This window comes from Flavobacterium tructae, assembly GCF_001853485.1.
Taxonomy (GTDB): domain Bacteria; phylum Bacteroidota; class Bacteroidia; order Flavobacteriales; family Flavobacteriaceae; genus Flavobacterium; species Flavobacterium tructae.
The window spans coordinates 519041-576711 of sequence record NZ_MIKE01000023.1; the positions used below are offsets into that span (position 1 = coordinate 519041).

General features: G+C 35.9%; 59 protein-coding genes and 1 tRNA gene (2 of these 60 running past the window's edge). 30 read left to right on the forward strand and 30 right to left on the reverse strand.

Going from position 1 to position 57671, the window contains the following annotated elements; all coding sequences use genetic code 11:
* From BHE19_RS13190 to BHE19_RS13200, 3 genes are all read right to left on the reverse strand, one after another.
* Positions 1–780: the 5' end (the start) of an LTA synthase family protein gene (locus tag BHE19_RS13190; protein ID WP_070907496.1), read on the reverse strand. Its footprint begins 1161 nt before the window's first position; 780 of the gene's 1941 nt are visible here — the first part of the coding sequence; the start codon lies at positions 778–780; its stop codon lies off the left edge, out of view.
* Between the two features lie 60 nt (positions 781–840).
* The gene (locus BHE19_RS13195) at positions 841–1068 is read right to left on the reverse strand and encodes a hypothetical protein (protein ID WP_017495128.1); all 228 of its coding nucleotides are present in this window, start codon (positions 1066–1068) and stop codon (positions 841–843) included.
* 104 nt (positions 1069–1172) lie between these two features.
* On the reverse strand, positions 1173–2558 hold the full coding sequence (locus tag BHE19_RS13200) for an MATE family efflux transporter (RefSeq protein WP_070907497.1): 1386 nt from the start codon (positions 2556–2558) through the stop codon (positions 1173–1175).
* A 189-nt stretch (positions 2559–2747) separates the two neighbouring features.
* Here BHE19_RS13200 and BHE19_RS13205 point away from each other — a divergent pair, with 189 nt between their 5' ends.
* Both BHE19_RS13205 and BHE19_RS13210 read left to right on the forward strand, forming a co-directional pair.
* Positions 2748–3251, forward strand: a complete 504-nt coding sequence (locus tag BHE19_RS13205; protein WP_083342548.1) for a hypothetical protein — start codon at positions 2748–2750, stop codon at positions 3249–3251.
* A gap of 168 nt (positions 3252–3419) precedes the next feature.
* Positions 3420–4355, forward strand: coding sequence for a DUF6268 family outer membrane beta-barrel protein (locus BHE19_RS13210; protein ID WP_070907499.1), 936 nt, complete (start codon positions 3420–3422; stop codon positions 4353–4355).
* A gap of 2 nt (positions 4356–4357) precedes the next feature.
* Here BHE19_RS13210 and BHE19_RS13215 read toward each other — a convergent pair whose 3' ends face one another.
* The 6 genes from BHE19_RS13215 to BHE19_RS13240 form a co-directional block, all read right to left on the reverse strand.
* A complete protein-coding gene (locus BHE19_RS13215) occupies positions 4358–5071 on the reverse strand; it encodes a LytR/AlgR family response regulator transcription factor (RefSeq protein WP_207544124.1) in 714 nt (237 codons plus the stop codon).
* Between the two features lie 257 nt (positions 5072–5328).
* The gene (locus tag BHE19_RS13220) at positions 5329–6378 is read right to left on the reverse strand and encodes a sensor histidine kinase (protein ID WP_070907500.1); all 1050 of its coding nucleotides are present in this window, start codon (positions 6376–6378) and stop codon (positions 5329–5331) included.
* Positions 6379–6502: 124 nt separating this feature from the next.
* Entirely contained in the window at positions 6503–7096 is a 594-nt protein-coding gene (locus BHE19_RS13225) for a porin family protein (RefSeq protein ID WP_070907501.1), read from the reverse strand.
* Between the two features lie 170 nt (positions 7097–7266).
* A complete protein-coding gene (locus tag BHE19_RS13230; RefSeq protein ID WP_070907502.1) occupies positions 7267–9039 on the reverse strand; it encodes a cytochrome-c peroxidase in 1773 nt (590 codons plus the stop codon).
* Positions 9040–9133: 94 nt separating this feature from the next.
* Complete coding sequence (locus BHE19_RS13235) at positions 9134–10585, reverse strand: PhoX family protein (RefSeq protein ID WP_017495119.1); 1452 nt, start codon at positions 10583–10585, stop codon at positions 9134–9136.
* A gap of 194 nt (positions 10586–10779) precedes the next feature.
* A complete protein-coding gene (locus tag BHE19_RS13240) occupies positions 10780–11661 on the reverse strand; it encodes a PPK2 family polyphosphate kinase (protein ID WP_070907563.1) in 882 nt (293 codons plus the stop codon).
* 108 nt (positions 11662–11769) lie between these two features.
* On the opposite strand from BHE19_RS13240, the gene BHE19_RS13245 reads away from it, so the two are divergent.
* The 8 genes from BHE19_RS13245 (at position 11770) to BHE19_RS13280 (ending at position 19107) form a co-directional block, all read left to right on the forward strand.
* A complete protein-coding gene (locus BHE19_RS13245) occupies positions 11770–12606 on the forward strand; it encodes a DUF6929 family protein (protein ID WP_070907503.1) in 837 nt (278 codons plus the stop codon).
* 301 nt (positions 12607–12907) lie between these two features.
* The gene (locus BHE19_RS13250; RefSeq protein ID WP_070907504.1) at positions 12908–13408 is read left to right on the forward strand and encodes an RNA polymerase sigma factor; all 501 of its coding nucleotides are present in this window, start codon (positions 12908–12910) and stop codon (positions 13406–13408) included.
* 2 nt (positions 13409–13410) lie between these two features.
* Positions 13411–14376 carry a hypothetical protein gene (locus BHE19_RS13255; RefSeq protein WP_070907505.1) on the forward strand — a complete coding sequence of 322 codons (966 nt, stop codon included), beginning with the start codon at positions 13411–13413 and terminating at the stop codon, positions 14374–14376.
* A 91-nt stretch (positions 14377–14467) separates the two neighbouring features.
* Positions 14468–16633 (forward strand): VWA domain-containing protein, encoded by a 2166-nt coding sequence (locus BHE19_RS13260; RefSeq protein WP_070907506.1) that lies wholly within the window; start codon positions 14468–14470, stop codon positions 16631–16633.
* Between the two features lie 8 nt (positions 16634–16641).
* Positions 16642–16962 (forward strand): hypothetical protein, encoded by a 321-nt coding sequence (locus BHE19_RS13265; RefSeq protein ID WP_070907507.1) that lies wholly within the window; start codon positions 16642–16644, stop codon positions 16960–16962.
* Between the two features lie 130 nt (positions 16963–17092).
* Entirely contained in the window at positions 17093–17680 is a 588-nt protein-coding gene (locus BHE19_RS13270) for a phospholipid scramblase-related protein (protein ID WP_017495110.1), read from the forward strand.
* Positions 17681–17791: 111 nt separating this feature from the next.
* On the forward strand, positions 17792–18508 hold the full coding sequence (locus tag BHE19_RS13275) for a 3-ketoacyl-ACP reductase (protein ID WP_070907564.1): 717 nt from the start codon (positions 17792–17794) through the stop codon (positions 18506–18508).
* 92 nt (positions 18509–18600) lie between these two features.
* Positions 18601–19107 (forward strand): hypothetical protein, encoded by a 507-nt coding sequence (locus BHE19_RS13280; protein WP_070907508.1) that lies wholly within the window; start codon positions 18601–18603, stop codon positions 19105–19107.
* Between the two features lie 191 nt (positions 19108–19298).
* Here the strand turns inward: BHE19_RS13280 and mtaB are convergent, their stop codons facing one another.
* The gene (gene mtaB, locus BHE19_RS13285) at positions 19299–20633 is read right to left on the reverse strand and encodes a tRNA (N(6)-L-threonylcarbamoyladenosine(37)-C(2))-methylthiotransferase MtaB (protein WP_017495107.1); all 1335 of its coding nucleotides are present in this window, start codon (positions 20631–20633) and stop codon (positions 19299–19301) included.
* Positions 20634–21133: 500 nt separating this feature from the next.
* Here mtaB and BHE19_RS13290 point away from each other — a divergent pair, with 500 nt between their 5' ends.
* Positions 21134–21649: a hypothetical protein gene (locus BHE19_RS13290; RefSeq protein WP_026109828.1), complete on the forward strand. Its 516-nt coding sequence runs from the start codon at positions 21134–21136 to the stop codon at positions 21647–21649.
* 113 nt (positions 21650–21762) lie between these two features.
* Here BHE19_RS13290 and BHE19_RS13295 read toward each other — a convergent pair whose 3' ends face one another.
* The 11 genes from BHE19_RS13295 to hisS all read right to left on the reverse strand — a co-directional run bounded on the left by BHE19_RS13295 (position 21763) and on the right by hisS (position 32474).
* Complete coding sequence (locus BHE19_RS13295; RefSeq protein WP_070907509.1) at positions 21763–22290, reverse strand: GNAT family N-acetyltransferase; 528 nt, start codon at positions 22288–22290, stop codon at positions 21763–21765.
* Between the two features lie 5 nt (positions 22291–22295).
* A complete protein-coding gene (locus BHE19_RS13300; RefSeq protein WP_070907510.1) occupies positions 22296–23099 on the reverse strand; it encodes a Cof-type HAD-IIB family hydrolase in 804 nt (267 codons plus the stop codon).
* A gap of 90 nt (positions 23100–23189) precedes the next feature.
* The gene (locus BHE19_RS13305; RefSeq protein ID WP_017495103.1) at positions 23190–23411 is read right to left on the reverse strand and encodes a putative signal transducing protein; all 222 of its coding nucleotides are present in this window, start codon (positions 23409–23411) and stop codon (positions 23190–23192) included.
* Positions 23412–23435: 24 nt separating this feature from the next.
* On the reverse strand, positions 23436–24101 hold the full coding sequence (locus tag BHE19_RS13310; protein ID WP_070907511.1) for a DEAD/DEAH box helicase: 666 nt from the start codon (positions 24099–24101) through the stop codon (positions 23436–23438).
* 104 nt (positions 24102–24205) lie between these two features.
* Positions 24206–25369 carry a sigma-54-dependent transcriptional regulator gene (locus BHE19_RS13315; RefSeq protein ID WP_070907512.1) on the reverse strand — a complete coding sequence of 388 codons (1164 nt, stop codon included), beginning with the start codon at positions 25367–25369 and terminating at the stop codon, positions 24206–24208.
* 106 nt (positions 25370–25475) lie between these two features.
* Positions 25476–26792 (reverse strand): ABC transporter permease, encoded by a 1317-nt coding sequence (locus tag BHE19_RS13320; RefSeq protein WP_070907513.1) that lies wholly within the window; start codon positions 26790–26792, stop codon positions 25476–25478.
* 78 nt (positions 26793–26870) lie between these two features.
* A complete protein-coding gene (locus BHE19_RS13325; RefSeq protein WP_070907514.1) occupies positions 26871–27800 on the reverse strand; it encodes an ABC transporter ATP-binding protein in 930 nt (309 codons plus the stop codon).
* A 169-nt stretch (positions 27801–27969) separates the two neighbouring features.
* Entirely contained in the window at positions 27970–29082 is a 1113-nt protein-coding gene (dnaJ, locus tag BHE19_RS13330; RefSeq protein WP_017495097.1) for a molecular chaperone DnaJ, read from the reverse strand.
* Positions 29083–29177: 95 nt separating this feature from the next.
* Positions 29178–29756, reverse strand: a complete 579-nt coding sequence (locus tag BHE19_RS13335) for a nucleotide exchange factor GrpE (RefSeq protein WP_017495096.1) — start codon at positions 29754–29756, stop codon at positions 29178–29180.
* A gap of 482 nt (positions 29757–30238) precedes the next feature.
* A tRNA-Trp gene (locus BHE19_RS13340) sits at positions 30239–30309 on the reverse strand.
* A 737-nt stretch (positions 30310–31046) separates the two neighbouring features.
* The gene (gene hisS, locus BHE19_RS13345; protein WP_070907515.1) at positions 31047–32474 is read right to left on the reverse strand and encodes a histidine--tRNA ligase; all 1428 of its coding nucleotides are present in this window, start codon (positions 32472–32474) and stop codon (positions 31047–31049) included.
* A gap of 208 nt (positions 32475–32682) precedes the next feature.
* Here hisS and BHE19_RS13350 point away from each other — a divergent pair, with 208 nt between their 5' ends.
* Positions 32683–33927, forward strand: coding sequence for an ABC transporter permease (locus BHE19_RS13350; protein WP_070907516.1), 1245 nt, complete (start codon positions 32683–32685; stop codon positions 33925–33927).
* Positions 33928–34019: 92 nt separating this feature from the next.
* Here BHE19_RS13350 and prmC read toward each other — a convergent pair whose 3' ends face one another.
* Together prmC and BHE19_RS13360 are read right to left on the reverse strand one after the other, a co-directional pair.
* Positions 34020–34874: a peptide chain release factor N(5)-glutamine methyltransferase gene (prmC, locus tag BHE19_RS13355; protein WP_070907517.1), complete on the reverse strand. Its 855-nt coding sequence runs from the start codon at positions 34872–34874 to the stop codon at positions 34020–34022.
* Between the two features lie 85 nt (positions 34875–34959).
* Positions 34960–35445, reverse strand: coding sequence for a GNAT family N-acetyltransferase (locus tag BHE19_RS13360; protein WP_070907518.1), 486 nt, complete (start codon positions 35443–35445; stop codon positions 34960–34962).
* Between the two features lie 109 nt (positions 35446–35554).
* On the opposite strand from BHE19_RS13360, the gene ribD reads away from it, so the two are divergent.
* From ribD to BHE19_RS13375, 3 genes are all read left to right on the forward strand, one after another.
* Entirely contained in the window at positions 35555–36604 is a 1050-nt protein-coding gene (gene ribD, locus BHE19_RS13365; RefSeq protein WP_070907519.1) for a bifunctional diaminohydroxyphosphoribosylaminopyrimidine deaminase/5-amino-6-(5-phosphoribosylamino)uracil reductase RibD, read from the forward strand.
* The gene (locus BHE19_RS13370; RefSeq protein ID WP_070907520.1) at positions 36597–37199 is read left to right on the forward strand and encodes an HAD family hydrolase; all 603 of its coding nucleotides are present in this window, start codon (positions 36597–36599) and stop codon (positions 37197–37199) included. Before ribD ends, BHE19_RS13370 begins: the two co-directional genes overlap by 8 nt.
* Before the next feature lie 172 nt (positions 37200–37371).
* A complete protein-coding gene (locus BHE19_RS13375; protein WP_070907521.1) occupies positions 37372–38004 on the forward strand; it encodes an IMPACT family protein in 633 nt (210 codons plus the stop codon).
* A gap of 31 nt (positions 38005–38035) precedes the next feature.
* Here BHE19_RS13375 and BHE19_RS13380 read toward each other — a convergent pair whose 3' ends face one another.
* Entirely contained in the window at positions 38036–38440 is a 405-nt protein-coding gene (locus tag BHE19_RS13380) for an acyl-CoA thioesterase (RefSeq protein WP_070907522.1), read from the reverse strand.
* A gap of 187 nt (positions 38441–38627) precedes the next feature.
* Here BHE19_RS13380 and dnaA point away from each other — a divergent pair, with 187 nt between their 5' ends.
* The 12 genes from dnaA to scpA all read left to right on the forward strand — a co-directional run bounded on the left by dnaA (position 38628) and on the right by scpA (position 49242).
* Positions 38628–40055, forward strand: coding sequence for a chromosomal replication initiator protein DnaA (gene dnaA / locus BHE19_RS13385; RefSeq protein ID WP_017498620.1), 1428 nt, complete (start codon positions 38628–38630; stop codon positions 40053–40055).
* A 9-nt stretch (positions 40056–40064) separates the two neighbouring features.
* Positions 40065–40532 carry a low molecular weight protein-tyrosine-phosphatase gene (locus BHE19_RS13390; RefSeq protein WP_026110208.1) on the forward strand — a complete coding sequence of 156 codons (468 nt, stop codon included), beginning with the start codon at positions 40065–40067 and terminating at the stop codon, positions 40530–40532.
* Between the two features lie 34 nt (positions 40533–40566).
* Positions 40567–41280 (forward strand): SAM-dependent methyltransferase, encoded by a 714-nt coding sequence (locus BHE19_RS13395; protein ID WP_070907523.1) that lies wholly within the window; start codon positions 40567–40569, stop codon positions 41278–41280.
* A 20-nt stretch (positions 41281–41300) separates the two neighbouring features.
* On the forward strand, positions 41301–41717 hold the full coding sequence (locus BHE19_RS13400) for an energy transducer TonB (RefSeq protein ID WP_070907524.1): 417 nt from the start codon (positions 41301–41303) through the stop codon (positions 41715–41717).
* A 50-nt stretch (positions 41718–41767) separates the two neighbouring features.
* Positions 41768–42895, forward strand: a complete 1128-nt coding sequence (locus tag BHE19_RS13405) for a methionine aminotransferase (RefSeq protein WP_070907525.1) — start codon at positions 41768–41770, stop codon at positions 42893–42895.
* Positions 42896–42972: 77 nt separating this feature from the next.
* Positions 42973–43854, forward strand: a complete 882-nt coding sequence (locus BHE19_RS13410; protein WP_017498625.1) for an SDR family oxidoreductase — start codon at positions 42973–42975, stop codon at positions 43852–43854.
* A gap of 218 nt (positions 43855–44072) precedes the next feature.
* Positions 44073–44681 carry a uridine kinase gene (udk, locus tag BHE19_RS13415; RefSeq protein WP_017498626.1) on the forward strand — a complete coding sequence of 203 codons (609 nt, stop codon included), beginning with the start codon at positions 44073–44075 and terminating at the stop codon, positions 44679–44681.
* A gap of 132 nt (positions 44682–44813) precedes the next feature.
* Complete coding sequence (locus BHE19_RS13420; protein ID WP_017498627.1) at positions 44814–45146, forward strand: FtsB family cell division protein; 333 nt, start codon at positions 44814–44816, stop codon at positions 45144–45146.
* A gap of 16 nt (positions 45147–45162) precedes the next feature.
* Positions 45163–46527 carry a methylmalonyl-CoA mutase subunit beta gene (locus tag BHE19_RS13425; RefSeq protein WP_070907526.1) on the forward strand — a complete coding sequence of 455 codons (1365 nt, stop codon included), beginning with the start codon at positions 45163–45165 and terminating at the stop codon, positions 46525–46527.
* Positions 46528–46571: 44 nt separating this feature from the next.
* Positions 46572–46808 (forward strand): hypothetical protein, encoded by a 237-nt coding sequence (locus BHE19_RS13430; protein ID WP_070907527.1) that lies wholly within the window; start codon positions 46572–46574, stop codon positions 46806–46808.
* Positions 46798–47088, forward strand: coding sequence for a type II toxin-antitoxin system RelE/ParE family toxin (locus BHE19_RS13435; RefSeq protein ID WP_070907528.1), 291 nt, complete (start codon positions 46798–46800; stop codon positions 47086–47088). Before BHE19_RS13430 ends, BHE19_RS13435 begins: the two co-directional genes overlap by 11 nt.
* Positions 47089–47103: 15 nt before the next feature.
* The gene (gene scpA, locus BHE19_RS13440) at positions 47104–49242 is read left to right on the forward strand and encodes a methylmalonyl-CoA mutase (RefSeq protein WP_070907529.1); all 2139 of its coding nucleotides are present in this window, start codon (positions 47104–47106) and stop codon (positions 49240–49242) included.
* A gap of 137 nt (positions 49243–49379) precedes the next feature.
* On the opposite strand, the gene BHE19_RS13445 is transcribed toward scpA, so the two are convergent.
* From BHE19_RS13445 to dapF, 5 genes are all read right to left on the reverse strand, one after another.
* A complete protein-coding gene (locus tag BHE19_RS13445; protein WP_070907530.1) occupies positions 49380–50027 on the reverse strand; it encodes a peptidoglycan-binding protein LysM in 648 nt (215 codons plus the stop codon).
* 99 nt (positions 50028–50126) lie between these two features.
* Entirely contained in the window at positions 50127–51047 is a 921-nt protein-coding gene (locus tag BHE19_RS13450) for a DUF2279 domain-containing protein (RefSeq protein WP_070907531.1), read from the reverse strand.
* 2 nt (positions 51048–51049) lie between these two features.
* Positions 51050–52090, reverse strand: coding sequence for an endolytic transglycosylase MltG (mltG, locus tag BHE19_RS13455; protein ID WP_070907532.1), 1041 nt, complete (start codon positions 52088–52090; stop codon positions 51050–51052).
* Positions 52091–52100: 10 nt separating this feature from the next.
* Complete coding sequence (locus BHE19_RS13460) at positions 52101–52634, reverse strand: GNAT family N-acetyltransferase (protein WP_017498634.1); 534 nt, start codon at positions 52632–52634, stop codon at positions 52101–52103.
* 46 nt (positions 52635–52680) lie between these two features.
* On the reverse strand, positions 52681–53463 hold the full coding sequence (dapF, locus tag BHE19_RS13465; RefSeq protein WP_070907533.1) for a diaminopimelate epimerase: 783 nt from the start codon (positions 53461–53463) through the stop codon (positions 52681–52683).
* A gap of 140 nt (positions 53464–53603) precedes the next feature.
* Between dapF and BHE19_RS13470 the strand changes: the two genes are divergently transcribed.
* Both BHE19_RS13470 and BHE19_RS13475 read left to right on the forward strand, forming a co-directional pair.
* A complete protein-coding gene (locus BHE19_RS13470) occupies positions 53604–55004 on the forward strand; it encodes a trypsin-like peptidase domain-containing protein (RefSeq protein ID WP_070907534.1) in 1401 nt (466 codons plus the stop codon).
* A 304-nt stretch (positions 55005–55308) separates the two neighbouring features.
* Positions 55309–56757, forward strand: a complete 1449-nt coding sequence (locus BHE19_RS13475) for a glyceraldehyde-3-phosphate dehydrogenase (protein ID WP_070907535.1) — start codon at positions 55309–55311, stop codon at positions 56755–56757.
* A gap of 118 nt (positions 56758–56875) precedes the next feature.
* On the opposite strand, the gene BHE19_RS13480 is transcribed toward BHE19_RS13475, so the two are convergent.
* Positions 56876–57334 (reverse strand): Lrp/AsnC family transcriptional regulator, encoded by a 459-nt coding sequence (locus BHE19_RS13480; RefSeq protein WP_017498637.1) that lies wholly within the window; start codon positions 57332–57334, stop codon positions 56876–56878.
* 200 nt (positions 57335–57534) lie between these two features.
* Here BHE19_RS13480 and ald point away from each other — a divergent pair, with 200 nt between their 5' ends.
* Positions 57535–57671, forward strand: the 5' portion of a protein-coding gene (gene ald / locus BHE19_RS13485; RefSeq protein ID WP_070907536.1) for an alanine dehydrogenase. 982 nt of this gene lie beyond the right edge of the window; only the first 137 of its 1119 coding nucleotides appear in the window; the start codon lies at positions 57535–57537; the stop codon falls past the right edge of the window.

The following is a 57671-nucleotide window of genomic DNA, read 5'->3' on the forward strand; positions in this document are numbered from 1 at the left end:
ATCTGTAAAATCACCAGGACCTGCAATCATGTATTTTTTAACACGGGCAATGGCCTCGGCTTCTTCCATTTTACCATACATCTTGGTGTTTCCTTCATTTTTAATGGAATATGCCGCAAAAGCAACGGTATAAAAAGAATTCAATCCCAAAGTATTAGTCAGCTGATCTGTTGAGAAAACAGCATTACTGGCATTGATCGGACGTTTTGAGGTAAGACTTGAACGTGCTCCAAAAAACAATAAAAAAGCCAATAACGGAAAAACCATCAATTTAAATTTATAGTCTGCACTGCTCGTGTAGAAGTATTTTTTTCCTTTTTTGAAGGCAAAATACAAGACTACTCCTAAAATTAAAAAAGTCACAATGATCGAAGTCAGATAACTTTTAAGCAGCATTCCAACTACCTCTTTTGGATAGATCAGATAGTCTAAGAAAATTTTATTGGGACGTGTATCGTATTGTTTTACAAAATCGGGTGTTGCCAACTCTACAAACAGAATCAGAAACAGCAATAAAAAACTATAAATTACAAGAAATTTATTGGTAAACTTTGATGCTTTATCAGGCAGAAAAGTAATTAAAACTGCCGGCAGAAAAGACATGTAGCAAAGTAAAATCAAATCCATTCGAAGTCCGATTGGAAAAATGTACCAGAAATTTGGTGTTTCTGTTACTCTGTCTTTAAAAATAAAAAATAAAAACAATCGGCTTAAAGTGGTAATCAGCAATCCGATTGCGATGAAGTTAATGATAGGTTTTAAAAAACTTAATTTTTTCATTAGAAAGATTTAAATGTTTTTAGATTGGGGTACATCCTAAAGACACACCTCTGTATGTCTTTACTCTTCGTAACGGTTTATTTCACGATCGTAAAACTCATTTGCCAAAACAATTAAGCCTTCCATTTCAGCATTTAACTCTGCCTCATCAAGATCTTCCGCTTCTTCCATGAATTCTACCTCATCATCTTTTAAATTGATAATGAATCTTGGATAATCCAGGTGAATGATGAAAATATCATCTGGGAAATCAGTATTGTCTCCGAGTAAAAATTTAGGTAATTCCATTTGTATTGATTTATTATTTTTATGTATTGGCTCACCAATTGCAGCGGTTTCAAAGTGTTTTAAGGATCCTTTTTAGCTGCAACTGATTCTTTTGCAGTCCAAATTTAAGTATTTGAAACTGAATTTTTGATTAATTTTTTAGTCAGGTAATGAAATCTAAGATAAAGAAATATTGCAGCAGTCGTTAATCCCGCCAAAAGTCCTATCCAAACTCCCTGCGCTTTTAGTTCCGTATATTCAGCAAGGTAATAGGAAATCGGGAAACCAACGATCCAATAGGCTACAAATGTAATGTACATCGGGATTTTCACATCCTGCAATCCACGTAATGCTCCCAGAACAACCACCTGAATTCCATCAGAAATCTGAAAAACGGCTGCAATTAAAAGTAATTTTGACGCGATACTAATTACCTCGTTGTTATCCAGAAGCTGCCCTCCGTTTTCCATATTCAAAAACATATGAGGTAGGAAATCATGAAACGCTACAAACAGAATCGCAAAGAATGTTTCGATGATAATCGCGAGCAAAAAGATCGAACGCGCTACCACAACTAAGTTTTTATAGTCCATCAAACCTCTTTGATTGCTTACTCTAATCATCGAAGTTACGCTCAATCCCATAGCAAACATAAAGGTCATTGACGCCAGACTTAAAGCAATTTGATTGGCGGCCTGACTTGTTTTTCCAATGTTTCCGCAAAGCCAGATCGACGCAGTAAACAAAACCACTTCAAAAAGCATTTGCATCGCCGATGGAAATCCGATACTGATTATCTTTTTCAGCGTTTCCTTTTTGATTTGATTAAAACTAAAGTTTTTAAAGAAACGTTTCAAATCGTTTCTTCTCGAAAGCATAATGTGCATGAACATCACTAAGAATATCCTTGAAATCACCGTCCCCAATGCTGCTCCGATAATTCCCATTTTTGGAAAAATCCAGATTCCATAGATCAACATATAGTTGATTCCAACGTGCAGCACATTGGCCATAACCATGGCATACATTGAATATTTGGTCAGTGAAAGACCGTCGGCAAATTGTTTGTACCCCTGATAGACAATTAACGGAATCAAAGAGAAAGCAACCCAATCCAGATACGGTTTCGCAAGAGCAATTACATCGGCAGGCTGCTCTAGTAATTCCATTAACGGTTTGGCCAAAACAATAACTCCAAAAAGCAGTAGTCCTAACAAGATGCATAAAAACAATCCGTGATGAAACGCGGAACGAATTTTACTATCATTTTTTTCGGCATCACCTTCTGCTACAATTGGTGTAATGGCGGTCGAAAAACCAATCCCTAATGACATGGCGATAAAAATCAAACTGTTTCCTAACGAAACGGCTGCCAATTCTGTACTTCCTAGCTTTCCTACCATTATATTGTCGACAATTCCTATTAGAGTGTGTCCGACCATTCCTAATATAATAGGGTATGCTAATCTTAAATTATATGAAAACTCTTTGGTATACTGCTTAAAATTCACTTCGATTCTTTTTTAGTCGGCAAAGATAATCAGAAGCTTTGGATTCTTTGTTACGATTAAAAACATAAGCTAATATTATGTGCTTTTTAAGCGACACCGATATTATATAACAAATCCTAAAAATTATATAACAGAATGTTAAGATCCTGAAACTAATTTTACACTATTAGAAATTCAAAAATGATTGTCATGAGAAATTTAAAAATGTTATGCCTTGCTGCTTTCGCTTTCTTATACGCCAATACTACTTTCGCTCAGGACAGTACCATTAAGAATTATAATCAGGGTTTTAGATTAGGCTTTGGTTTAAATGGTGGTATCCCGACGGATAATGACTATAAATGGTCCCTTGGCGGAGATGTTCGTCTGCAGTACGATTTATCTAAAAAAACATCGCTAACCTTAACAACAGGTTTTACAAATCTGTTTATGAAAAATGACGCAAAAGATCTTGGATTCATTCCGGCAAAAGCAGGTTTTAAAGCTTTTATCTGGGAAGATCAGTTTTATGTTTTAGGAGAAGTAGGTGCCGGTTTTGCTGTCACAAACGGGTATGACGATACTACTTTTTTATGGGCACCGGGAATTGGCTATGCCAACAAATACATTGATATCAGTGTCCGTTATGAAGATTATAATAAATTCAAAACCAATCAGGTTGCTTTACGTTTAGCCTATGGCTTTGATTTATAAAGATTAAGTTTAATTTATTTTTTTGTTTTTGGTATGAACCCGGTAGAGATCAAAATCTATCGGGTTTGGTGTTTTTTATACCATTGGTCAAAAGAGAACTGCCATTAGTCAAATGATTTTTCGTGATTGGTTTAGAACGCGGTAATTCGCAGAAAAATTAATCAAATCATGAACAAAACAATCTTTTATCTATCGCAGCTTTTCCTTTTTTTATTGACTAGTATTGCTGCACAATCACAATCAAAAATAGCAGGAGAACTTAAAGTTGATTATGTTCCGTTCTCCAACTATGTCCGTCCAATGGACAGTACTAAAACTAGTGCTGAAAGTAATTTCAAAAGGGCGCAAATTGCTTTTGAAATACCTCTTTCTCTGGAAATGGACCAATACAACCGTCCAAAACTCTGGTCTCTTTTTGCAAACGGAAGTTATGCCAAAATGGAAAACAAGAATTATGAAATTCAGTCTCTTCCGGTAGAATTTCAGGGTGGCTTTCCTAATGAAATGCTGAATGCACAAATCGGAGTCAAACATTTACGTTCTATCTCACCAACCTGGTCGTTAATGATAATGGCTTCTGTCGGGGTTTACACGGATATGGTCGAGATCAACAAAGATGATGTATTACTACAGGGTGGTGTGTTTTTCATCAAACATTTCAATCCCAATATGGCATTTGGTATGGGACCTGTCCTAACCAATAGTTTTGGTGTTCCGATGGTGCTTCCGGGAATTTATTTCAACTGGGAATCCAGAGGTGCGTGGCATTTTAAAATTACCTTTCCGGAAGGTCTGCAATTTGGATATCGAATCTCAGAAAACTTTGACTTGAAAGCGGTGGTCGAACTAAGCGGAATGACGGCGGAAACAAAAGTGAATAACAGAACATCACTATTGGGGTATCAGCAAATTATTGCCGGTATACAGCCTGAAATTAAACTTGGCAAACATTGGACACTGCAACCGACAGCAGGATCGACACTTTTACGCAGCTTCTCCAGTACCAACAGAAAAATTAAGGATATTTTCAAGGAGAAAGACATGGCTAATCCTAGATTTACCACTACATTTTATGGAGCTGTGGCCCTAAAATGGCAATTCTAGGGTCATCGGCTTAATAAGTTTTTATAGACTACCTCTTTCAGTAATGCTTCGCGGCGTGTTCTTGAAATGGGTAGTTCTTGTCCTTTTATGAATAATCGTCCACCGGAAACAGAGTCAATATGGGTAATATTGACAAGGAAAGATTTATGGATTCTAAAGAAAATTTCTGTTGGTAGTGTTTCTTCCAAAGAAATCATCGTTTGATGAATCACCAGAACCTTATCTTTAAAATGGAGCTTTGCATAATTCTGCATTCCCTCGATATAGAGAATATCAAGCCAGGAGATCTTTTGAAATCCTTCCTCCTGACGCACATACAAATAAGGATCTAATTGATGCTGCTTTGGAGTACCCAGCATCTGATGCCATTGTTTTGCTTTTAAAGCAGCCTGATAAAAACGCTGAAACGTAATGGGTTTTAATAAATAATCGACCACCTGCAAACGATATCCTTCAAGGGCATATTCAGAATAAGCTGTCGTAAAAATAACCAAAGGCGGATTGTCCAGCGATTCCAGAAATTCCAGCCCCGTGAGATACGGCATATTAATATCCAAAAACAACAAATCGACTTCTTTTTCCTGAATGTACGAAGTAGCTTCTAATGCGGACGCACAGGTACCTGCGACTTCAAGAAAATCAATTTTAGAAACAAAATCTACTATTCCGTTTCTTGCAATAGGTTCGTCGTCGATAACAAGGCATTTCATTTTCATATTTTGTTTTTTTGTTTTTCTTTATTTTTTCCCGCAGATCTTGCAGATCAGTCAGATTTTTTCTCCTTTATTTTTTTACGGTTCTTCATTATAACCCAATAGCAAAAATGATTGCTTATTTTTGATTTCTGAGCTGTGAAATTCAGGAAAATAGTTCCTATTCCACCCTTACCACTACCCAATCAAAAATCTGCAATCGTTAAATCTTCAATCTAAAATCTTTCATGACATTGTGCTATCGGAAACGACAAAAACTTTTACTTCAAATCCAAAACCACGATTACCGTAAAATCAGAATCGGTTTTAATGATGTTTAACTGGTGTTTTTCAGGATATTGAATCGCGAGTCTTTTTTTGACATTTTCAAGTCCGAGCCCCTGATTCTTTGAAGGGATTTTGTATTGTTCCGTATAGGAATTCTCAATCTTAAAATGCAGCTGTTTCGCAGTTTGTTTACATCCCAAATGTACATATCCTTTTTGCCCCGGAAGCCTTGAAACGTGCTTAAATGCATTTTCTATTAAAGGAACTAAAAGCAATGGTGCGATTTGAAGCTGGGCATCTTCAATACTCCATTTACATTTTACTTTTAATTCATTGCCCCATCTCGTTTCTTCGACTCCAATTAAGTCTTTCAGGTATTTTATTTCGAGATGGAGCGGCACGTATTCTTTGTTGCATTCGTACAATTGATACCTCAAAATATCCGAAAACCGAATGAGCAAATCCGAAGCCAGTTGTACATCACTCTGCATCAAAATGTGAATGTGGTTGAGCACATTAAACATAAGATGCGGATTAATCTGATCCTGAAGAATCTTGATTTGTGCCTCAAGATGAACCTGTTGCAGCTGAGCATGATTTCTTTCGATTATATTATGTTCCTGATAAAACCGAAGCCCGCAGGCAGTACCGCAAATCAAAATAGCTGCAGGGGTACTACCAAAGAATCGTGCAAATAAAAACTGAATCATGGTCATGTTTGCTTCGTCGGGATACAATCGTGCGCGGGTATGCGAATTTGAAAAGATGGCATCAATAACGGCCAGGCAAAATGAAAGCATAAAAACTACCATGACACTTTGCACTGCAAATAGTGCCATTCTTCTTTTACGCAACGCAACAGGCAATACAATATCGCTAAGAAAATGCGCCAAAAGACATGAACAAAGTAAAACCAAAAACGCCTGAAAAGCTGCCGCTCGAACGCCGTAAGCCTCTATCAGCTGTGACCAGATCGTTATTCCGAGTAAACACCAGAAAAAAACTAAAAATATTCGGTGTCTGTTTTTATTTATTACAACCATTCTAAAAGAATAAAAAATTGATGTGAAACTTCATGTTCAAAAATAACCCTATATTTTTCAAACAAACAGCAAAGAACCAAAAAAGATCCTTTGCTGCTGACAAGGCTAAACCAAAAAAGCCTGTTTAAAATATAAAATAACCAACCCCAATGTTAAACGAATTTGGCTTCGAACTAAACTCCTTACTTATGTTGTTTAACCCTCCCTGATACGTAACATCCAGAGTAAATTTCGAAATTTCGATTCCTGCTCCAACCTGATAGCCTATATTGGATTTGTTAAATTTTCCATAGGCAGTTTTCAATTGATTCACCGAGGAAATATTTTCATCCAGCACATAAGAGTAAACTCCTCCTCCAAAAACTCTTACGTTGAGCATCGATTGATCAATTATTTTGTAACCAATTACCAACGGCATTTCGAGGCTTCTCCATTTTAGATTTTTAGAAGGCAAAGAAGCTGTTCTTTCAATTTTAGAAGACTTCTCACTGTAGAGAATTTCATTTTGAATGAAGAAACGTTTGAAATCAAATCGGGCCATAGCACCACCAAAAAAGCCCGCTGCATACTTTGAATCCGAACCTTTTGAAACGGGAAGTTCAGAATAATTTGATCCTGCTTTTATTCCAACATGAATAGGAAGCGGAGATTGTGCATTTGATTTAAAAGAGATTAAGGTAAAAATAACTGCCAACCATAATAATTTGTACGTGTTCATGATAATAATGTTTATTAATTTGATGCAAAGGAGCACAAACCTGAAACGCTTTAAAAATTAGTTTGATGAACGGCAGCTGGGTGTTGACTAACGGACTTCCTTAGCTGTTTTACGCAACAAACCCGACAGGTTTCAAAAACCTGTCGGGTTTAGATGTGATACCCCACTATTTACTTCAAATACTTTTTATCAGTCAAAGTTCTCATGAAGGCAATGAGCTGTTTTTTCTCCAACTCTGATAAGTTTAACTTGTCTTCGGGTAAGGTTTGGTTCGGAACATCGAATCCTAAACCTACTCCGCCTCCTTCATTGTAAAAGTCAATCACTTCTTCAAGAGTGTTGTAAACTCCATTGTGCATGTAGGGAGCGGTAAGTGTAATGTTTCGGATCGTTGGCGTTTTAAACGAATGTTTATGAATAGCCGCCTGCGTGATGACAAACTTGCCCAAATCTCCGTCCAGCTTTTTGCTTTTATTTGGAACGCCTAATATTTCACTCTCCGATCGGTCAAAATTAGGAGGAACTGTTCCGTTGGTTAGTGGAATAAAATGACAGGTCGCACATTTGGCTTTCCCTGCAAACAAATTAAAACCTGCTTTTTCATCCGGCGTGAAATTCTCTTTGTTTTGCATATACCCATCAAACTTTGAATCGTACTGACTCAATGACCGAATATAAGAAGCCAAAGCATTCTTGATTTCAAATTCATTGATGGCTCCTTTCGGAAATGCTTTTTTGAAATCTCTTACATAGTTCGGATTCTTCTGAAGTACTAAAGCTGATTTCTCGAGAGAACCGTGCATTTCGTTTTCATTTTTAATCACAGCAATGGCCTGATCTTCTAGATAACTTACTCTGGAATCATCAAAAAATACGCGCTGAAAAGCAATATGATTCAATGTCGGCGTGTTGCGCTGCAGCATCGATTTCCCGTCTAATGTAACGGCTCTTTCCAAACCATCGGTAAAAGCTTTATCAGCATGATGACACGAAGCACAGGAGCGAGTGTTGTTGCCCGACAGAACCGGATCATTGAACAGCTTTTTTCCTAATGCAATTTTCTCCGGAGTTGTTTGATAATCCGGGAAACCTGAAAATGCCTCGGGATCAAATGCTCCTGAGTCGAATAGCGTTTGTGCCGTTGTTTTTAATCCTCTTTGCTCTTTCATCAGCGGAATACCCAATTCTGATCGCGTTTTGAATAGCCCTTTGTTTAATGGATTGGCGATTTCTTTAATAAAATACGCCCGGTCAAAAGCATTGAAATTGGTATTTGTTTTTAAATAGTGCTGTCCTTTCTTCAATATTTCAAGCACCTGATTCGAATTTGAAACGGGCTTATCTTCGACATACACTTTGTAATATTTCTCGATGGTTTCTAAAGCTGCCACAGCTTCAGGAAGTGAATTCAATACCACAGGCGAATCGAATCCGGTTATTCCTAAAGTAACTATTCGATATACTTCCAATCGCATGGCATCAAAAACATGCGCATCCGTTAATTGATTGGATTTTGAAACTTTTTCTAAACGAGCCAAATTAGCCGACAAGATACCCAGCTCCTGAAGCAATTCTTTTTTATGCTCTTTGTCATATTTAGGAAAAACCAGCTCTTCAATAACCTGAAATCCTTCAGGCGGAACAGTCACTTTATCATTTTCTTCAAATTCGGGTATTGCGGGACCATTGATCGCTTTAGAAACTGCAGGCGAATAATACTCGCTTATCATTTCGACCTTTTTGTAACTTTGATGTGCTTCGAGAAATTGTCTCTGAATTTGTACTTCGGCAGAATCTGACTGTACGGAATATTTAAGCTTAGCAACCTTCTCAATCAGTAAAGTAATATCAGACTGAAACAATTCATTTACTTCCTGATGTTTGTCTTTTTTCTGACAGGCTACCAATGCCAGCAGGAAAAACAAACCGTATATTTTTTTCATGTGTATTAAAAATTAAAAGGGAAATATTCAGAAAAACAGAAACCACTACCTCAAATTGAGATAGTGGATGACTGTTTTATAATGCTTTAAAAATTTATCTCGCTAAACCTTTAATCACTACAATTTGACTTGCTTGTTGCTCGTTCGGACGATTTGTTCCTCCGTCAACTCCTTTATATTTTTCGCCAGTCCAGGTATGAGGCTGGATGCTTAACATGAAAGTATCCGGAATACCCAACTGATCTGATACATCGATCATTGCACCGTATTCCCAATCTCCGAATTTTGATAATTTACCTACGTTATATTTGGCAGCATCAGCCTGAGTACGACGGTGATCTAATTCCAATACCACTTTCAATTCTTTTGTAGCGATATTGTACTGATAAATATAAGCATCGTGTGTTTCGTCACCGTATCCGTTTGCATCTTCCTGAACGTAAACATAGTTACTGGTTACACAGATGTTATCAGGATTTTGGAATTTCCCAGCTTTTCCACTGCGGTTGTCACCATCTAAAACCAGTTCTAAAGTTCCTTTTAACGGATCGGCAGCATCAAGATTTAATCTGTAAACTCTACCGTATTTCGTTCTTGAAGCATCGGCATTCGTTCCTGTGATATCTTGTCCGGTTACGTTAAAATACAATTCACGGTCCGCATTGTTACCTCCTTTGCGGTAATCTAAATCTTCAACACGACCAAATTTGATTGCTTTTAAAGTATTTACAGATGCATTGATCTGAGCTCCTGTTAAAGTAGTGTGGTTGTCAATTTTCACGAAAGAAACAGGATAGGTTTGATCCACAGTCATGTCTTTTTCTCTTTGATTACTGTCATTTCTTTTTAACATGTACAAAGATCCTCCGCTTAAATCACCAACTGTGTTTGATACATACATAAAAACCTGGCCTCCGTAAGTTCCTGAGTCATCGTCACCAATTACTACAACTGTTTTTCCTTTGTAAGCAGTAGAACGCAATGGTAAAGCATTTTCGGCACTTAAACGTCCAAATCCTGCCAATTCTTTAGATACTGATGCTCCTCCAGCACTAGCGTACGGATCTAAAGCATGTGTACGAGACTCTTCTCCGGACTCTCCACAAGTTAAATAAAGAGGTCCAAAACCATGTTCGGCCTGAGTAGCCATAGTCGCTCCGCATAATCTCCAAGTTCCTCCGCTAGAGTTTAATAAATATTCTCCCTTTGTTGGTTTGAATGTTTTATCTAAAGTAATTCTTGAAACCGCAAAATTGTCTTCGTTGTTTACTAAGAAAGTAAAAGTTCCATCCGTATTTTTCAATAGACCTGAACCATCAGCAGAACCTCCAAAAACAAATTTAGGACTGTCTGCAAAAACATCATCTGAACTAAAAAGAGAGTAAATTTTCAAACTTTCAAATCCTGTCTGAGCTTTTATTAAACTTGGTGTTACAGATTGATCCTTCAGTACAACACTTGTTGTTTCTGCTTCGTCTTTAGAATCGTTATTACAAGATGTAAGCAACGAACCTAACATAATTAGGGGTAAAATAATTCTTTTCATGTAGTTAAAAATTGGTTTCTATTTTTTTTACAAAGTAACCCACTACTCTTTAACTTAAAATGATTTAGATATTATCAAAAAATCAACAGTTTTCCTAAAATGCGTTATAAAACAAAAAAACGTTAACATTAAATTAGTACTACAAAACACTCATAAACTTGCAGTAACATTAAAGCAAAAAAAAGAGCCTTATTTTAAGACTCGTTTTCTAATTGCTCTTTATATATTTTAATATTAGTCTTTATACTCTCCGGTAACTCAGGCTCTTTAATGTCGGTATGCTTCTGCATTTCTTCCCAAATGGTTTTAGCCACAATGTAACGGGCCATTTCTTTATCATCGGCAGGAATTATATACCACGGAGCATTTTTTGTCGAAGTTTTGTTTATAGCCTCTTCATAATATTGCTGATACTCCTCCCAATGTGCACGTTCTTTCAAATCCGCGACCGAGAATTTCCAGTTGTGTTTTTCTTCTTCCAATCGTCTTAGCAAACGTTTACGCTGTTCCTCTTTACTCAAATGCAGGAAAAACTTCAGTACAATTGTTCCATTTTGCGTAATATGCTTTTCAAAATTATTGATTTGCTCTATTCTGTCTTTCCAAAAATCTTTCGGAATATCTTCTACCTTTTCAATTCCGGGTAAATTTTCGTTCAATATATACTCAGGGTGCACGCGGGTAACCAAAATATTTTCATAATGGGTACGATTAAAAATCGCATATTTTCCTTTTTCAGGTAAAACCATATAATGTCTCCACAAATAATCGTGTTCCAACTCTGCCGAAGTAGGCGTTTTAAAACTATGCACCACTACTCCACGCGGATTAAACTCTTTAAAAACTTCCCGAATCAGACTGTCTTTTCCGGAAGTATCCATTCCTTGCAGACAAATCAAAACGCCATATCTGTTGTGAGCATACATGGCATCTTGCTGTTTACTCAATTTAGCCTGAACTTTATCGAGTTTAGCTTCTTTTTCCTCACTGTCTGCATCAAGGTCGAGCAAAGTAGGAATCTTTGATAATTTTATTTTATCTGTGATTTTAAAATCATTCGGATCTATTGATTTCATATTCATGAGTTTTTTCGTAATAGTAAATATACTATTTTTACAAAGCATATCCCTGCTGTACCTTGTAATACTTTCAGGGACAGCGATTTTATTTACAAAACAGTATTCATGGAAAAATTCACCTTAGAAATATTATTTCAAATCATCGGAATCGGATCAGCATCCGGATTATTTTTTACTGACAATTCACTTTACCTTGTTGGAGATAACAGCGGTTTTCTATACGAATACAATATGCAGAATCAGCAATTGAACGAACACCCTTTAATTGACAATCCGACCAAAAATATCGCAAAAAATCTTAAACCTGATTTTGAGTCTTTAACCAACCATAACGATACACTTTATGTTTTTGGTTCCGGATCTACCGAAAACCGAAACAAAATGATTGCATTCGATCTTAAAAAGAAAACTATACTGCAAAAAAATAACCTGGTTGATTTATATGCTCTAATGCAGAGTTTTGGCGAAATAAAACCGGAAGACTTTAATCTGGAAGGTTCAATCTTTGATGGCGAGAACTGGTACCTGTTCAATCGCGGAAACGGAATATCCAACAAAAACACCATTTTTACCATTCATGCTAAGAGTCTGGGAGAAGAATTTGCTCTGGTTGCCACTAATTATAAGCTTCCAAAAATAAAAGGGGTTCGCTCCAGTTTTACCGATGCTATTTTAGTGGAAGACAAAATCTATTTTCTTTCCACCGCAGAAGACACCAAATCAACCTATGATGATGGCGAAATTCTTGGAAGCTTCATAGGAAGAATCGATCTTAAAACCATGAAAGTCGATTTTACTCAAAAAATAACGACAACCCATAAATTCGAAGGTTTAACTTTCTATAAAAAAGAAAACAATACAATCGAATTTCTACTTTGCGAGGATAATGATACGGAGCTTTTAGAAACGAAGATTTTTAAATTGAGTTTACCTGTTAAATAGCAAAGAATCTCTTTGCCTTAATTGTATCACAGAGATTCTCAAAAATTTCGCAGAGACACACAAAGGATCGTTCACTTTTTATTATTTTGAGTTAAAAACTCATTTATTCTGTAGTATCTAAAAAAGTACTACAGTGGCTCTTTATTAAGAAAATCGTACCTTTAAAACCATCTATTAAGAAAATAAAAGCCTTTTTTGAACTTTTTTTCATTGCTGTCCCAACCTTTTTATCTTTTAAGCCCTCTTTAGTATAAAGACAACAATTGTGATAAACGAAACTCTCATATTCAACTGCAAAAAAATGAACCGTGATGCTCAGCGTCAGGTTTATGAGCATATGGCTCCAAAACTGTATCGCGTTTGCAAACGATACCTTAAGAAGGAAGAAGAAATTGAAGAAGCTATGGCTGACGCTTTCTATACCATATTTACAAAGCTGGATCAGCTTAAGGAGCTTTTAGCTTTTGAAGCATGGACGCGAAAAATTACCGTCAACCATTGTTTGGCAACCATCAAGAAAAACACCAATTTCAATATGTACCTTGATGATGTCAAATTACTTTCGCAGCCTTTTACCGAAGAAGTGAACGCATTGGAAGAAGAAGATTTACTGAATTTACTAAATCATATTCCGGACGGCTGTAAAACAGTTTTTAATCTTTTTGTTATCGAAGGTTTCGGACATAAAGAAATAGCCGCTATGCTAAACATTTCTGAGGGCACATCGAAATCACAATTGAATGCCGCTAAAACCAAATTAAAGGAATTAGTAAATAAATTGTATTACCAAAAAGCAAAATAGTCATGGACAATCAAGATAAAATATTCGATAAATTTAAAGAGGCCGCACACAACTCGGAATCTAAAGATTTTCCAGGAATGGAAAAAGTCTGGTCACGCCTTGAAGATAAACTGGACAAAAAGGAAGACAAAAAAACCATTTCGTTATGGAAAAAAATTGCGGTCGCAGCTTCGCTCTTATTACTCCTTTCTTTGGGAGCACAATTTCTAAAGTCCGACAAAACAGTTCCTGCTCTGACTCCTAAAGCTGTAGTGAACGAAGAAGAAAAAGCAACACAGCCCATTTTAGAGAAAAAAGAAGTAATTGTTTCTTCAGAGTCACCAATAATACCAAAAGCAGAAGCTGTAAAAATTCTGGATCAGCAAATCAAACAACAGCAAAAAGTAGCGATACAGGAAATACAGCATACAACCGACAATGCTATTGTTACACAAGCCAGTCCTGCTCCCGTTGCAGATCAAATAATTCCTCCGGTAGCTGCATCATCTGAATATTTTAAAGAAGAAGAGACAGAAAACAACGCTGCCAAAGATAAAGCCATTCAAAACTATGGTTATGCCGGAGCAGCGCGAAGAGAATCAGCCAAAATGGCTTATGCCGAAAAACCTGTACAAATGGCTAAAAAAAGTGCTCCGCTAATTGTTTTAAACGGAAATGCCATGTCGCACAATGACGATGCAAAAAGAGACAAAATGATGCAGGCAGAGCTACCAAATTTACAGCCCGAAAATGTAGATTCTCTGGTGGTACTGGATGCGCCATTGTACATCATTGACGGCATTTATTATTCCGAAAGCGAATTATTTGGCAATAACCCAACCAGTCCGTATGCCCCTTTAAACAAACAGGAAATCAAGACCATCACCGTTCTTCAGGACCTCGAAGCCACCTCTAAATATGGCGATAAAGGAAAAAAAGGTGTTGTAATCATTACTACCCGAAAAGGAAAACCCGCAGCAAAAAACTAACGGTAAAAACTCAAATTTAATTTCAAAAAATCATTCCTAAGCCTAAAGCTTAGACTAGGATCAACCCGATTATTCATCTAAAATTACTATCATGAAAAACGTAAAACTTCTTTCATTAGCCCTATCTATGCTTATATGTTTCGTAGCATCAGCACAGGAGAAAATCATTACAGGAAACGTTACAGACGAAGCCAGCATACCGCTTCCGGGAGTAACTATCGTGATTAAAAATACCAAAAACACAACACAAACCGATTTTGACGGAAAGTATTCCATCAAGGCACAAAAAGGTGATATTTTGATCTTTAGCTATATCGGATTCAACTCTCAAACACAAACCGTAGACAATAAAAATGTGATTAATGTTAAACTAACCGGCCAACAGCAATCCCTTAACGAAGTAGTAGTCGTGGGCTATGGGGTTTCGAACAGCGACTACGAAAGCTCAAATTACAGCCGTCGTGACAAGAAAATGGTCGCAAAGACTATTACCTCAACGCTTCAGGGAAGAGTTGCCGGGCTACCAATTACTGGTAATTATGTTCAGCCTGCACTCAATCAAAACATCATTACAAGAGGGACTACATCTATTTCTTCTAAAGATGAACCTTTGTATATAATCGATGGTGTTCCGGTGAAATCTGATCAATTCTCAAAAATCAATCCGAATGATGTGGAGGAAGTAAAAGTTATAAAAGAAGCAGAAGCAACTTCACTTTATGGAAGCAGAGCCACAAACGGAGTTGTTCTTGTTGCTACCAAAAACGGCATTTACAAAAACCTTACGGAGAAAGAATTAAATGCCAAACTGAAAAAAATAACTGTTCCGCAGCCGGTAGAACCTAATGAGGAAGATTACAATACTTTTGTCGAAAATGCCTTCGAGAGCCCAAAAACAGCACCTCTTTCTACATTTTCTATCGATGTTGACAATGCTTCGTATACCAATGTGAGACGCTTTATCAATAACGGACAAGCAGTTCCGAAAGATGCCGTTCGTGTAGAAGAAATGGTTAACTTCTTTAAATACAATTATCCACAGCCAAAAGATCAAAATCCGTTTTCTATTAACACAGAAGTAAGTGATTCACCATGGAATGCCAAAAACAAAGTGCTTAAAATTGGTTTACAGGGGAAAAACATCCCAACCGAAAATTTACCTGCTTCTAATTTAGTTTTCTTAATTGATGTTTCAGGATCGATGAGCGACATGAATAAATTGCCTTTGCTAAAGCAATCATTAAAAATACTGGTAAATGAGTTACGTCCGAAAGACAAAGTTGCCATGGTGGTTTATGCCGGTGCAGCAGGACTGGTTTTGCCTCCAACTTCAGGTGACGAAAAGAAAACCATTATTGATGCTCTTGAAAAATTGAATGCGGGCGGAAGTACTGCCGGAGGAGCAGGAATTGAACTGGCGTATAAAATTGCTGCAGAAAACTTTATCAAAAACGGAAACAACAGAGTGATTCTGGCTACTGATGGTGATTTTAATGTAGGAGATACTTCTAATGCAGACATGGAAAAGCTAATTGAAGACAAAAGAAAAACCGGCGTTTTCCTTACCTGCCTGGGGTACGGAATGGGAAATTACAAAGACAGTAAGATGGAAACTTTAGCCGATAAAGGAAATGGAAATTATGCTTATATCGACAACATTCAGGAGGCCAATCGTTTTTTAGGAAAAGAGTTCAAAGGTTCCATGTTTGCAATTGCTAAAGATGTAAAAATTCAGATAGAATTTAATCCCAAACAAGTTCAGGCTTATCGTTTAATCGGTTACGAAAACAGAAAACTGCGTCCGGAGGATTTTAAAAATGATGCTATTGATGCGGGAGAACTTGGAAGCAACCATACCGTTACTGCTCTTTATGAAATTGTTCCCACCGGAGTAAAAAGCGATTATTTGGCACAGCAGCCTGATGCTTTAAAATATACCAAAGTCGAAGAAGCCGGAACAAATTACAGCAATGAACTTGCTACCATAAAATTCCGTTATAAAAAACCGGACGGAGATAAAAGTATTGAACTGGTACAGGTAATCGAAAACAAATCGGTTGCATTGGAAAAAGCCTCTGATGATTTTAAATTCAGCAGTTCAGTGGCCTGGTTCGGTCTGAAACTAAGAGATTCAAAATTAATTTCAGACAAATCTTCAGATGCTATTCTGAAATTAGCCAAACAGGGGCTTTCCAACGATCCTGAAGGTTACAAGGCCGAATTTATCCGTTTAATTGAGGCAGTAAAATTCAATTAAATTTTACGATGAAAAATGTAAAACTTGCTTCATTGGCTTTTTCTATATTTCTCTGTCTCGTAACACATGCACAGGAAAAAGATGTATCTCATACAAAACCTGTAAATGCCGATAGTCAGATCATAATATGTGCACCATCAAAAAAATCTATTATTAATCCACCTTTGGTAATTGTTGATGGAGTTATAATCAATTTTAAAGATTTTCCTAAAGTGAGCCCGAATACTATCAAAGAGATGAAAGTTTTAAAGGAAACTGAAGCAACTTCAGTCTACGGAAATAAAGGAATAAATGGTGCTATAATTATCACAACAAAGAAAAATAACTGAAATTTGATAACACAGATTTCATTTTTAACAGCGGTTTATTAACAAAATTATTTTTACATTTGATCTCCTTTTGAAACCCTTTCAGAAGGAGATCAATCATATTATTTAATCATTTTCACACAATCAATTAATGAACCCTATCTTAAATCAGAATTTATTTCTTGTAAAAGAGCATGTTGGCATGTTTAAAGCATCAAACAACTATGACATTTATAATCCGGAAAGCAATCAGATCATCTTAAACTGTAGAGAAAATAATCTGGGATTCTTCACTAAAATGTTGCGTTTCACCGATTACAAAAGAATGACACCTTTTAATGTTGAAATCGCAGCAGCTTCAGGTGAAAAACTAATTTCGGTAAAAAGAGGTATTGCCGTTTTCAGATCTAATGTTGAAGTTTTTGACGAAAAAGAGAGACTGATAGGTACCTTTAAACAAAAGTTCTTTTCTTTTGGCGGCAGATTTGAAATTTTAGATAAAAACGAAAAACCGGTTGCTACACTTCAGGGAAAATGGACAGGATGGGATTTCAAATTTACCCACGAAAATAAGCAGTTGGCTCAGGTAAGTAAAAAATGGGCAGGAATGGGGAAAGAACTCTTCACCAGTGCCGATAATTATGTTCTTCAAATTGAAGAAACTGTAGCACAGGACAGTCCGCAAAGGCAATTAATTCTGGCAGCTGTAATGTGTATCGACATGGTTTTGAAAGAATAGAAAAAGTTGTTAAACTTAGATTAAGAAAACATCTAAAGCATCATTTTAGGAAGCAAAAGCCTTATTTTTGTGGTACTCAAATGATGCTTTCGCATTTCTAATATGACAATCATGACAGACTTAAAAAATAAAAATGCCCTAATTACAGGAGCCGGAAAAGGAATAGGAAAAGCAATCGCACTTGCACTTGCCAACGAGGGAATTAATGTAATTTTAGTTTCGAGAACGCAAGCAGATGTTGACCAGCTGGCAATCGAAATCAATAACTTAGGTGTAAAATCTTTAGCTTTAGCTGCTGATGTTTCTGATATTAATTCTATAAATAGTGCCGTAGAAAAAGCATTAGCCGAATTTAAAAGTATCGATATTTTAATCAACAACGCCGGAATTGGTGCTTTTGGAAAATTCCTGGAATTAGAACCAAACGCCTGGGAAAGAATCATTCAGGTCAACCTTATGGGAACCTATTATACCACCCGTGCCGTTATTCCAAATATGATCGAAAGACAAACGGGTGACATCATTAATATTTCATCGACAGCAGGTTTAAACGGAAACGCCGTTACGAGCGCTTACAGTGCTTCAAAATTTGCTGTTCTGGGTCTAACGGATTCTTTGATGCAGGAAATGAGAAAACACAATATTCGTGTTACTGCTTTAACACCAAGTACAGTAGCTACTGATATGGCCAAAGATTTAAATCTGACAGACGGAAACCCTGAAAAAGTAATGCAGCCCGAAGATATTGCCGAACTGATTGTCGCACAACTGAAACTGAGTCGTCGCGTTTTCATTAAAAACAGCAGTATCTGGTCTACTAATCCTTAAAAATAAATTCCAATCTTTTGAAAAATTCCAAATTCCAAATACTGCAAGCTGGAATTTGGAATTTAAATGTTGTAATTTCTAAAAACTAAACGATGGAAAACTATTTAAGACAATTAATTGCCATAGAATTTACCGATAAGAAAGAACTTTATACCGGATTTCTTATTGACTATTCGGATGAATGGATTTTATTACGAAACAATCCCGTAGATTTTATACTGGATGGCTTTGTACTATTGAAAAACAAAAACATTGAAGCCATACACAGAGATCAGGATCTGGAATTTACCGAAAAAGTAATCCGTTTAAAAGGTCTCAGAACAAATGCCGAAGATATCATTCCGATACGAGATTTGAATTCGATCATCAATTTTATCACAAACAAATACGGTATTTTCCAGATTGCTAAAAAATCAGCAAAGTCAGCTTATTTGGGAAAACTAATCGAATTAACGGATGAAGAACTTACTATCGATTTCCTGGATACAAAAGGTCAGTTTGGCGGTGAATTAAGCTTTAATCCACAAAAGATAAGGGTAATTGAATTTGATACCGATTATATCAATTCGTTGAAATTAGTAGTTGGAGAAAATCTTTAACTTTGAATTTAAAGATGTTCCACGAAGATACGCTGAGTTTCTCGCCGAGATTCACAGAGACACTTCTCATATAAAAACGAAAAAGCCTCATTAATGAGGCTTTTTCGTTTTTGGTCATAAATGACAAACTTTATATCTAAACTTTGTGTATCTCCGTGGAAATCTTTGTGTATCTCAGCAAAACACAAACCTTAAGCCTCTGCCAGTTTATTTAAAAACTCAAGACGAACACTTCCGTCTTCGTCAATCTTTGTCAGGTTTATTTCCTGCAGAGTATTTACCAATTCAGGATTCCACGGTGTTTTTACTTTTACATAATTCTCCGTAAAACCATGAATATATCCTTCTTTATTTTCTCCTTCGAACAAAACAGTTCTGTTAGATCCTAATTGACTTTCATAAAAAGCACGACGTTTTTTCACTGATAATCCACGTAGCATTTTACTGCGCTTCGCTCTTACATTTGCTGGAACAATTCCCGGCATATTTGCAGCTTCTGTATTATCTCTTTCGGAGTACGTGAACACATGCAGATAAGAGATATCCATTTCGTTAAGGAAATGATAGGTTTCTAAAAAATGCTCGTCTGTTTCACCCGGGAAACCAACTATCACGTCTACACCAATACAAGCATGTGGCATTACTTCACGAATTTTATGAACTCGTTCGGTATACACTTCACGCAAATAACGGCGCTTCATCAATTTCAAAATATCATTGCTTCCGGATTGTAACGGAATATGAAAATGCGGTACAAAAGTTCGGCTTTTAGAGACAAACTCAATGGTTTCATTCTTCAGTAAATTAGGCTCGATAGAGGATATTCGCAAACGCTCGATCCCGTCAACCTCATCCAGAGCCTGAACTAAGTCCAGAAAAGTATGTTCGTGTTTTTTATTTCCAAACTCCCCTTTTCCGTAATCCCCAATATTAACTCCCGTTAAAACAATTTCTTTGATGTTCTGAGCAGAAATTTCTTTGGCATTTTTCAATACATTTTCCAGAGCATCACTTCTCGAAATCCCTCTTGCTAACGGAATGGTACAATACGTACATTTATAATCACAGCCATCCTGAACTTTCAAAAAAGCCCGGGTACGGTCTCCAATAGAATAACTTCCCACATAAAAATCAGCCTCGGCAATTTCACAAGAGTGTACTTCACCCATGTCATTCTTGCTCAGGTCATGAATATAATCCGTAATTTTAAATTTTTCTGTAGCTCCCAAAACCAAATCAACTCCATCAACAGCTGCTAATTCCTCCGGTTTCAACTGGGCATAACAGCCTACAGCCGCTACGAAAGCTTTCTCATTCAGTTTCATTGCTTTTTTCACCACCTGCTTAAACTGCTTATCAGCATTCTCTGTAACCGAACAGGTATTGATAACATAGATATCGGCTATTTCCTCAAAATCAACACGATCAAAACCTTCATCGTTAAAATTTCGGGCAATAGTTGAAGTCTCTGAAAAATTCAGTTTGCAACCAAGCGTATAAAAGGCAACTTTTTTTCTATTTTCCATAGGAATAAACTACGTTTTAAGTAGTAAGATATTATATTTACATCTCTTTTGAAGAGTTTGCAAATTTACATACAATATTCTTTAAAATAAAATCAATAATATACTATATATCAATATTTTGCAAGAACCTACTATTTTAATTCGTTTCAAAAAACTGTAAATCAAACCAAATCGTCAGGAAAAAAAATTAAACTGAAAAAAACGCAACCCAATTCGATAAGAATAAAACGACAAATTGATCGATTAAACGCAAATAACATCGATTAAGTGCGTTTTTTAAGATATTAAATTAAAATTTTCTTACATTTAACTTTGCTGGAAATATTTTTAGAAGTAATTTCACTTCGTCAAAAAATAGGAACCAAAAACTATAGTATCAAAATCATAAATAGCGCATAACAATTTTGATTTTCCATCGTTATGTTGTTGTTTTGTTATAATAAAAATGGGCAGGCCGAAAACCATAAAGAGTAGGCAAAAATTAAAAATTAAAACTCCATATGAAAGCATTTTTACCCACAATCTGCTTGATGTTCTTAACCCTTTTTAGCGCTCAGGCACAAACTGCACCGGCTGCTAATCCATTTCCATCTATCAGCACATTGACAAACTGGGCGAGCTTAAACTCTCAATCTCAATTTGATATTGCAATTCGTGCGGTTGGATTTAAATTTGAAGTAAAAGAACCGGGTGAAGGCTCAACAGCTTACACTTATATTCGTAAAGTAACCGTAAATGAAGTAAATTACACTGACAGAATCGTTTACAGAATTACAAACAACAATTCAGCAAGTATCATTTCGTTAGTAACTGCTTCTACTGATTTAGTAAGCTTGTACACTCCACAATTGTCAACTTTTAAAAACAACAATTGTAAAACTGAAATGTCTAAAGACAAAAACACAACTTGTACTTGCTATGAAAGTGCGAACTTCGCTATCGATCTTTGCGACGAACGTGTAAAATTGACAATGGGTGACGGAAACAAATATTTTGTTTCAGTAGCTAAAAAATAATATTTAATACCTCTTTCTAAAGTATTAAAAAACTAAGAACTGTTTTCCAAATCTTTGCAAATCTTAAGCAATTTGAGTTTACAAAGATTTGGAACACATTTCATTTTATCTCTTTACAGGTCTGGATGCTTCAATTCATACCAAGCTTCCAACTCTCCTTCATATTCAAAAGAATTCACGTAGCGAAAACCTAATTTTTCCAACGCTTTTCTTGATACCTCATTTCCTTCATCGGCATAAGCATAAAGAGCTTTGACTTTCATTTTGTTAAATGCATAATCAACAAATGCTTTTCCGGCTTCAGTAGCATAGCCTTTCCCCCAGTGTTTTTCGATGAAACGATATCCTATTTCATAAAAATCTTTGTGGCCGTTAATTTCATAAGTAATAAATTTTATACCTGACCAGCCCAAAAACTCATTGGTTTCTTTTAGTACAGCGGCCCAGCGACCCGTTCCAAAATCCTTGTATTGCTGTTGAATATTTTCGATTTGAGCAATACTTTGCTCAATAGTTGTTACAGGCTTTTTTCCAACGAAAAGATGTACATTCGGATTCGAATCCAATTCAAACATTCCTTCAGCATCCGAAAGAAGTAATTCTCTTAAAATTAGTCGTTCTGTTTCAATAGGTTCTTTCATACAAATTAATTTAAAATATAGCGCTGCACCACCTCAGCAACTCCATCATCATTATTTGAAGCAACGATTAAATCTGCTCTGTCTCTTAATTCCGGGGTTACGTTATCGACCCAAACTCCTAAACCTGCATATTCGATCATGGTCAGATCATTTCCGGCATTTCCTACGGCAATAATTTCGCTTTGATGAATGTTTAGTTTTTCTGCCAGAAGTTTTAAACTGGCCGCTTTATCTATTCCATTCTGTGCTGCTTCCAGGAAGAAAGGTTTTGACATGGCAACACTCAAATGAGGCATTGCTGCTTTTAAGTCAGCTTCTACTTCTTTTAGATAAGAAGGTTCCGCCAGCAAAATACATTTTACCGCAGGCTCTGTAACCGCTTCTTTAAAACCAGCTACTTTATTATGTGGTAATCCGGTAATTTCTTTTTCAACATCAATATATTCCGAATCGGTTTCGCTTATAATTTCACCATCCAGATAGGTAATAATATGAGTATTCTTTTTTACACTGTAGTCATACAGCTCATGGATTTGTTCAACGGTTAATTTTTGTTCGAACAAGATAACATCATCTTTAACCGTACTGATGATCGCTCCGTTAAACGAAATTATATACGAGTCATTCAAATCCAGTTCTAACTCCTTAGCATAAGCAGTCATCGCCGATGTTGGCCTGCCTGAAGCCAAAACAACGTAAACGCCTTTTGACTGTGCCTCCAGCAGTACTTTTTTATTAAGTTCCGAAATTTTATGATCGTCTGTCAACAAGGTATCATCCATGTCGAGCACTAACATTTTATATTGCATATTTTTTTTTCAGTTTGCAGTCTCAGTGTTCAGTCTCTGTACACTAAAACTTTTCACATCTCCCATTTTACATCTTACAAAAAAATGTGACTATTGGATATTCATTCTAAATTCTTCAATAACAGGATTTGCTTTTGCGAAATCAGTTTCCTGAATAAATACTTCTACTGCTAAATCAGATCCGCCATATCCTCCCATACGAGCCGACTGGATGTTATCTTTTTTTACCGTTTCTACTCCGGCTTCTTCTAATCTTTCTTTCAAAGCAATTGCTAACACTTCACTCCCTGAAAACACTTTCATTAATCCCATGACATTTTATTTTTTATCGTTTAATTATTCTTCCTCTTCAATATCATCCTCATCTTCATCAAGCTCCTCTTCTCCTTCATCCTCCATATCAAAAAGATAAGGTTCTACTAACATTTTGTCGGCTAGGATTTCGATACGCTCGGTCAGTTCTTCAGCAAAAATAATTCGCTGTACTTTAGCGATACTGTTTGAAATACGCATGATTTTAGTTTCATGACGCAATTTCAGAATTGGATCGGCATCATCCAGAATAAACATTTTCAGACGGTTTACATTGTAGCCCGCTGTTGTAAACATATCACTCAATTTATTTGGTGTCCCGATTAAAACGTCAATTCCCGTAGAAACATAATTTTTATCATAGTCCATATCGCCTTTATCGTGTACACCATAAACTTCAAGATTAGTATACTTTCCGTATTTTTCAAAAAGCGCTTCCATTTCCAACACTTTGGCTTTGTCTTCAACAATAATCAAAGCACGTGGCGATTCTTCGGTTTTTCCTGCCAATTGCTGAATGACATTTAATACAATTGTTGTCGATTTTCCGCTCTTTTCCGGGGAAAGAATGATACAATCAGCCCCACTTTTAATGGTCGAAAAAGTTTCCTGCTGCAATACATTTGCTTCTGTTAAACCATTCTCAATTAAAGCGTCTTGTAACTTCTCGTTTATTTTTTTCAGTTTCATTTTTTTTTATGCTTTAAGCTTTAAGCTATACGCTGTAAGCAAAAATTTATTTCGTTTTTATAAAAGCTTAAAGCCTAAAGCTTAAAGCGTATTGCGCGAAGCATCTACTTGCTTGCAAACATTTTCACATCGGTTTCCGAGATTTCACTTCCTCCTAAAATGATTAATCTTTCCACTACATTTCGAAGTTCACGGATATTTCCTGTCCAATCGTATTCCTGCAATAGTTTTATGGCTTTTGGCGAAAATACTTTTACCGAATTACCTTGTTCTGATGCAATTTTCTCAGTAAAATGAGTAATCAATGCCGGAATATCATCACGTCTCTCGTTCAATGGCGGTACTTTAATTAAAATTACTGCCAGACGATGGTACAAATCTTCACGGAAGCGGCCTTCTGCAATTTCAGTTTTCAGGTCTTTATTGGTGGCTGCTACCACACGCACATCGACTTTGATGTCTTTTTCAGCCCCAACTCTTGTGATCATATTTTCTTGGAGTGCACGTAACACTTTGGCTTGTGCCGAAAGACTCATGTCTCCAATTTCATCCAGGAAAATAGTTCCCTTATCGGCTGCTTCAAACTTTCCGGCACGATCTTTCACCGCCGATGTAAAGGCTCCTTTTACGTGTCCAAACAATTCGCTTTCGATCAATTCGCTTGGAATAGCCGCACAGTTTACTTCTATCAAAGGAAAATTTGAGCGCTCACTTTTTTCATGTAACTGATGTGCTACCAGCTCTTTTCCGGTTCCATTTGGACCTGTAATCAAAACTCTGGCTTCGGTTTGGGCTACTTTATCAATCATTACTTTAATATGACTGATCGCTTCGCTTTCCCCTACCATCTCATAGTTTTTACTAACCTTTTTCTTCAGAATCTTATTCTCTACTACGAGTTGTTTTTTATCTAAAGCATTACGAACAGTGTTCAGCAATCGATTCAAATCTGGTGGTTTCGAAATATAATCAAAAGCTCCTAAACGCATCGTGTGAATCGCGGTTTCCATATCGCCATGACCAGAGATCATAACCATTGGAATTTCCGGTTTAATCTTTTTTACTTCCTCTAAAACCTCAACCCCGTCTAATTTTGGCATTTTGATATCACACAATACCAAATCGTAATCATTGTTTTTTATTTTCTCAAGACCTGCTGCACCATCTTCAGCTTCATCTACCTGATATGTATCATTTTCTTCTGATAAAATTTTTACCAAAACTCTTCTGATGGACGCTTCGTCTTCTATAATTAGTATTTTACTCATTCTTTTGAGGTTCTAAGGTTCAGAGTTACTAAGGTTCTAAGGTTTTTCTATAAGAAGCTAAAAAACTTAGCATCTCAGAATCTTAGCATCTTAGCTACTTTAAAAATTAATATTTTAGCCATTTATACAATTCTTTCCAGGTTGGTTTTTTGCCGTACATTAAAATCCCTATTCGGTAAATTTTGGCGGCGAACCATACTACAAGGAAAAAGGTAGCAAACAATAATGATACCGAAATCGCAATTTGCCACCACGGCACTCCAAACGGAAGTCGCATTAACATGACAATTGGCGAGGTTAACGGAATCATCGAGAATACCACTGCAATGGTTCCATGAGGATCATTTACAACCGTAAAAAAACCAACATAGACACTCAAAATCAACGGCATAATGATCGGCAAAAGAAATTGCTGTGAGTCCGTTTGATTGTCCACTGCAGCACCGATAGCTGCGTAAAACGAACTGTATAAAAAATATCCTCCAATGAAATAAATCACAAAGCCAATGATAATACTGGCAATGGGTAAATTCCATAATTCACGAATATACATTTGAGCTGTTCCTGACATTTCATGCTGGGCAGACTGCATTAATTCCGGTGAGATTCTGGCTGTTGGACCAACATTTACTCCGAAAAAAGCCGATGCGGCAAACATTAATCCCAAACCTATGATGGCCCAAATCATAAATTGAAGCAATCCTGCAAGTGAAGTTCCCACAATTTTACCAATCATCAGCTGAAATGGTTTTACCGACGAAATAATAATTTCGATGATTCGGTTGGTTTTTTCTTCAATCACACTTCGCATGACCATATTGCCGTAAATGATAATAAACATCATAATCAGATACCCAAAAGCACCACCTATTCCGATTTTTATCTCATTCAATCCTTTTAAACTCTCTTCTCCGGATGCTTTTACCAAATGAATATTCACATCTGACTGCGCTTTTTGAATGGCCAAAGTATCCAGTTTTGCGGTTTCAAGATTTATTTTGGTAATTTTTGATGCAATTACATCCTGTGTTTTTTCGATAAAAGAAATACTGGGACTGTTATTCGAAATAAACTCAATTTTACTTTCTAAATCTGATAATTTACCGGTTTTTGGAATAACAATTAAACCGTCAAAGCTTTCGTTAGTAATACTGTCTTTTAGAGCTTTTGTATCAATTTCGGACAAATTGAGGTATTTAAACTCGGCTTCTTCCTTATTCTGTTTTAGAAAATCCTGTGCAAACAAACCTGTTTCGTCATGAATAGCGATTCTTTTTGTCTCTGCTTTCATTGAACTCAGATACCCAATGAATCCTGCGATTGCCACAAACAATAACGGACTCAAAAAGGTCATGACAACAAAAGACTTATTGCGCACTTTTGCAATAAATTCTCTTTTTATAATCAAAGAAATGATGCTCATAAATATTTTAATTTTCAAATTCCAAATTCCAGTTTCAGAGCGATCAAAATTGGAATTTGGAATTTATTTTTTGGAATTTTATTTTTTGTTTTCGGTAACTGTTTGAATAAAAATATCGTTTATGCTTGGTATTTTTTCTACAAAATGGGTAACCTGTCCGCGTTGCGTTAGTAAATGCAATAACTCATTTGGTGCTGCGTTTCCAATTTGAATATCCAGTTTCAGATCGTCATTTAAGGATTTAAAACTTGCCGGCGACACGGTGAATTTTTGTGTAATGTCATACATCAGGCCTTCTACATTATCCGTTAGAATACCCACTTCAAAACTATTGGTTCGGAATTGACGCTTAACATCACTTACTTTTCCTTCAATCAGTTTATTTGATTTATGAATTAAGGCAATATGATCACATAGTTCTTCTACACTTTCCATACGGTGTGTCGAAAAAATAATGGTAGCTCCCTGTTCTTTAAGTGCCAGAATTTCATCTTTAATTACGTTTGCATTCACAGGATCAAATCCCGAAAAAGGCTCGTCAAAAATCAGCAATTTAGGCTTGTGCAGCACACATACCACAAACTGAATTTTTTGCGCCATTCCTTTAGAAAGCTCTTGAATTTTCTTGTTCCACCAGCCCTGAATTCCAAGACGATCAAACCAATATTCCAATTGCATTTTTGCCTCAGCTTTAGAAAGTCCTTTCATTTGAGCCAAATACAAACATTGTTCTCCAACTTTCATCGAAGTATACAATCCTCTTTCTTCAGGAAGATAACCAATATGCTGTATGTGTTTGGGCTGTAATTTTTCTCCATCCAAAATCACTTCACCACCGTCAGGTAAAGTAATTTGATTTATAATTCGGATCAGGGAAGTTTTTCCGGCTCCATTGGGACCTAGTAGTCCATAAATACTACCTTTTGGTACATTTAATGAAACTTCGTTAAGCGCTACATAATCACCGTATTGTTTTACGACTTTATGTACTTCGAGTAAGTTGCTCATGCTATAATTAAGATTTTCTGCGTCAGTTTGACCATTGTGGCATTATGAATGTAAAAGTAAATAAATAGTATCGAAATCTTGTACTATTCACATAAAAAACCCATTCTACGGTTTGCTATAGAATGGGTTTCTTAAATTTATTGTTAATTCCTTTTAGAAAAAGTCCGATTTATGAAAACATATCTTTTACCTTTTCAAAAAATGATTTTTCTGATTTTTCAGGACTCGGAATAAAGTGATCGTCGTTAAGTGCATTTTCAAAAAATTGTTTTTGCTCTTTGTTCAACGTTTTTGGCGTCCATACATTTACATGAACTAACAAGTCTCCACTTCCGTAACCATTGATGCTTGGAATACCTTTTCCTTTTAATCTTAAGATTTTTCCGGATTGAATTCCTTCTTCTAATTTGATACGAACTTTTCCATTAATTGCTTCGATGTCTTTAGAAACTCCTAAAACGGCTTCCGGGAAACTGATGTATAAATCGTAATGAATGTTTTCGCCTTCACGTTTCAGAAACTCATGTTCCAATTCTTCAATAGCAACAATTAAATCACCAGGAATACTGTTTCCCGGAGCATCATTTCCTTTATTAGAAACTTTTAACTGCATGCCATCTACCACTCCCGCAGGAATTTTGATTGAAACAGTTTCGTCTTCCAAAACCATTCCCTGAGCATCCGCTTCAGATGGTCTTTTATCTAAAATCTGACCAGACCCGCCACAAGTAGGACAAGTTGACGCAGATTGCATTCTTCCTAAAATAGTGTTGGTTACACGCATTACCTGTCCCTGACCGTTACAAGTCGAACATGTTTTATAGGTAACTCCTTTAGCCTGAACTTTACGTTTTACTTTTACTTTTTTCTCAACACCATTTGCAATTTCTTCTAAAGTCAGTTTAACTTTAATTCGAAGATTGCTTCCTTTAGCACGACGAGGGCCACCGCCTCCGCCTCCGCCGAAACCACCAAATCCACCGCCAAAAATATCACCAAACTGGCTGAAAATGTCATCCATATTCATACCGCCGTGACCACCGCCAAATCCGCCAGAACCATCAAAAGCCTGATGTCCGTACTGATCGTATTTCGCTTTTTTGTTCGGATCGCTTAGTACTTCGTAAGCTTCTGCCGCTAATTTAAAGTTTTCTTCTGCCTCTTTGTCGCCCGGATTTTTATCCGGATGATATTTTAATGCACTTTTTCTATAAGCTTTTTTAATTTCGGCAGCGTCAGCATTTTTTGAAATGCCTAGTATTTCGTAAAAATCTTTTTTCATAATTTAGGTTAAATTGCTTCGCCAGTTCGCTAGCGCTTGTGTCCAAATTTAAAATTCCGAATTCCAATACTTTCAGAATATGTCATTTGTTTTTCTTAGTTCCCGATAACAACTTTAGGGAAACGAATAATTTTGTCTCCTAATTTGTAACCTTTTTCGATAACATCAACAATTTTCCCTTTTAATTTCTCAGACGGAGCCGGAATTTGGGTAATTGCCTCAGCAAAATCAGCATCAAAAGCATCACCTGCTTTTAATTCAACTTGCTCTAAACCTTTAGAAACTAAAGTATTTTTTAATTTTTCATGAATCAATTCAACTCCTTTTGTCAAAGTTTCATCTTCCGATTTATTGATCTCTACTATAGCTCTGTCAAAATCATCTAAAACTGGCAACATGGCCAATAAAACATCTTGATTTGCAGTTTTAAACAAATCGATACGCTCTTTTGAAGTTCTTTTTTTGTAATTTTCGAATTCAGCAAATAGTCTCAAAAACTTATCTTTTTCTTTTGCCAAGTCTTGAGCCAGTTGCTCTTCAACACTTAATTCTTCAACAATTAACTGCTCACCGTTGGCGTTGTTCTCTAACGTTACATCATCTAATTCCTGATCGAATTCTGTATTTTCCGTAGTCATATTACTTTTATTTTTAAAAATATTCTTAAACTTCATTTTTTATTCTTTCTTTTGGATTGCAAAAGTACTGCCAAATCTTTCAAAATGTCAAATTGTCACTTTATTAAAACTGAGTCATTTAAAAAGCAAAACAACCTTTTAAAATTTAGTATAATTTTAAGACTATCACGATATAGATTATAGTATATTTGAAATCCAATTGAAAACTAAATTATTACCTATCAAAATTGAATTTAAGGGTTAGCCTCGGCTTTGTAAATAATTATTAATTCAAGTTTACCTTATATTAAAAAAAGCTTCGCCTTATGAGACGAAGCTTTTTTTTATGATTTCTTTTGTGATTGTATTAGAACATTTTTTGACCATCTCGAATTCGCGAATTATTTCTAATGTGGCTTTTCAACCAAAATAAATTTACAGAATCTATGAGAGACAAAAACCTCCAACTTATCCAACTGACATAAAGAACTAAGTCAGTAAAGCAATAATCTTCAACAGAGGAAGCAAGACTATTATTGCACGGGCGGAGGGATTCGAACCCCCATCAACGGTTTTGGAGACCGCTATTCTACCCTTGAACTACGCCCGTATTTTGAAGTCGCAAATTAAACGCTTTTTTTCTCTTCCGGCAACTATTTCACCGCTTTTAATTCAATAAAAAATCAGCAACGCTACAGCTATTTACCTAACTTTTTCTTCTGCAACGAATTACAAAAAACATTCTTTGAACAGACCATTTACTAACGGATTTAAAAGTAAATCTGCTTGAAGTAAAAATCAAGCCAAACTTATCTTTTTTAGCCACGAATTCCCGAATTAGTTCTTAACAAGCCTACATAAAAACAAAAAATCTGCTTAATCTGCGTGAAAAGAATCACACCAGACTTGTCTCCCTTCCGCCACGAATTCTCGAATTAGTTCTTAACAAGCCTACATAAAAACAAAAAATCTGCTTAATCTGCCGAATATGCGTGAAAAAAATCACACCAGACTTATCTCCTTTCTGCCACGAATTCACGAATTAATTCTTAACAAGCCTACATAAAAACAAAAAATCTGCTTAATCTGCCGAATCTGCGTGAAAAAAATCACACCAGACTTGTCTCCCTTCCGCCACGAATTCTCGAATTAGTTCTTAACAAGCTTACGCAAAAACAAAAAATCTGCTTAATCTGCCGAATCTGTGTGAAAAATAATCACGTCAGACTTGTCTCCTTTCTGTTACGAATTCTCGAATTATTCCTTTTTTAGATCTCGTTTAAGCAAAAAAAATGCGCAAATTCGACTGAATCTGCGCAAAAAAATATTTTATTTCAGCATAAAAATCTAAGCCAGCAAAGCATTTTTCAATCCTTCAAAATCTACCGTAATCTGCTCGCCTGTTACCAGGTTTTTAAGTGAATACGAATTCGAAGCGATTTCCTGATCTCCTGCAATTACCGCGAAAGGAATCAGTCTTTTATCAGCATACTGAAACTGTTTCCCTACTTTTACGTTATCCGGATAAAGCTCTACTTTTATATTTTCCTGACGTAATTTCTGAATGGCCTGTGACGCATACAAAGCCTCTGCATCTCCGTAATTAATAAACAATGCTTTTGAAGTCGCCGAAACAGTTTCCGGGAACAACTGAAGTTCTTCTAAAACCAAATAAATACGATCTAGTCCGAAAGAAATTCCAACACCACTCATATTTTTCAAACCAAAAATACCCGTCAAATCGTCGTATCTTCCACCACCTCCGATAGAACCCATCGAAACTGATTTTGGAGCCGCTACTTCAAAAATGGCTCCGGTATAATAGTTTAATCCACGAGCAAGAGTCACATCTAAATCTAAAGTAGCTGTCGACAATCCCAAAGTTGCCACATTGTCACAAATAAATTTAAGCTCCTCCACTCCTTTCATTCCTTCTTCTGACGCTGCTAATAAATCGGAAAGCTGATTAATTTTATCTGCAAAAGTTCCGGTAAAACTAAAAAGAGGCTGCACTTTTACCAATGCTTCTTCAGAAATACCATTCTCGATCATTTCTTTTTTCACACCACCTTCACCAATTTTATCCAGTTTATCAAGAGCCACCGTAAAATCAATTAACTTATCAGAAGCACCAATCACCTCAGCAATTCCGGATAAAATTTTTCTGTTATTGATTTTAATGGTTACCCCTTCTAAACCTAATGCAGTAAAAACGGTATCGTATAATTGCACTAATTCTACTTCCTGCCACAACGATTTTGAGCCCACCACATCGGCATCACACTGGAAAAACTCTCTAAAACGCCCTTTTTGCGGACGATCAGCTCTCCAAACCGGCTGAATCTGATATCTTTTAAACGGAAACTCGATTTCATTCTGGTGTTGCACCACATATCTCGCAAATGGAACTGTTAAGTCATAACGCAATGCTTTTTCAGAAATTTGTTTTGTAAACGAATTTAATTCAACTCTTTCTGCAATAGTAATTTTATCAGCAGAAACAGCCTGAAGCTGCTCGATAGATTTTGGCAGTTCAATTTTACTTTTATTGTAGAAAAAATTTCCTGAATTTAATATTTTAAAAATCAAACGATCTCCTTCTTCCCCGTACTTCCCCATCAAAGTATCTGAATTTTCAAATGAAGGGGTTTCAATCGGCTGAAAGCCAAATTTCTCAAAATTATGTTTGATAACCTGAATAATATATTGACGTTTTGACACCTCCGCTGGTGAAAAATCTCTTGTTCCTTGTGGTATGCTTGGTTTTGAAGCCATTTTTTTAGATTATTAGATTTTTGGATCTTTAAATTATTAGATTTTTTTTGAATCTTAAAATTTAAAAATCTCCTTATGAATTACTGTCTTTTCAGAACTTCTTTTTCTCAGATTCTGAACGACTGCAAATATCTTACTTTTTAAAATAAATAATACCACTTCGAAAACAAACTTGTAACAAAAAACGTATTTTCGTGACAAATAGATCATGATGCTAAAATTATTTAAAGAAAATATCCGAATTGCTTTTGGTTCTATCAAAACTCAATTGCTGCGTACAATTCTTACCGTTTTAATTATTGCTATCGGAATTACTGCTTTGGTAGGAATCCTGACGGTCGTTACGGCACTTGAGAATACGGTTTCGACCAATTTTGCATCCATGGGTGCCAACACCTTTAACATCAATCAATACGAAAACAATCTAAAAAACAGAGGAGGAAACGAACGCGAAATCATCAATCCGATTATTTCTTACCCAGAGGCAGTAGCCTTCAAAAATAAATACAAATATCCTTTTACCGAAACTTCACTTTCTTTTACCGCTACCTCTAAAGCTGAAGTAAAATATTCAGACCAAAAAACCGATCCGGAAATTACGATTGTTGGTGTCGACGAGCATTTTATCTCTAATTCAGGTCTGGAAACTACTTTAGGCCGTTCTTTCAACCAATTCGACATTGAAAACAATACTTACTCGTGTGTTGTAGGTTCTGATTTTGAAAAAGGCTTACTAAAAGACGTTAATCCAATTGATAAAATTATCTCTATCCGTGGTGCCCGATTCAAAGTAATCGGTGTTTTAAAAGAAAAAGGTTCAACCTTCGGAAACAGTCAGGATTTACGTGTTTTAATTCCAATTCAGGTCGCACGATCTTTGTTTACTACACCAAAAATCAACTACACCATTAGCGTGATGGTTTCAAAAAAAGAACTTTTGGACGAAGCTGTAGACAATGCCACAAGTACGATGCGCAGGGTTCGCAAATTAAGCCCTGTTCGTGACAACAATTTTGGTATTGGGAGAAGTGACGATTTAATTAACCGAATTCTGGGAATCACCAAATATCTGGGATGGGCCTCCTGGATTATTAGTATCATCACGATTCTGGGGTCATCAATTGCTTTAATGAACATTATGATTGTTTCGGTTACAGAACGAACCCGTGAAATTGGCGTTCGAAAAGCCCTGGGAGCAACCAAAATAACGATTTCAGTACAGTTTTTTATCGAAACCTTATTAATTGGTCAAATAGGCGGCTTGGTTGGTATTGTATTAGGAATTCTTGTTGGATTTGCCTTTGCAGCCGCGATGAGTTTTGCTTTTGTAATTCCTTGGGTAGCTATCTTTGCTGCTTTTGCTACCAGTTTTATGGTTGCCATTGTTTCCGGTCTGTATCCGGCAATAAAAGCATCACAACTGGATCCGATTGAAGCATTACGATATGAATAATTTCTAGTTTTCAGTCGCGGTATTCAGTTGCAGTTTACAGTTAGTTGTATAACTGAAAACTGAGACTAAAAATTGAGACTGCGACTGCAAACTCAAACAGTTCCCTTAATCATACGATCATTATCGTAAATATCTTTTTTCAGTTCAATATTGTTGAAATTCATCTTTTCTAATAAATCAATCATCTCTTTCCCCAGATACTGATTGATTTCGAAGTACAATTGTCCGTTTTGTAAAAGATTTTCCCTGGCCAGCTCAGCAATTTTTCTGTAAAAAATCAAAGCATCATTATCGTCTACAAAAAGAGCAAGATGCGGCTCATAGTCCAAAACATTCTTTTTAATCTCTTCTTTTTCTAAATTCCGTACATAAGGCGGATTTGAAACAATGACATCAAAGTTGTGCTTCAATTCTTCTGTCTCTAAAATATCCTGAAGCATAAAAGTAACTTCAACTTTATTCCGGACCGCATTTCTTTTAGCAGTTGCTATAGCTTTTTTAGAAACATCAATTGCATACACTTCTGCATGGGGAAGGTTTTTTGCCAAAGAAATGGCAATGCAGCCACTGCCGGTTCCAATATCAAGAATCTTGATTTTTTTTGATTTAGTTCCTCCTGAATTATCATTAACAATCCATTCCACCAACTCTTCTGTTTCGGGACGGGGAATCAGAACATTTTCATTGACTTCGAAATCTAAGCCATAAAAATGAGTTTTACCTAACAAATACTGAATCGGAACTTCTTTCTTTAATTGCAGTACTAAAAAATCCCAAATCAGAAAATCATCTTCTGAAAAAGCCAATTCATGATTCAATGCCAAATCAATTTGTCGTAATTGATGCTTATCTTCAAGAATTAAATAAAAAAAACTTTCCGCTTCATACGCATCGTAAAAGGGTGATAAATCTTTAATGAACTGAGTCCGATATTGTTTGATTTTCATTTTGGGTATTTGAGCATTATTTTTCAGCCAAGGGCAACCGTATTACAAGATAAGTATTGTAACGTTAATTTGCTACACTAATTTCCTATAATTTTTTCAACATCCAAACAGGACAGGAACTGTGACCTGTGTTACCCATAGGAGCTTCTAAATATTCAAAACCTGATTTTACATATAATTTTTGCGCGGCATGCATAAAAGGCATCGTCTCGATATAACATTTTTCAAAACCAAAAATTTTCGCTTGCTCTAAACACTTCTTCATCATCACACTTCCAATTCCCAAGCCCCTGGTTTTCGGCAAGAAATACATCTTCTGCAACTCACAAATCTCCGGAGAACCATTTTCTAAAGGCGCAATTCCACAGCAGCCTATAATTTCATCTTCCTTTTCAACCACATAATAAACTGATTTCGGCTTATTGTATTCTTCAAACATTAAATCTAAATACGGATCTTCATAAGCAGTTCCTACTTTAGGTATTTCCATTTCATCAAATACGGATCGTATTAAATATGCAACTGCCTGATTGTCTTCTTTTTTAATAGCTCTAATAGTCCAATTTTCCATATTTCATTACTCCTTTAATGTCATTACAAAAGTAAAAATACTTTTTCGATAGTTGCTTAACTCCCCCAAAACTATCGGGACTAAACTCAAAATTAACTACTTTTGTATCGTGAATATACATGAAAAATACATAAAACGCTGCATCGAACTGGCTCAAAATGGTTTTGGAACTACTTATCCAAACCCCATGGTTGGGAGCGTAATTGTTTACAACAATCAGATCATCGGAGAAGGCTGGCACAAAAAAGCGGGAGAACCACATGCAGAGGTTAATGCCGTACGTTCTGTAAAAGACAAATCACTGTTAAGCAAAGCGACGATATACGTTAGTTTAGAACCTTGCAGCCATTTTGGGAAGACACCTCCATGCTGTGACTTAATTATAGAACATAAAATTCCACATGTGGTTGTTGGAACTGTTGATCCCAATGAAAAAGTAGCAGGAAAGGGTATCAAAAAACTAATCGAAGCCGGAGCAAATGTTACTGTTGGAGTTTTAGAAAAAGAATGTTACGAACTTAATAAACGCTTTTTTACTTTTCACCAAAAAAAGAGACCTTATATAATATTAAAATGGGCCGAAAGTCAGGATGGTTTTTTATCTCCTGAAAAACAAAAAAATGCAGAAAGAGAACCAATTTGGATCACCAATTCCTATTCCAGACAATTGGTTCACAAATGGAGAAGTGAAGAACAGGCAATTTTAGCGGGAACACAAACTGTTATTGATGACAACCCGAAATTAAATACCAGAGATTGGTCAGGGAATAATCCGGTGAGGGTTATTTTGGATCAAAATAACCGCATTTCGAAAGACAGTTTTGTTTTTGACGATAGCGTAAAAACCATCGTATTTACAAAATCTGAAACCAGCCTTCCAACAGAAAACACTACCTTTACAGTAATCGATTTTGAACGTAGCATTGTACCGCAGATCACAACAGCTTTGTATCAAAATCAGATTCAGTCTGTTATTATCGAAGGAGGCGCTAAGACTTTACAATCCTTTATAGACCAGAATATTTGGGACGAAGCCCGCATTTTTATTGGAAAAACCTCTTTCAAAAACGGAACTAAAGCACCACTTATTCCAAAAGATAACGTGACAAAAACCAATATTCTCGACGACGAATTATTAAACATTAGAAATCATGATTGATACTATAATTTTTGACTTTGGAGATATTTTCATCAATCTTGACAAACAGGCAACTATTTCGGGATTGCAGAAATTAGGATTAAAAGAATGGAATACAGAATTAGATCAATTGAATCTTTTGTTTGAAACCGGAGACATTTCAACTGAGGATTTTCTGACGGGCTTTCAAAAACAACTTCCAAATGCCACTACCGAACAAATTCTGGAAGCCTGGAACGCCATTTTAGCAGACTTCCCGTTATACCGACTGGAATTTTTACAACTGCTGTCTCAAAAATACCGCTTGTTTCTATTGAGTAATACTGACTCTATACATATTGAAACTTTCGAAAGTAAAACTGGTATTTCGTTTTACAGTGATTTTTATCAATGCTTTGAAAAAGTTTATTTTTCATTTGAAATTGGCATGCGAAAACCAAATGCAGAAGTCTTTCAATATCTCATCAACAAACACGAACTATCCCCAAAAAGAACTTTGTTTGTAGACGATAAAAAAGAAAATACAGATTCAGCCGCAGCACTGGGATTTCATGTCTGGAATTTACAAGTTGGACAAGAAGATGTTATTGATTTATTTGACAAACAAATCCTTTAACGTTTTCTGCCACAGATTAAAATGATTCTTTTTACGCCGATTGCGCCGATTTCATTACAATTATAATCTGTGACTAAAAAATCAACCCTAGTTTAGAAATCAATCATAAACACAAAAAGATAAAATCCATTTAATCTTTTTTAATCAGTGGCTAAAAAAAATCAAACTCAATTTGGAAATTAACGATACGTACCAGACCATTTCTTTTGAATCTGAAGAAGTGCTTTTAAAAGAAAAAAGCAGCAAATTCTTTGGCTATGCCTATCCTATCGAAAGTGAAGACGAGGTAAAACCTATTATTGAGAACTTAAAAAAGCAGCATCCCCATGCCGTACATTATTGTTATGCTTACCAATTAGGAACCGCACCAAAAATTTCCTACCGCGCCAATGACGACGGAGAACCCAGTAACACTGCAGGCGCACCAATTTACGGACAGATACAATCTTTTGGCGTAACCAACGTTTTAATTGTAGTGGTTCGGATTTATGGAGGAATTAAACTAGGTGTTGGCGGTCTGATCACTGCTTACAAAACAACAGCACAAATGGCGCTGGAAGCCTGTGAGATTATAGAAAAGACAATAGACGTTCACTTTTTAATCTCTTTTGATTACAAAAATATGAATCGGGTTATGCGGGTTATAAAAGAAAAAAAACTCGAAATTACAGCTCAGGAAATGGAGATTAATGAAGACTCAGGACTTCCAATTGGCAAAATAACAACCAAAACACGAAAAAAAAATGCCGAAACAATATTCGACATTTTTGATTTAATGTTTGAAATCGATATTAAAATTATATAATTTGACATTAAAAGCCGTCACATTTTAACAATTATACCAGTGTTTTAAATAATTCTAAAATGTAATCTGGAGGCGCTGTAGGACGACCCGTTTTTAACGAAATAAATACTAAAATAAACACAGCAGTTGTTAATAACTCATCTGCTTCATTATAGATTGCACAATCAAATTCAATCTTAACAGATGACTGACTTTTGAAAGCTGTATGAATAGTAAGAAGCTCATCATAACGTGCCGATTTTTTATAATTTATCTGCATTGAAACAATTGGCAATCCAATACCGCTTTCTTCCATGCTTTTATACGAAATCCCTTTATTTCTAAGCCATTCCACTCGTCCAATCTCAAAATATGGCACATAATTTCCGTGATAAACAACGCCCATTTGATCGGTTTCAGAGTAACGGACACGCACTTGCGTTTGATGATTTTTCATTATTTTCAGATTAAAAAAAATTAAGTTTAAAAAGTTTACTTACAACTTTTTTTTATAAAATTAGAGTTCAAAATATTTTTTTTTACAGAAATTTGTTCACATATTTGTTATCCCGAAATACGGAATAAAACTGCTCCTTTTTTATTAGGAGAATCTTTATCAATAATAAGAAAATTTATTTGAATCTATGACTAAAACTGCTCAATCGGTATGGGAAAACTGTTTGTCTTTTATAAAGGACAATATTCAAGATCAAGCATACAAAACTTGGTTTGAGCCAATCAAGTCAGTTGAACTAACCGATAACGCGTTATACATTCAAGTACCAAGTAAATTTTTCTACGAATGGCTCGAAGAGCATTACGTAAAATTATTGAAAGTTGCACTTACCAAAGAACTGGGAAAAAACGCAAAGTTACTCTATAAAATTAAAATGGAGAACACTTATGGAAATAAACAGCCGTTTACCGAGCAGCTGCCAAGTTCCAACAGAGTTCCAATGAAACCTCAAGAGGTTGATGCTCCGTTTAAAAACCTAAATCCTGAACTTAAGAATCCGTTTGTAATTCCGGGAATCCGAAATTTAAAAATTGAATCTCAGTTAAATCCAAATTACAGTTTTGATAATTTCCTTGAAGGAGATTCAAACCGTTTAGCCCGTTCTGCAGGTATGGCAGTTGCCAACAAGCCTGGAGGAACTTCCTTTAATCCGTTATTGATTTTTGGAGGAGTTGGATTAGGAAAAACACACTTGGCACATGCTATAGGTGTGGAAGTAAAAGACAAATACCCTGAAAAAACGGTTTTATACATTTCTGCCGAAATTTTCACGCAGCAATATATTGATTCTGTTAAAAAGAACAATCGTAATGATTTTATTCATTTTTATCAGTTAATCGATGTTTTAATTATTGACGACGTTCAGTTTTTATCCGGAAAATCAGGAACTCAGGATGTATTCTTCCATATTTTCAATTATTTACATCAAAACGGAAAACAGGTAATCCTTACTTCTGACAAGGCACCTGTTGACATGCAGGATATCGAGCAGCGTTTATTATCCCGTTTCAAATGGGGGCTTTCTGCCGAGCTGCACCAACCGGATTACGAGACTCGTATCTCTATCTTAAAAAACATACTATATCGTGATGGTGTTGAAATGCCGGAAGATATTATTGAATATGTAGCACGTAACATCAAGAGTAACGTTAGAGAATTAGAGGGAGCCATTATTTCCTTAATTGCTCAGTCTTCATTCAATAAAAAAGAAGTTACTATTGAGTTAGCCAAAAGTGTTGTAGAGAAATTTGTTAAAAATGTAAAGAGAGAAATCTCTATCGATTATATTCAAAAAATTGTGTCTGATTATTTCCAGTTGGATGTTGAAACACTTCAATCTAAAACCCGAAAGAGGCACGTGGTACAGGCGAGACAATTGGCCATGTTTTTTGCAAAGAAATTCACAAAAGCTTCTTTGGCAAACATTGGCTCACAAATTGGAGATCGCGACCACGCTACCGTATTACACGCTTGCAAAACAGTTGACAATTTAGTTTCTACAGACAAACAATTCAAAAAATTTGTCGAAGACATCAACAAAAAACTAACGCTATAAACGCGCATCATGCCAGTAAGAATTTTAATGGTTTGTTTGGGAAACATTTGCAGATCACCTTTAGCTGAAGGTATTTTAGCTTCAAAATTACCCAAAAATAATTTCATCGTTGACTCAGCCGGAACCGGATCCTGGCATGTAGGACACTCCCCTGATAAACGATCTATAGCAGTAGCCAAAAAAAACGGCCTCGACATTGGAAACCAAAAAGGAAGACAATTCAAACCTGCTGACTTCAATACTTTTGATTACATCTACGTGATGGATTCTTCTAACTATGACGACGTTATAAAACTGGCTCAGACTGAAGAACATAAAAACAAAGTCCGTCTGATTTTAGACGAATTATTTCCCGATGAAAACGTAGATGTTCCGGATCCTTACTTTGGCGTTACCAACGGATTTGAAAATGTATATCAAATGTTAGACGAAGTAACCGATATCATCTCGAAGAAACTTATCGAAAAACATTCATAAGCTCTTCTTTTCCTAACAAAATAAAAAGACATCTATGAAACTCCTGGGAAAACTATACTTAATTCCAACAACAATGGGCGAAAGCGACCCTATGGATGTTTTACCTCAAACTGTCAAAAGAAGTATCGATTTTATAGATCACTATATCGTTGAAAACGAAAAAACGGCCCGTAAATCCATAAAAGCAGTCTCGCCGGAAAAAAAACAATCAGAACTGATTCTTTTTACCCTTAATAAACGTACAGAAGCAAGCGAACATTTAGACTTCATCAAACCTTTGCTGGAAGGAAAAAATGTTGGATTAATGAGCGAAGCCGGCTGTCCCGGTGTTGCTGATCCCGGTGCCGTAATTGTAAAGCTGGCACATGAAAAAGGAATTCAGGTGGTACCTTTAGTGGGGCCTTCTTCTATTTTATTAGCTATGATGGCTTCCGGAATGAACGGACAAAGTTTTACTTTCAATGGCTATTTACCTATTGATAAAGACGAAAAAAAATCAGCAATTCGTCATTTCGAAAGATTATCACAAGATAAAAACCAATCACAGCTTTTTATTGAAACTCCGTATAGAAACAACAAATTAATCGAAGATCTTTTACAGATTTTAAATCCATCAACACATCTTTGTATTGCAACAGATATTACTTTACCAACAGAATTCATTAAAACAATGCGGGTTTCTGATTGGAAAAAGCTAAAAATAGATATTGACAAACGCCCTACCATTTTTATTATTCATAAAATGTAAACTATTAAACCGTATTCATAATGAAAAAGTTTCTTCTTCTACTTCTGATCTGCTTTGTCCAAATTACATTTTCGCAAACCAATAAAGAATCTGAAAAAACAACAGCAAGTTCAATTTCGAATGACAATACTGTCTATGATCTCAAAGGAATAGAGGAAAAACCCGAATACCCTGGCGGTGTCACTGAATTCACTGCCTTCCTTAACAGAAATTTTATAAAACCCGCTGAAAAACCAACTCTAACAGGAAAAATCTACTTCACTTTTATCATCGAAAAAGACGGTTCTGTTAGTGATATAAAGATTATAAGAGATCTTGGGTTTAAAACCGGAGATGAAGCAACCCGTGTTTTAAAGTCTGCTGCAAAATGGAAGCCCGGCAAGCATAAAACAAAAGAAGTAAGAACCTTGAATACAGGCGCGATAACTATAAGCTAGACAAGATTCATCTGTATCACTCACAAGTTTTCCCCTAATCAAACTTTATCATGAGTAAACTTCCCAATGTAACCACCAGTATTTTTACGGTCATGTCTAAAATGGCAGCGGAATACAACGCAATAAATCTCTCACAAGGATTCCCGAATTTCCCTGTTGATGAAAGATTGACCGATATCATTGCGCGATTAGCAAAAGAAAACGTACACCAATATACTCCAATGGCAGGATTTCCTCCATTAATGGAACAAATAGCACAATTGGTTCAGAAATCTTATAACAGAACCATTCATCCGGAAACTGAAATTCTGGTAACAGCGGGAGCCACTCAGGGAATTTTCACTACAATTTTAGCTTTGGTCAAAACCGGTGATGAAGTCATCATTCTGGATCCGAGCTACGATTCGTATGAATCTCCTGTTTTGTTGTGCAACGCAAAACCTGTTCGTGTCGCCTTAAACGACGATTACACCCCAAATTGGGAAACAATAGAAAAAGCCTGTTCTTCAAAAACGAAGATGATTATCATCAACAATCCGCATAATCCAACAGGTAAAATTTTGACTCAGGATGATTTTTCTCACTTAGAGAGACTATTATCCAAACATCCTGACCTTCTTGTCCTGTCTGATGAAGTTTACGAATACATTACTTTTGAAGAAAAACACATTTCGGCGCATACCAAAGAATTTCTTTTAAACCGTTGTATCATGGTTTCTTCTTTTGGAAAATCATTTCATATTACGGGATGGAAAATTGGCTACACCGTTGCTCCGGAACATTTAATGAAGGAAATTAAAAAAGTACATCAGTTTCTGGTTTTTAGTGTGAATAGTATTTCACAGGCTGCCATCAGTCAATATCTGGAGATTGTCGATGTCAATTTACTTGGAAAGTTCTATCAGGAAAAAAGAGATTATTTTCAAAAACTACTTCAAAATAGCCGATTTGAATTAAAACCCTGCGAAGGAACTTATTTTCAGGTGGCTTCTTATGCCAATATTTCAGCCGATGACGATGTTACTTTCTGTAAAAAATTAATCACAGAACATGGCGTCGCCGCAATTCCGATTTCTACTTTTTATTCCGACCACAAAGATCAAAAGCTGATTCGCTTTTGCTTTGCTAAAGACAATTTCACACTAGAAGCTGCCGCAAAAAAATTAGGTAATATTTAAAGTTTATTAAAATTTTATAACATTATTATGCGTGCATCCTATTTATTTAATTAATATTGTAATAAAAAGAAATACATATGAGCTATACAGATAAAATGTTAAGAGATGATGCTTTAAAAGGCAAAGTTATTGTTGTTACAGGTGGAGGAAGCGGTTTAGGAAAAGCCATGACCAAATACTTTTTAGAATTAGGGGCTCAGGTAGCCATTACTTCAAGAGATTTAGAAAAGCTTAAAAACACTGCCGCTGAACTTGAAACTGAAACCGGAGGAAAATGTTTACCGCTTCAATGTGACGTTCGTCATTACGAAGAAGTGGAGAACATGCTTCAGGAAGTTTTAAAAACTTTTGGAAAGGTTGATGTTCTTTTGAACAATGCAGCCGGAAATTTCATCTCGCCAACAGAACGTTTATCTGCGAATGCTTTTGACACCGTTATTGATATTGTATTAAAAGGCACAAAAAACTGTACACTTGCGTTTGGAAAACACTGGATTGACACCAAACAAACCTCTGCTACGATTTTAAATATTGTTACAACTTATGCCTGGACAGGTTCAGCCTATGTAGTACCTAGTGCAACCGCAAAAGCGGGAGTACTGGCAATGACCCGTAGTTTAGCCGTTGAATGGGCAAAATACGGAATTCGTTCTAACGCAATTGCTCCGGGGCCATTCCCTACAAAAGGAGCCTGGGATCGATTACTACCGGGAGATCTTGCCGAAAAATTCGATATGGCGAAAAAAGTACCTTTAAAACGTGTAGGCGATCATCAGGAATTGGCTAATCTTGCAGCTTATTTAGTTTCAGATTTTTCAGCTTATGTAAATGGAGACGTTATTACAATTGATGGAGGAGAGTGGTTAAAAGGTGCCGGACAGTTTAATTTACTAGAAGCAATCCCGGAAGAACTTTGGGATCAGCTTGAAATGATGATTAAAGCCAAAAAGAATAAATAATTACAAGTGCTTACTAAATTCAGAATATTTTATTAAAACTATACTGATTGCACCAAATCCCGATGGCATTGCTATCGGGATTTTTTTTGCATAGTTCCTGTAATCCTTTCAAAACCTTAGTTAAACTTATCCGCATAAATTCAATTTTAAAGTTCGGATACCATTATGAATCCACTTAAATTATTATTTTTGCCGAACAAATATATAACACAAATTTTATGCTCATTATTGGACTTGCAGGAGGAACAGGAAGTGGAAAAACGACAGTAGTACACCAAATCATGAATGAATTACCGGACACAGAAGTGGGTGTAATTTCTCAGGATTCGTATTATAAAGAGACTAACAATTTGTCATTTGACGAAAGAGCATTAATCAATTTCGACCACCCGCGTGCGATCGATTTTGAATTGCTGGTAAAACACCTTAAAGCTTTAAAAGCAGGGGAAACCATAGACCAGCCTGTATATTCTTTCATACAGCACAACAGAACCGACGATACGGTTTCAACTCACCCAAGAAAAGTAATGATTGTTGAGGGAATTTTAATTCTAACCAATCCGGAATTACGTGATCTTTTTGACATCAAAATTTTTGTTCATGCCGACTCAGACGAAAGATTAATCCGTCGTTTAAAAAGAGACATTTCAGAACGCGGACGTGATATTGACGAGGTTTTAACACGTTATCAAAACACCTTAAAGCCAATGCACGAACAGTTTATAGAACCTTCTAAGGCTTTCGCCGACATTATAATTCCAAACGACAAATACAATACCGTGGCCATTGATGTAGTCCGGGCTGTAATTAATCAGCGAATTTTATAATTTTTATTGTAAATTTAATGCATCAAAATTAGAAGATACATTTCACCTTTTGTGCCCGAAAATGGCACAAAAGGATTATCACTTATATCAAAACCAAAACATCAATCGAAATTATAAAACGCAATCGGTTAAATGAAAATTAAAAACCCATATAAAGACAAAAAATGGTTTAAACTCCTGGGCAACAAATACGTTTGGGTGTTGCTCTTTTTTGTAATATGGATGTTATTCTTAGATAATTATTCTTATTTTGATCATCGTTTTCTGGACAACCAGATTCATGAATTACAAGACAATAAAAAATACTATCAGGACGAAATAAAAAAAGATCAGGAACAGATCAAACAGCTCAAAAATCCTGAACAAATTGAAAAATATGCCCGCGAAAAGTACTTTATGAAAAAAGACAGCGAAGATATTTACATCATACATTTTGAAGGAGATACCATTCAAGATAAAGAATAACCCGAAAAAATACACAATGGCCACTACCCTGTTCGACGATTTTAGCCCTATTTCATCCAAACAATGGAAACAAAAAATTCAGTTTGAATTAGATGGAGCCGATTACAACCAAACCGTAATTTGGAATTCTCCCGAAGACATTCAGGTAAAACCATTTTACCACACTGATGAATTTACAAAGGCCGCAACGGTAAAAACTCAGGTATCCGACTTTAAAATTTGCCAGAACATTTTTGTTTATGATATTGATAAATCAATTCAAAGAGCCATCAATACACTTGAAAGAGGCGCTGAAAGTCTGCGTTTCACAATTGAAGACAAAACCATTGATGTTCAAAAATTACTGGAAACACTTCCTTTAGAAAATAGAATTGTTTACTTTAATTTGAATTTCATTTCAATCGATTTCGTAAAGCTATTGGACCAGATTTCAATTCAAAAGAAAGCCACTTTTTATTGCAATACTGATCCTATTGGACAATTGGCAAGAGAAGGAAACTGGTTTTCTACAGCAGATAAAAATAATTTTGAAACGCTGGAAAAAATTTCAAAAGCAACAGCCAACATTTCATTTTTAAGTATCGACTCAGGTTTGTATCAAAATGCAGGTGCTACTATCACGCAGCAAATTGCTTATAGCTTAGCACATGCCAATGAATATTTGAACCGCTTTCCGAATACTTTAAAACCAATTGTTTTTGAAGTTTCAGTAGGAACTAATTATTTCTTTGAAATTGCTAAACTTCGTGCATTGCGCATGCTTTTCAAATTAATCGCTGCTGAATATAATCCTGACTTAGAATGTCATTTATTAGTAACTCCTACCAAACGAAATAAAACGATTTACGATTACAATGTTAACATGTTGCGCACAACCACAGAATGCATGTCGGCCATTTTAGGCGGTGCAGATGCTGTAGCCAACCTTCCTTACGATTCTTTGTATCATAAAGACAATGAATTTGGTGATCGTATTGCCCGCAATCAATTACTGGTTTTAAAACACGAAAGCTATTTTGACAAGGTTGATAATCCGGCAGACGGAAGTTATTACATTGAAAGTCTGACGATGCAGCTGGCCGAAAAAAGTTTAACCCTGTTTAAAGACATTGAAGCAAATGGAGGATTCTTAAAACTTTTAAATGACGGAACGATCAAGAAGAAAATTCAGGAAAGTGCTGCAAAAGAACAGGAATTATTCGATTCTAAAAAGGAGATTCTCTTAGGTACGAACAAACATCCGAACAAAGAAGACAAAATGAAACATGATTTAGAATTGTTTCCTTTCGTAAAAATAAAACCAAGAAAAACATTAATTACTCCATTAATAGAAAAAAGATTAGCCGAAAAACTGGAGCAGGAGCGATTGGAACTTGAATGAAATTAATTTCAAATGACTATATTTGAGTATAAATCAAAATAATTATGGAAGCGATCAGACAAATACTATCAGTTAAAAATCATTCCATAACCATAATTCTGCCGGACGATTTTGTAGCAAATGAAGTTGAAGTAATTATTTTACCGGTACAGCATGATGACTATAAAATTCCACAATGGCAAATTGATCAGGTTAGGGAAAGAACCGAAAACTATTTAAAAAAACCTGACAATGTCTCTGACATTGATGATTTTTTAAAAGAAATCGAAAATGATCTATAAAGTAGTCATTATTGAAGAGGCAAAAGCAGATTATAAAAATTCCTTGCTTTATTATAAAAATATACATCCAAAATTAGGTAACAAATTCAATGATTCCTTTAAAAAAAGTATCTCAATCCTTAAAAGTAATCCATTATCTTTTCAGATTAGATATGACAATATTCGAATCATCTTTTTAAAAACGTTTCCATACGCGATACATTATTCTATTTATAAAAACAGCATCGTAATTAAATCTATTTTTCACACATCGAGAGATAGTGAATTAAACTTATTCTAAATAACATTTTTACAATTGAGAAAAGACCTTACACATATTAAGTTAGATGTTAACCGTGAAAAGTTAGACCAACTGGCACATAACTCAGAACCCGTAACTCATAACTTCACCACGGCCGAAGGAATTGAGCTCAAAAAAAGATACTCTGAAAAGGATCTTGAAGATCTAGAATTTCTTGATTTTGGAGCCGGGTTTGCACCCAACTTGCGCGGACCTTACGCTACCATGTATGTAAGACGTCCGTGGACGATTCGTCAATATGCAGGATTTTCGACCGCTGAGGAAAGTAATGCTTTTTACAGAAGAAATTTGGCCGCGGGACAAAAAGGACTTTCGATTGCCTTTGATTTACCTACCCATCGTGGTTACGATTCCGATCATGAAAGAGTAGTTGGTGATGTTGGAAAAGCCGGGGTAGCCATCGATTCTGTCGAAGACATGAAAATACTATTCGATCAGATTCCACTTGATGAAATGTCGGTTTCAATGACTATGAATGGAGCCGTTTTACCTATTATGGCTTTTTATATCGTTGCGGCAGAAGAACAAGGCGTGCCGATTGGGAAATTATCCGGAACCATTCAAAACGATATTCTGAAAGAGTTCATGGTGCGTAATACTTATATTTACCCTCCGACTCCTTCGATGAAGATCATTGCTGACATCTTCGAATTTACAAGTCAAAAAATGCCCAAATTCAACTCTATTTCAATTTCGGGATACCACATGCAGGAAGCGGGTGCCACTGCCGATATCGAATTGGCCTATACCTTAGCCGACGGTCTGGAATATATTAGAACCGGTCTCTCTACCGGAATGAGTATTGATGACTTTGCTCCCCGATTGTCTTTCTTTTGGGCTATCGGAATGAATCATTTTATGGAAATTGCCAAAATGAGAGCAGGTCGAATGATCTGGGCAAAACTGGTACAGCAATTCAATCCCAAAAGTGATAAATCTTTGGCGCTGAGAACCCATTGTCAGACTAGTGGATGGAGTTTAACTGAACAGGATCCGTTTAATAATGTCGCCAGAACTTGTATCGAAGCCACAGCAGCTGCTTTTGGAGGAACACAATCCTTGCACACAAACGCATTAGACGAGGCTATTGCTCTGCCTACTGACTTCTCGGCAAGAATTGCGCGTAATACGCAGATCTTTTTACAAGAAGAAACTAAAATTACCAAAACCGTGGATCCGTGGGGAGGAAGTTATTATGTGGAAAGCTTAACGGATGAAATTCTCAAAAGCACCTGGAAACTTATCGAAGAAGTCGAAGAATTAGGCGGGATGACAAAAGCTATTGAAGCGGGAATTCCGAAATTAAGAATCGAAGAAGCTGCGGCAAGAAAACAGGCCAGAATAGACAGTGGACAAGATATAATTGTTGGTGTAAATCAATATCGATTAGAAAAAGAAGATCCTCTACACATTCTGGATGTTGACAACCAAATGGTTCGCAAGCAGCAGGTGGATCAACTTCAAAAAATTAAAGAAACCAGAGATACTGAAAAAGTAAATCAATCACTCGAAAAATTAATTCATTGTGCAAAGACCGGAGAAGGTAACCTACTCGCAATCGCAATTGAAGCAGCCCGAAACCGAGCGACTTTAGGAGAGATTAGCGATGCCCTTGAAAGTGTATTCGGCAGATTCAAAGCACAAATTAAATCCTTTAGCGGTGTGTATAGTGCAGCAATAAAAAATGACGAGAATTTTGAAAAGGCAAAACAATTAGCAGATGCCTTTGCCAAACAAGAAGGAAGACGTCCCAGAATTATGATTGCTAAAATGGGACAAGACGGACATGACCGAGGTGCAAAAGTAGTTGCGACAGGTTATGCCGATGTAGGTTTCGACGTAGACATAGGTCCGCTCTTCCAAACTCCGGCTGAAGCTGCCAAACAAGCGGTTGAAAATGACGTTCACATCTTAGGAGTTTCATCACTGGCTGCCGGACATAAAACTTTAGTCCCTCAGGTGATTGAAGAACTTAAAAAACACGGACGCGAAGATATTATGGTTATTGTGGGGGGAGTAATTCCCGCACAGGATTACCAATTTCTTTTTGATGCCGGAGCAGTAGCTGTCTTTGGTCCCGGAACAAAAATTAGTGAAGCGGCCATTAAAATCTTAGAAATTTTAATTGATTAGAAGATAAATTCATTACGAGAGAGGCAATTGCCTCTCTTTTTTTATGCTTCTTGATATCATCCTATATTATCGATTAAAAACGGCCATAAAAAAACCTGCTTTTTACAGCAGGTTTTCTTTATAAAGCTTACACTTTATTAATGGTGTATTGTAGCGTTACTATCCGCTTCAATAAACGAAAGATCATAACCGCCAAAGGCTTTAAGGTAACTTTTTAAAGAAGTTCCATAGGCATCTCTAAAGTGTTGCCCTCCTTTGTTCTTAAAAAAGTTTTTAACTGAACCTGCACCACCAAGATGAGCAGCAGCCAAAATACCAGACTCTGTAATTTCAATACCGTTAATAATTTTCCCTTCATACTTTTCGATCTCATTGCGTAAAATCCATTTGTTTTTAGACAATAACACCAGAAATGCTTTTTCCTGTAAGGCAGGGTCTTTTAAAAAGGCTTTGTTGTTTTGAACACCAATAGCTCTCAGTGCCTGAGTCCCAAATTGATATTTCCCCATATAACCTAGCGAATTTACCAAACGATATTTCCCTTGAGATTCCTTAAAAGCTACAGCTTCTTTGAATCCAATAAGGCGTTTTCCGGTAAATGGAGTGTTTAATTTGTGTAAGGTAGGATAATCATCCTCTTCCTGTGATGGAAATACGTATTCAGATCCATCTGTTTTTTCTATTAGAAACCACGGTTTGGTTTCCAGATTAAAGGGTTTAAAACCCAAAGTCAAAAATGTAATAATAACGATCAAACTCGCATAAAAATACCACTTCTTTATCATAAATTGTTTTTCTTCAAAACGCTGTCACCTTTTTGAAATTTCTACGATGCAAAGGTAATAAAAAACAAATTATACTGATAATCAACAAGTTAATGTTTTCTAAAAATAGAAGGCATGCGCTTTAAGCCCTTTATTGGCGGAGTATTCGAGAGTTGGCGCCGGAATTTTTATTGTGTTAAAAACGGAAAAAATAGTCTTTAAAAAATGTGATTTTGTTTCAATTTTCGTCAAATTTACGTCAAAACTAAGATAAATCTGACGAAATCTTTTCGGGTTTTGTGTGAAATCAGGATTATCATTTTGTAAATTTCCGGTTAACATTCCATCAGCTCCATACCCAAAGGCTACATTTAACCACTTTGGAATTTTACTCTCTTTTGCGAAAGAATGAAGATTTACAGAGAGCCAATAGGTTTGCCCATTATAATCTTTTAAAAGCTGTTCATTTAGCGAACTTCCCAATACTTTAGGCCTTAAATTTGCATATTGTGTAGTATTAAAAGAGAATTTTGGAACAATACGCTGTTCTTTCCAAAGTAATTCCTGAGAAACATATAAGGCAGTACCGGTGGCATTAGCAATAACATCTCCTGAAGAAGCGCCCCATTCTGATGAAAATCCATCTAATACTTCGACAGCCGTCAGAAAGGCAAAGCCAAAACCTGCACCATAAATTAATTGTTTTTTTTGATCAGCACCACTCCATTTCATCATTTCAGCACCAAATCTTCCTAAATGATAAGCCGAATACATATGCCCCACCTTATCCATCTGAAGCCATTCGTTATTATCATTTATAAAATGGAAATTAGAGCGGGGATAATCAGCATACCAAAGCTGATTCAAACCCAGCAAAGTTACCGAAGCCAGAGTAGCTTCGGTAAATATGACTGTATTTTGTCTTTTTTTATTTAAAGTATCCGAAGGCGTTAAAAAATTTTCAACCCTGCTTTGAGCGTTCACTGAAAAAACACTCCAAAACCCTAAAACCGATAAAAAAAATATGCTTTTAAAATTCAAAACTATCTTGTTACGCCCTGACTAGCAATCCAGTCTGAATATTTTTTTGCATTTACATTGTGTTCTGCCAAAGTAGCAGCGAATTCATGGTATCCGAAACGTTCAACGCTTGCACAAAAATAAATATAATCGTTTTTCTCCGGGTTTAAAACAGCATCAAGGGCTGTAATATCAGGCATTGCAATTGGTCCCGGGGGAAGTCCGATATTCACGTAAGTATTGTAAGGCGATTTCATAATCAAGTCGTTGTAAAAAACTCTTTTAATTACCTGATCGAAATTATTGTCTCTGAGTTTTAAAGCGTAAATTACCGTTGGATCAGCCTGTAATGGCATTTCTAAACGTAAACGGTTCAAATAAACACCTGCAATGCGAGGTCTTTCATCTTTCTTTACGGACTCTTTATGAACGATGGAAGCTAAAATAGTAACCTGAACCGGAGTTAATCCTTGCTTTTTTGCCTTTTCGATTCTCTCTGCAGTCCAAAAATTATGATATTCTTTGATCATTTTATCACGAAACTTCTCTGCTGAAGTATTCCAGTAGATTTCATAAGTATTCGGAATAAACATAGCAAAAACGTTCTCTTCATTAAAACCATTTGCAGCTAAAAATTCCGGATCTCTAAAGGCTTTCAATAGCGATAAACTGTCCGCTTCGATTTCAGAACCAACTCTTCCTGCAAAATTTTCCAATCTCTCCTGATTATTAAAAGCTAATTTTACCGGAACATTAGAACGCATAGCACGAACCAAATCTATATTGTTCATGTCTTTTTTAAGCAAAAAACGACCTGACTTTACATTTTCAGGATAACTTCTTTTGTTAGCCACCATTTCAAAATCTTCAAAATTCTTGATATAGGGCTCCAATATTTTCTTCACATCGGTATACTTTGCTCCAGTTGGAACATACACGTACAATTCTTTCTCCTCGAATTTGGTATTGGCACTGAAGATTTTACTAATTAAAATAAATCCGTAAACCAATAAAACTGAAATTACGGCAACAGCAGTTAACGTGATGATTTTTTTTATGCTCAAAGTTTTAAATTTAAATGTGTTTATTAATTAACTGAAACATTGCTTCATCCTGATATTTGTTATGGAGCAAAACCCAGTCCTTCTTAATTCCTATTTTCTCAAAGCCAAATTTAGTAAAAAGAGCTACACTTGCTGCATTTCCCATAGCAATATTTGCATATAATTGGTGCAAATTTAAATGGTGAAATGCATACTTAATTAAAAGTCCTAATGCCTCAGATCCAACTTTTTGATTTCTGTTTTCATCCTTTTGAATGACTATCCCAATCCCTGCTCTGTTATTTTTCGGATCAAATTCAAACAAATCAATTAATCCGATCGCCGGAAAGTCCTGATCCTGACAGATCGCCAAACGCAATTGCTTGGCCTCATAAATATCCTGCTGTGCATTTTCGAGATACTGGCGGATCAAAAACCTGCTGTAAGGCGTCTGGGTGTTACTGACTTCCCAAATGCGCTCATCATTCTCCATAGCATACACAAACTCCAAATCGTCAGGTTCCAGTGCCCGCAAATAAATTGAATCGCCTTTGAGTGTTATCATTTGATTTTAGATTGTAGATTGCTGATTTTGGATCGTTTGAGACTAATTAAATTTCGATCGTTCCTTTGAAAACGAATTTGGCTGGCCCGGTTAGAAAAACATTGGTAAAGTGTTCGTCTGACTTCTCAAAAGAAACCACCAATTTTCCGCCTTCAACATTCAGATGAATTGACGTTTTATCTGTTAAACCAATAGCATTCATTGCAATTGCCACTGCCGTTGCTCCGGTTCCGCAAGCCAAAGTTTCATCTTCAACACCTCTTTCATAAGTACGCAATGAAAAGGTACTATCGTTTACTTTTTTTACAAAATTAACGTTACTTCCTTTTTCACCATATAATTCACCATAACGAATTGCGGCACCATTTTCTTTCACATTATAATGTTCTAAATCCTCTACAAGCTGTACGTGATGCGGTGAACCTGTGTTTAAAAAAGTATAAGAATCGTATTTTTTTACTTCATCCACATCAATCATCTGCAAGGAAATAATAGCATCCTCTCCCACCGAAGCATGATGCAATCCATCTGTTGCAATAAAGGTAGTTTTGTCGTCAATAACCCCCAACTGATTGGCAAAAGCTACCAGACAACGACCGCCATTTCCGCACATCGAACTCTGATTTCCGTCTGAATTATAATAGACCATTCTGAAGTCCGTTTCCGTATCATTTTCGAGCAAGATAAGTCCGTCCGCACCTATCCCGAAACGTCTGTCGCACAGGCGTTCAATCAATTTAATATTGTCTTTTGGAAAGAACTCTGAACGGTTGTCAATCATAACAAAATCGTTCCCGGTACCCTGATATTTATAAAATTCTATTTGCATTTTTTTTACATTAACTGACACAAAAGTACGAACAAATAATTAATGAAATGTTAATCATTGTTAAAGAGCGTTAAACCATTTTCTCAGATAATTTTTTGAAGTATTTTTACGTTAAAATAACCAATAATATAAACTGTAATATGAAAAGATTTTCAACCTTATTTTTAGTTTCACTGCTTAGCGGTGCAACTACCCTTGGTGCTTACAAATTATTATTTGAAAGCAGCAATTCTTTTTTTGGAAGAGGAAATTCTGTTGTTACTCTTGCCCCAAACTCATTTGGAAAAAACGTAGCACTATCTGCTGAAACGGTTGATTTTACAGCAGCCGCAGACAAAACCATTCACACTGTTGTTCACGTTAAAAATGTCTCGCGAAGAACCGTCAGCAATCCTATGATGGAATTTTTCTACGGTTATGGAGGTCAACAACAGCAGGAGCAAGTTGGAACCGGATCCGGAGTTATTATTTCGGAAGACGGATACATTGTAACCAATAATCATGTGATTAAAGATGCTACAGAAATCGAAATTACTTTAAACAATAAAAAATCATACAAAGCAAAATTAATAGGTACCGATTCTAAAATGGACATCGCTTTACTGAAAATTAATGCTGATGAAAAATTACCTTATACCGCTTTTGCTAATTCTGATTCTGTAAAAATCGGAGAGTGGGTTTTGGCAGTAGGAAATCCGTATAATTTAACCTCTACGGTTACTGCCGGAATTGTTTCGGCAAAAGCCCGAAATCTGGATACTAACGGAATTCAGTCATTCATTCAGACAGATGCGGCTGTAAACCCCGGAAATAGTGGTGGTGCATTAGTAAACACCAGAGGTGAGTTGATCGGTATCAATACTATGATCTCTTCTATGACCGGTTCTTATGTTGGATATTCGTTTGCTGTTCCGTCTAATATTGCCCGAAAAATAATCGAAGACATTATGGAATTCGGAAATGTACAAAGAGGTATTTTGGGTGTTGAAGGTGGTGAATTAAACAGTACTGCTTCCAAAGAACTAGGAATTACCGAAACACAAGGTTTCTACATTAGCAAAGTTTCTAAAAACTCCGGAGCCGAAAAAGCAGGATTGGGGAAAGGAGATATTATTATAAAACTTGACGACCAGAACATTGCCACTTATGCAGATCTGTCCGGTTATATTAATACCAAACGTCCAAATGATGTTGTAAAAGTGACCTATATTAAAGATGGAAAAACAAAAACAGTTCCGGTAACTTTAAGCAAAAATGAATTTTTCAGCACTGAATTTAAAGGAATCGAGCTGGAAAACATCGATGCCTCAGATAAAAAGAAATTCAAAATTGATTATGGTGTAAAAATCAGAAGCATCACTAACGAAAACTTAATGCAGTATCAAAATGAGCTTCAAGGCAATATTATCTTAAGTATTGACAATGTAAAAGCAACCAACATTGAAACTGTTTCTAAACTTTTAAACAATAAAAATGACGGACAAAGTGTGCGTCTTGAAATGATCAGTAAGTCGGGAGAAATTCTCAGAATTATTATTTAAACCTCTCCTTACGGTCGCAGTTATCAGTAGCAGTTTACAGCTTGTTTTACACTGGAAACCGAAAGCCGAGACTGAAAACTCCTAAAAAAGTCATCTTAGAAATAAGGTGACTTTTTTGTTTTCCTTCGCAAATGAGCTCCCATTTTCATTATCATAAGCTCAATTTTTAACTAATTAGGGAAAATTATTTTTTATATAAATTTCAAAAATAAATCATAAAACAGTTTACGAAATCGATTGAAATGGGTACTTTTGCGCAAAATTTAAAAATAGTCGTCTATTTATTTTTTCAATTTAATCAATTATGAGCAAAAAATCTTTGTACCAAAAAGAGGTATCATTACAAGTCGACCGAAGAAGAGCTGGTGTCGAATTAATCAAAATCATAAGCGATTTATGGTATGACAAATCCATTGAAATGGTTCTTTTCAAAAACCAATTACTGGATCAAAATGTCAGCGATATTATCAATTTGCATCAATATGCCGGTGAATTCGTAGGCAAGCCTATCACCATTTTTGATTCAGTGGAAATCGCGAGAGTTATTTTATCTTTAGATCTTCCACCTGCTAAGTTAGATCTTGGAAAACTAACTTACGAATATCGTTTGGAAGATGAAAAGTATCCTGATGCGCGATATTTTGTAATCGATAAATTGAAAGAAGCAAAATCTTCAGAAGAAATTCAGCCAAAAGATGTTGTTTTATATGGTTTCGGAAGAATTGGCCGTTTATTAGCGAGAGAATTAATGTCTAAAACCGGTAAAGGAAATCAATTGCGACTGAGAGCGATTGTTACCAGAGACAAAAATGACGCTTCGACATTAGAGAAAAGAGCTTCTCTTTTAAGATACGATTCAATACATGGAGATTTTCAAGGGTCTGTTACTGCCGATCCAAAGAACAATGCATTAATTATCAACGGAACTACCGTTCATATCATTACAGCAAATTCACCGGAAGAAATTGATTATACTTTATACGGAATCAATGAGGCCTTAGTTATTGACAATACAGGAGCTTTTACAACAGAAGAAGCTTTAAAAAGACACTTAACTTCTAACGGAGCCAGTAAAGTTTTATTGACTGCTCCTGGAAAAGGAGTTCCAAATATCGTTCACGGAGTAAACCATAACGAGTACAATCCTGACGAAATTGATATTTTCTCTGCTGCATCATGCACGACAAATGCGATCACACCAGTATTAAAAGCTGTTGAAGATACTTTAGGAGTAGTAAAAGGACATTTAGAAACCATCCATGCCTATACAAACGACCAGAATTTGGTTGACAATATGCATAAAAAATACCGTCGTGGAAGAGCAGCAGCTTTAAACATGGTCATTACCGAAACCGGTGCAGGAAGTGCCGTTGCAAAAGCATTGCCATCATTAGAAGGAAAATTAACATCTAATGCCATCAGAGTTCCTGTTCCAAACGGTTCATTGGTAGTTTTAAACTTAGAAGTTAAAAAAGCAACTTCGATCCCGGCTATCAACAAGATCATGAAGAAATACGCTTTGGAAGGTGAATTAGTAGAGCAAATCAAATATTCATTGAACAACGAATTGGTTTCATCAGACATCGTAGGAACTTCAGCGCCTTCAATCTATGACAGTAACGCTACAATTGTTTCTAAAGATGGTAAAAATATCGTCTTATACATTTGGTACGATAACGAATACGGCTATAGCCACCAGGTAATTCGTCTGGCGAAATACATTGCTAAAGTAAGACGTTTTACTTACTACTAGGATACACCAAAACCATTCATACAGCAAAAGCCATCAAGTTTTCTTGATGGCTTTTGTATTTTAGTTGTAATCACTTCAATTCTACCCGATTAAAATGAATCCATAGCACTTTTGTAAACTATATGGGTAAAACTGTAGTACTCTTTACCTCTGAAATTACAAAAACAGTATTGATCAGAGAAACTTCAGGAAGAACTGCTAATTTTTTTTGATGAAAGTGATGAAAACTTTCCATATCGGGAATGACAACTTTCAACATATAATCAAAATTTCCCGAAACATAATTACACTCCACCACTTCAGGCAGATTTAAAATAGACTGATTGAATCCTTCCGAAGTATCATAAGTCTGCTTCGTGAGGGTCACCTGACAATACACCGTTAAATTATTACCGAGTTTTTTCTTGTTTAAGATAGAGACATACTTCTCTATAACACCCTCTTTTTCAAGACGTTTCACCCTATCATGAACCGGTGTCAGAGACAGATTTATCTTGTTCGCAATGTCTTTTAAAGTATAATGCGCATTTTCCTGTAAAAGTCGTAAGATTTTCTTGTCAATTTCATCTAAAGCCATAACGAAAACGTTTTCATTGATTAATAAAATTTAGTCATTTTTTCTTTTTAGAGGCAATTTGCTTTCCTGAAACAGTATATTTTTCTGTAAAAGTATAAAATAAAATAATATTTTCTTATTTATTCCACATTAATCAATAATATATTCTCTATCTGTAGTTTTGTAAAACAATTTCAACAAAAAATAAAAAAGATAACAAAATGATAATAGGTGTTCCAAAAGAAATCAAAAACAATGAGAACCGTGTAGCATTAACTCCTGCAGGAGTTTCTGAAATGAAAAAACACGGACATACTGTTTACGTACAAGCTACAGCCGGTTTAGGAAGTGGTTTCAG

Excerpts from the sequence above, each read along its gene's own strand:
- BHE19_RS13295 (WP_070907509.1), bottom strand. The coding sequence starts at position 22,290 with ATGAAAGAACCTATTGAAACAGAACGACTAATTTTAAGAGAATTACTT.
- BHE19_RS13370 (WP_070907520.1), top strand. The coding sequence starts at position 36,597 with ATGATTGATACTATAATTTTTGACTTTGGAGATATTTTCATCAATCTT.
- BHE19_RS13460 (WP_017498634.1), bottom strand. The coding sequence starts at position 52,634 with ATGATAACACTCAAAGGCGATTCAATTTATTTGCGGGCACTGGAACCT.
- BHE19_RS13270 (WP_017495110.1), top strand. The coding sequence starts at position 17,093 with ATGAACCCTATCTTAAATCAGAATTTATTTCTTGTAAAAGAGCATGTT.
- prmC (WP_070907517.1), bottom strand. The coding sequence starts at position 34,874 with ATGAAAATCAAACAATATCGGACTCAGTTCATTAAAGATTTATCACCC.
- hisS (WP_070907515.1), bottom strand. The coding sequence starts at position 32,474 with ATGGCTTCAAAACCAAGCATACCACAAGGAACAAGAGATTTTTCACCA.
- BHE19_RS13280 (WP_070907508.1), top strand. The coding sequence starts at position 18,601 with ATGGAAAACTATTTAAGACAATTAATTGCCATAGAATTTACCGATAAG.
- BHE19_RS13405 (WP_070907525.1), top strand. The coding sequence starts at position 41,768 with ATGAGTAAACTTCCCAATGTAACCACCAGTATTTTTACGGTCATGTCT.
- BHE19_RS13445 (WP_070907530.1), bottom strand. The coding sequence starts at position 50,027 with ATGATAAAGAAGTGGTATTTTTATGCGAGTTTGATCGTTATTATTACA.
- BHE19_RS13215 (WP_207544124.1), bottom strand. The coding sequence starts at position 5,071 with ATGAAAATGAAATGCCTTGTTATCGACGACGAACCTATTGCAAGAAAC.
- BHE19_RS13265 (WP_070907507.1), top strand. The coding sequence starts at position 16,642 with ATGAAAAATGTAAAACTTGCTTCATTGGCTTTTTCTATATTTCTCTGT.
- BHE19_RS13390 (WP_026110208.1), top strand. The coding sequence starts at position 40,065 with ATGCCAGTAAGAATTTTAATGGTTTGTTTGGGAAACATTTGCAGATCA.
- BHE19_RS13360 (WP_070907518.1), bottom strand. The coding sequence starts at position 35,445 with ATGGAAAATTGGACTATTAGAGCTATTAAAAAAGAAGACAATCAGGCA.
- BHE19_RS13195 (WP_017495128.1), bottom strand. The coding sequence starts at position 1,068 with ATGGAATTACCTAAATTTTTACTCGGAGACAATACTGATTTCCCAGAT.
- mtaB (WP_017495107.1), bottom strand. The coding sequence starts at position 20,633 with ATGGAAAATAGAAAAAAAGTTGCCTTTTATACGCTTGGTTGCAAACTG.
- dnaA (WP_017498620.1), top strand. The coding sequence starts at position 38,628 with ATGACTAAAACTGCTCAATCGGTATGGGAAAACTGTTTGTCTTTTATA.
- BHE19_RS13320 (WP_070907513.1), bottom strand. The coding sequence starts at position 26,792 with ATGAGCATCATTTCTTTGATTATAAAAAGAGAATTTATTGCAAAAGTG.
- BHE19_RS13210 (WP_070907499.1), top strand. The coding sequence starts at position 3,420 with ATGAACAAAACAATCTTTTATCTATCGCAGCTTTTCCTTTTTTTATTG.
- BHE19_RS13400 (WP_070907524.1), top strand. The coding sequence starts at position 41,301 with ATGAAAAAGTTTCTTCTTCTACTTCTGATCTGCTTTGTCCAAATTACA.
- BHE19_RS13235 (WP_017495119.1), bottom strand. The coding sequence starts at position 10,585 with ATGAAAAGAATTATTTTACCCCTAATTATGTTAGGTTCGTTGCTTACA.
- BHE19_RS13335 (WP_017495096.1), bottom strand. The coding sequence starts at position 29,756 with ATGAAGTTTAAGAATATTTTTAAAAATAAAAGTAATATGACTACGGAA.
- BHE19_RS13305 (WP_017495103.1), bottom strand. The coding sequence starts at position 23,411 with ATGGGATTAATGAAAGTGTTTTCAGGGAGTGAAGTGTTAGCAATTGCT.
- BHE19_RS13220 (WP_070907500.1), bottom strand. The coding sequence starts at position 6,378 with ATGGTTGTAATAAATAAAAACAGACACCGAATATTTTTAGTTTTTTTC.
- BHE19_RS13260 (WP_070907506.1), top strand. The coding sequence starts at position 14,468 with ATGAAAAACGTAAAACTTCTTTCATTAGCCCTATCTATGCTTATATGT.
- BHE19_RS13395 (WP_070907523.1), top strand. The coding sequence starts at position 40,567 with ATGAAACTCCTGGGAAAACTATACTTAATTCCAACAACAATGGGCGAA.
- BHE19_RS13240 (WP_070907563.1), bottom strand. The coding sequence starts at position 11,661 with ATGAAATCAATAGATCCGAATGATTTTAAAATCACAGATAAAATAAAA.
- BHE19_RS13410 (WP_017498625.1), top strand. The coding sequence starts at position 42,973 with ATGAGCTATACAGATAAAATGTTAAGAGATGATGCTTTAAAAGGCAAA.
- BHE19_RS13230 (WP_070907502.1), bottom strand. The coding sequence starts at position 9,039 with ATGAAAAAAATATACGGTTTGTTTTTCCTGCTGGCATTGGTAGCCTGT.
- BHE19_RS13475 (WP_070907535.1), top strand. The coding sequence starts at position 55,309 with ATGAGCAAAAAATCTTTGTACCAAAAAGAGGTATCATTACAAGTCGAC.
- BHE19_RS13435 (WP_070907528.1), top strand. The coding sequence starts at position 46,798 with ATGATCTATAAAGTAGTCATTATTGAAGAGGCAAAAGCAGATTATAAA.
- BHE19_RS13255 (WP_070907505.1), top strand. The coding sequence starts at position 13,411 with ATGGACAATCAAGATAAAATATTCGATAAATTTAAAGAGGCCGCACAC.
- BHE19_RS13300 (WP_070907510.1), bottom strand. The coding sequence starts at position 23,099 with ATGCAATATAAAATGTTAGTGCTCGACATGGATGATACCTTGTTGACA.
- BHE19_RS13350 (WP_070907516.1), top strand. The coding sequence starts at position 32,683 with ATGATGCTAAAATTATTTAAAGAAAATATCCGAATTGCTTTTGGTTCT.
- BHE19_RS13380 (WP_070907522.1), bottom strand. The coding sequence starts at position 38,440 with ATGAAAAATCATCAAACGCAAGTGCGTGTCCGTTACTCTGAAACCGAT.
- BHE19_RS13250 (WP_070907504.1), top strand. The coding sequence starts at position 12,908 with ATGAACCGTGATGCTCAGCGTCAGGTTTATGAGCATATGGCTCCAAAA.
- BHE19_RS13245 (WP_070907503.1), top strand. The coding sequence starts at position 11,770 with ATGGAAAAATTCACCTTAGAAATATTATTTCAAATCATCGGAATCGGA.
- BHE19_RS13425 (WP_070907526.1), top strand. The coding sequence starts at position 45,163 with ATGGCCACTACCCTGTTCGACGATTTTAGCCCTATTTCATCCAAACAA.
- BHE19_RS13290 (WP_026109828.1), top strand. The coding sequence starts at position 21,134 with ATGAAAGCATTTTTACCCACAATCTGCTTGATGTTCTTAACCCTTTTT.
- BHE19_RS13225 (WP_070907501.1), bottom strand. The coding sequence starts at position 7,096 with ATGAACACGTACAAATTATTATGGTTGGCAGTTATTTTTACCTTAATC.
- BHE19_RS13420 (WP_017498627.1), top strand. The coding sequence starts at position 44,814 with ATGAAAATTAAAAACCCATATAAAGACAAAAAATGGTTTAAACTCCTG.
- BHE19_RS13430 (WP_070907527.1), top strand. The coding sequence starts at position 46,572 with ATGGAAGCGATCAGACAAATACTATCAGTTAAAAATCATTCCATAACC.
- BHE19_RS13470 (WP_070907534.1), top strand. The coding sequence starts at position 53,604 with ATGAAAAGATTTTCAACCTTATTTTTAGTTTCACTGCTTAGCGGTGCA.
- udk (WP_017498626.1), top strand. The coding sequence starts at position 44,073 with ATGCTCATTATTGGACTTGCAGGAGGAACAGGAAGTGGAAAAACGACA.
- dapF (WP_070907533.1), bottom strand. The coding sequence starts at position 53,463 with ATGCAAATAGAATTTTATAAATATCAGGGTACCGGGAACGATTTTGTT.
- BHE19_RS13275 (WP_070907564.1), top strand. The coding sequence starts at position 17,792 with ATGACAGACTTAAAAAATAAAAATGCCCTAATTACAGGAGCCGGAAAA.
- BHE19_RS13480 (WP_017498637.1), bottom strand. The coding sequence starts at position 57,334 with ATGGCTTTAGATGAAATTGACAAGAAAATCTTACGACTTTTACAGGAA.
- BHE19_RS13325 (WP_070907514.1), bottom strand. The coding sequence starts at position 27,800 with ATGAGCAACTTACTCGAAGTACATAAAGTCGTAAAACAATACGGTGAT.
- BHE19_RS13310 (WP_070907511.1), bottom strand. The coding sequence starts at position 24,101 with ATGAAACTGAAAAAAATAAACGAGAAGTTACAAGACGCTTTAATTGAG.
- BHE19_RS13205 (WP_083342548.1), top strand. The coding sequence starts at position 2,748 with ATGAGAAATTTAAAAATGTTATGCCTTGCTGCTTTCGCTTTCTTATAC.
- dnaJ (WP_017495097.1), bottom strand. The coding sequence starts at position 29,082 with ATGAAAAAAGATTTTTACGAAATACTAGGCATTTCAAAAAATGCTGAC.
- BHE19_RS13315 (WP_070907512.1), bottom strand. The coding sequence starts at position 25,369 with ATGAGTAAAATACTAATTATAGAAGACGAAGCGTCCATCAGAAGAGTT.